General features: G+C 70.2%; 42 protein-coding genes and 4 pseudogenes. 24 read left to right on the top strand and 22 right to left on the bottom strand.

Going from position 1 to position 52,491, the window contains the following annotated elements:
- Window positions 1–595 precede the first annotated feature (595 nt).
- A complete protein-coding gene (locus ACZ7IB_RS40360) occupies window positions 596–1,867 on the bottom strand; it encodes an FAD-dependent oxidoreductase (protein WP_470919623.1) in 1,272 nt (423 codons plus the stop codon).
- Window positions 1,868–1,974: 107 nt separating this feature from the next.
- Here ACZ7IB_RS40360 and ACZ7IB_RS40355 point away from each other — a divergent pair.
- A pseudogene (locus ACZ7IB_RS40355) lies at window positions 1,975–2,296 on the top strand (cytochrome P450); the annotation flags it as partial.
- 209 nt (window positions 2,297–2,505) lie between these two features.
- Here the strand turns inward: ACZ7IB_RS40355 and ACZ7IB_RS40350 are convergent.
- The gene (locus tag ACZ7IB_RS40350; protein ID WP_114243212.1) at window positions 2,506–2,904 is read right to left on the bottom strand and encodes a DUF6221 family protein; all 399 of its coding nucleotides are present in this window, start codon (window positions 2,902–2,904) and stop codon (window positions 2,506–2,508) included.
- 271 nt (window positions 2,905–3,175) lie between these two features.
- Here ACZ7IB_RS40350 and ACZ7IB_RS40345 point away from each other — a divergent pair, with 271 nt between their 5' ends.
- From ACZ7IB_RS40345 to ACZ7IB_RS40335, 3 genes are all read left to right on the top strand, one after another.
- A complete protein-coding gene (locus ACZ7IB_RS40345; RefSeq protein ID WP_470919622.1) occupies window positions 3,176–4,420 on the top strand; it encodes a DNA glycosylase AlkZ-like family protein in 1,245 nt (414 codons plus the stop codon).
- A gap of 201 nt (window positions 4,421–4,621) precedes the next feature.
- Entirely contained in the window at window positions 4,622–5,377 is a 756-nt protein-coding gene (locus tag ACZ7IB_RS40340) for a dienelactone hydrolase family protein (protein ID WP_470919621.1), read from the top strand.
- 145 nt (window positions 5,378–5,522) lie between these two features.
- Window positions 5,523–7,400 (top strand): transketolase, encoded by a 1,878-nt coding sequence (locus ACZ7IB_RS40335; protein ID WP_470919619.1) that lies wholly within the window; start codon window positions 5,523–5,525, stop codon window positions 7,398–7,400.
- Window positions 7,401–7,618: 218 nt separating this feature from the next.
- On the opposite strand, the gene ACZ7IB_RS40330 is transcribed toward ACZ7IB_RS40335, so the two are convergent.
- From ACZ7IB_RS40330 to ACZ7IB_RS40320, 3 genes and pseudogenes are all read right to left on the bottom strand, one after another.
- Window positions 7,619–8,512, bottom strand: coding sequence for a peptidoglycan-binding protein (locus tag ACZ7IB_RS40330; RefSeq protein ID WP_470919618.1), 894 nt, complete (start codon window positions 8,510–8,512; stop codon window positions 7,619–7,621).
- Window positions 8,512–8,994: a DUF6519 domain-containing protein gene (locus tag ACZ7IB_RS40325; protein ID WP_470919632.1), complete on the bottom strand. Its 483-nt coding sequence runs from the start codon at window positions 8,992–8,994 to the stop codon at window positions 8,512–8,514. The genes ACZ7IB_RS40330 and ACZ7IB_RS40325 overlap by 1 nt, the downstream gene beginning before the upstream one ends.
- A gap of 101 nt (window positions 8,995–9,095) precedes the next feature.
- Window positions 9,096–9,215: pseudogene (locus ACZ7IB_RS40320) on the bottom strand (hypothetical protein); the annotation flags it as partial.
- A 401-nt stretch (window positions 9,216–9,616) separates the two neighbouring features.
- Between ACZ7IB_RS40320 and ACZ7IB_RS40315 the strand changes: the two are divergent.
- Window positions 9,617–10,582, top strand: coding sequence for an aldo/keto reductase (locus tag ACZ7IB_RS40315; protein WP_470919631.1), 966 nt, complete (start codon window positions 9,617–9,619; stop codon window positions 10,580–10,582).
- 140 nt (window positions 10,583–10,722) lie between these two features.
- On the opposite strand, the gene ACZ7IB_RS40310 is transcribed toward ACZ7IB_RS40315, so the two are convergent.
- Window positions 10,723–11,613 carry a fumarylacetoacetate hydrolase family protein gene (locus ACZ7IB_RS40310; RefSeq protein ID WP_470919617.1) on the bottom strand — a complete coding sequence of 297 codons (891 nt, stop codon included), beginning with the start codon at window positions 11,611–11,613 and terminating at the stop codon, window positions 10,723–10,725.
- 147 nt (window positions 11,614–11,760) lie between these two features.
- Here ACZ7IB_RS40310 and ACZ7IB_RS40305 point away from each other — a divergent pair, with 147 nt between their 5' ends.
- From ACZ7IB_RS40305 to ACZ7IB_RS40290, 4 genes are all read left to right on the top strand, one after another.
- The gene (locus ACZ7IB_RS40305; RefSeq protein ID WP_470919615.1) at window positions 11,761–12,327 is read left to right on the top strand and encodes a TetR/AcrR family transcriptional regulator; all 567 of its coding nucleotides are present in this window, start codon (window positions 11,761–11,763) and stop codon (window positions 12,325–12,327) included.
- Between the two features lie 97 nt (window positions 12,328–12,424).
- On the top strand, window positions 12,425–12,940 hold the full coding sequence (locus ACZ7IB_RS40300) for a VOC family protein (RefSeq protein WP_470919614.1): 516 nt from the start codon (window positions 12,425–12,427) through the stop codon (window positions 12,938–12,940).
- Complete coding sequence (locus tag ACZ7IB_RS40295; protein WP_470919612.1) at window positions 12,937–14,613, top strand: FAD-dependent monooxygenase; 1,677 nt, start codon at window positions 12,937–12,939, stop codon at window positions 14,611–14,613. The genes ACZ7IB_RS40300 and ACZ7IB_RS40295 overlap by 4 nt, the downstream gene beginning before the upstream one ends.
- A gap of 364 nt (window positions 14,614–14,977) precedes the next feature.
- Window positions 14,978–18,535, top strand: a complete 3,558-nt coding sequence (locus ACZ7IB_RS40290) for an indolepyruvate ferredoxin oxidoreductase family protein (protein WP_470919611.1) — start codon at window positions 14,978–14,980, stop codon at window positions 18,533–18,535.
- 89 nt (window positions 18,536–18,624) lie between these two features.
- On the opposite strand, the gene ACZ7IB_RS40285 is transcribed toward ACZ7IB_RS40290, so the two are convergent.
- The gene (locus tag ACZ7IB_RS40285) at window positions 18,625–20,352 is read right to left on the bottom strand and encodes a serine/threonine-protein kinase (protein WP_470919609.1); all 1,728 of its coding nucleotides are present in this window, start codon (window positions 20,350–20,352) and stop codon (window positions 18,625–18,627) included.
- 524 nt (window positions 20,353–20,876) lie between these two features.
- Between ACZ7IB_RS40285 and ACZ7IB_RS40280 the strand changes: the two genes are divergently transcribed.
- From ACZ7IB_RS40280 to ACZ7IB_RS40255, 6 genes are all read left to right on the top strand, one after another.
- On the top strand, window positions 20,877–21,839 hold the full coding sequence (locus tag ACZ7IB_RS40280) for an alpha/beta hydrolase (RefSeq protein WP_470919607.1): 963 nt from the start codon (window positions 20,877–20,879) through the stop codon (window positions 21,837–21,839).
- Window positions 21,840–22,021: 182 nt separating this feature from the next.
- Window positions 22,022–22,327, top strand: coding sequence for a hypothetical protein (locus ACZ7IB_RS40275; protein WP_470919606.1), 306 nt, complete (start codon window positions 22,022–22,024; stop codon window positions 22,325–22,327).
- Window positions 22,328–22,385: 58 nt separating this feature from the next.
- Window positions 22,386–23,057 (top strand): response regulator, encoded by a 672-nt coding sequence (locus ACZ7IB_RS40270; protein WP_470919604.1) that lies wholly within the window; start codon window positions 22,386–22,388, stop codon window positions 23,055–23,057.
- Window positions 23,058–23,070: 13 nt separating this feature from the next.
- On the top strand, window positions 23,071–23,211 hold the full coding sequence (locus tag ACZ7IB_RS40265; protein WP_470919602.1) for an MbtH family NRPS accessory protein: 141 nt from the start codon (window positions 23,071–23,073) through the stop codon (window positions 23,209–23,211).
- A gap of 382 nt (window positions 23,212–23,593) precedes the next feature.
- Window positions 23,594–24,277, top strand: a complete 684-nt coding sequence (locus ACZ7IB_RS40260; protein WP_470919600.1) for an FkbM family methyltransferase — start codon at window positions 23,594–23,596, stop codon at window positions 24,275–24,277.
- A 16-nt stretch (window positions 24,278–24,293) separates the two neighbouring features.
- On the top strand, window positions 24,294–25,448 hold the full coding sequence (locus ACZ7IB_RS40255) for a glycosyltransferase family 4 protein (protein ID WP_470919599.1): 1,155 nt from the start codon (window positions 24,294–24,296) through the stop codon (window positions 25,446–25,448).
- A 211-nt stretch (window positions 25,449–25,659) separates the two neighbouring features.
- On the opposite strand, the gene ACZ7IB_RS40250 is transcribed toward ACZ7IB_RS40255, so the two are convergent.
- Entirely contained in the window at window positions 25,660–25,953 is a 294-nt protein-coding gene (locus ACZ7IB_RS40250; protein WP_470919598.1) for a hypothetical protein, read from the bottom strand.
- A gap of 345 nt (window positions 25,954–26,298) precedes the next feature.
- On the opposite strand from ACZ7IB_RS40250, the gene ACZ7IB_RS40245 reads away from it, so the two are divergent.
- Entirely contained in the window at window positions 26,299–27,105 is an 807-nt protein-coding gene (locus ACZ7IB_RS40245) for a thioesterase II family protein (RefSeq protein ID WP_470919596.1), read from the top strand.
- 41 nt (window positions 27,106–27,146) lie between these two features.
- On the opposite strand, the gene ACZ7IB_RS40240 is transcribed toward ACZ7IB_RS40245, so the two are convergent.
- Entirely contained in the window at window positions 27,147–28,874 is a 1,728-nt protein-coding gene (locus ACZ7IB_RS40240; protein WP_470919594.1) for an aldehyde dehydrogenase family protein, read from the bottom strand.
- Between the two features lie 195 nt (window positions 28,875–29,069).
- On the opposite strand from ACZ7IB_RS40240, the gene ACZ7IB_RS40235 reads away from it, so the two are divergent.
- A complete protein-coding gene (locus ACZ7IB_RS40235; protein ID WP_470919593.1) occupies window positions 29,070–30,248 on the top strand; it encodes a PucR family transcriptional regulator in 1,179 nt (392 codons plus the stop codon).
- 81 nt (window positions 30,249–30,329) lie between these two features.
- Here ACZ7IB_RS40235 and ACZ7IB_RS40230 read toward each other — a convergent pair whose 3' ends face one another.
- Both ACZ7IB_RS40230 and ACZ7IB_RS40225 read right to left on the bottom strand, forming a co-directional pair.
- Window positions 30,330–30,983: a GntR family transcriptional regulator gene (locus tag ACZ7IB_RS40230; RefSeq protein ID WP_470919591.1), complete on the bottom strand. Its 654-nt coding sequence runs from the start codon at window positions 30,981–30,983 to the stop codon at window positions 30,330–30,332.
- A gap of 829 nt (window positions 30,984–31,812) precedes the next feature.
- Window positions 31,813–32,217: a DUF5997 family protein gene (locus tag ACZ7IB_RS40225; protein ID WP_470919590.1), complete on the bottom strand. Its 405-nt coding sequence runs from the start codon at window positions 32,215–32,217 to the stop codon at window positions 31,813–31,815.
- A 58-nt stretch (window positions 32,218–32,275) separates the two neighbouring features.
- Between ACZ7IB_RS40225 and ACZ7IB_RS40220 the strand changes: the two genes are divergently transcribed.
- Window positions 32,276–33,037: a LysR family substrate-binding domain-containing protein gene (locus ACZ7IB_RS40220; RefSeq protein WP_470919589.1), complete on the top strand. Its 762-nt coding sequence runs from the start codon at window positions 32,276–32,278 to the stop codon at window positions 33,035–33,037.
- 629 nt (window positions 33,038–33,666) lie between these two features.
- Here ACZ7IB_RS40220 and ACZ7IB_RS40215 read toward each other — a convergent pair.
- The 5 genes from ACZ7IB_RS40215 to ACZ7IB_RS40195 form a co-directional block, all read right to left on the bottom strand.
- Window positions 33,667–34,995 carry a geranylgeranyl reductase family protein gene (locus ACZ7IB_RS40215; RefSeq protein ID WP_470919588.1) on the bottom strand — a complete coding sequence of 443 codons (1,329 nt, stop codon included), beginning with the start codon at window positions 34,993–34,995 and terminating at the stop codon, window positions 33,667–33,669.
- A gap of 207 nt (window positions 34,996–35,202) precedes the next feature.
- A complete protein-coding gene (locus ACZ7IB_RS40210) occupies window positions 35,203–35,838 on the bottom strand; it encodes a response regulator transcription factor (protein WP_470919629.1) in 636 nt (211 codons plus the stop codon).
- Entirely contained in the window at window positions 35,838–36,974 is a 1,137-nt protein-coding gene (locus ACZ7IB_RS40205) for a sensor histidine kinase (protein WP_470919586.1), read from the bottom strand. The genes ACZ7IB_RS40210 and ACZ7IB_RS40205 overlap by 1 nt, the downstream gene beginning before the upstream one ends.
- A gap of 173 nt (window positions 36,975–37,147) precedes the next feature.
- Window positions 37,148–37,822, bottom strand: a complete 675-nt coding sequence (locus ACZ7IB_RS40200; protein ID WP_470919585.1) for a DedA family protein — start codon at window positions 37,820–37,822, stop codon at window positions 37,148–37,150.
- A gap of 187 nt (window positions 37,823–38,009) precedes the next feature.
- Window positions 38,010–38,162 (bottom strand): DUF3048 C-terminal domain-containing protein, encoded by a 153-nt coding sequence (locus tag ACZ7IB_RS40195; RefSeq protein ID WP_470919628.1) that lies wholly within the window; start codon window positions 38,160–38,162, stop codon window positions 38,010–38,012.
- Between the two features lie 487 nt (window positions 38,163–38,649).
- Here ACZ7IB_RS40195 and ACZ7IB_RS40190 point away from each other — a divergent pair, with 487 nt between their 5' ends.
- Both ACZ7IB_RS40190 and ACZ7IB_RS40185 read left to right on the top strand, forming a co-directional pair.
- Entirely contained in the window at window positions 38,650–38,799 is a 150-nt protein-coding gene (locus ACZ7IB_RS40190) for a hypothetical protein (RefSeq protein WP_470919584.1), read from the top strand.
- Between the two features lie 163 nt (window positions 38,800–38,962).
- Window positions 38,963–40,408 (top strand): helix-turn-helix domain-containing protein, encoded by a 1,446-nt coding sequence (locus ACZ7IB_RS40185; RefSeq protein WP_470919583.1) that lies wholly within the window; start codon window positions 38,963–38,965, stop codon window positions 40,406–40,408.
- Window positions 40,409–40,468: 60 nt separating this feature from the next.
- On the opposite strand, the gene ACZ7IB_RS40180 is transcribed toward ACZ7IB_RS40185, so the two are convergent.
- The 6 genes and pseudogenes from ACZ7IB_RS40180 to ACZ7IB_RS40155 all read right to left on the bottom strand — a co-directional run bounded on the left by ACZ7IB_RS40180 (window position 40,469) and on the right by ACZ7IB_RS40155 (window position 47,499).
- Window positions 40,469–43,948 (bottom strand): M28 family peptidase, encoded by a 3,480-nt coding sequence (locus tag ACZ7IB_RS40180; protein WP_470919626.1) that lies wholly within the window; start codon window positions 43,946–43,948, stop codon window positions 40,469–40,471.
- Between the two features lie 248 nt (window positions 43,949–44,196).
- Window positions 44,197–44,760 carry a hypothetical protein gene (locus tag ACZ7IB_RS40175; RefSeq protein WP_470919582.1) on the bottom strand — a complete coding sequence of 188 codons (564 nt, stop codon included), beginning with the start codon at window positions 44,758–44,760 and terminating at the stop codon, window positions 44,197–44,199.
- 149 nt (window positions 44,761–44,909) lie between these two features.
- Complete coding sequence (locus ACZ7IB_RS40170) at window positions 44,910–46,103, bottom strand: serine/threonine-protein kinase (protein ID WP_470919624.1); 1,194 nt, start codon at window positions 46,101–46,103, stop codon at window positions 44,910–44,912.
- Between the two features lie 282 nt (window positions 46,104–46,385).
- Window positions 46,386–46,688 (bottom strand): annotated as a pseudogene (locus ACZ7IB_RS40165) (carboxyl transferase domain-containing protein); the annotation flags it as partial.
- 111 nt (window positions 46,689–46,799) lie between these two features.
- Window positions 46,800–46,988 (bottom strand): annotated as a pseudogene (locus tag ACZ7IB_RS40160) (HAD family hydrolase); the annotation flags it as partial.
- Window positions 46,989–47,013: 25 nt separating this feature from the next.
- Complete coding sequence (locus ACZ7IB_RS40155; protein ID WP_470919581.1) at window positions 47,014–47,499, bottom strand: Lrp/AsnC family transcriptional regulator; 486 nt, start codon at window positions 47,497–47,499, stop codon at window positions 47,014–47,016.
- 229 nt (window positions 47,500–47,728) lie between these two features.
- Between ACZ7IB_RS40155 and ACZ7IB_RS40150 the strand changes: the two genes are divergently transcribed.
- From ACZ7IB_RS40150 to ACZ7IB_RS40135, 4 genes are all read left to right on the top strand, one after another.
- Window positions 47,729–48,010, top strand: a complete 282-nt coding sequence (locus tag ACZ7IB_RS40150) for a hypothetical protein (protein WP_470919579.1) — start codon at window positions 47,729–47,731, stop codon at window positions 48,008–48,010.
- Window positions 48,003–49,166: an acyltransferase family protein gene (locus ACZ7IB_RS40145; RefSeq protein WP_470919578.1), complete on the top strand. Its 1,164-nt coding sequence runs from the start codon at window positions 48,003–48,005 to the stop codon at window positions 49,164–49,166. Before ACZ7IB_RS40150 ends, ACZ7IB_RS40145 begins: the two co-directional genes overlap by 8 nt.
- A gap of 25 nt (window positions 49,167–49,191) precedes the next feature.
- The gene (locus ACZ7IB_RS40140; protein WP_470919576.1) at window positions 49,192–50,469 is read left to right on the top strand and encodes a sensor histidine kinase; all 1,278 of its coding nucleotides are present in this window, start codon (window positions 49,192–49,194) and stop codon (window positions 50,467–50,469) included.
- Window positions 50,470–50,766: 297 nt separating this feature from the next.
- Window positions 50,767–52,272, top strand: a complete 1,506-nt coding sequence (locus ACZ7IB_RS40135) for an FUSC family protein (RefSeq protein ID WP_470919575.1) — start codon at window positions 50,767–50,769, stop codon at window positions 52,270–52,272.
- The last annotated feature ends 219 nt before the right edge of the window (window positions 52,273–52,491 follow it).

Genomic DNA, 52,491 nt, shown 5'->3' with positions numbered 1-52,491 from the left:
ACGCCGCCCACCGCTACGGGTCGATCGACAACGTCAACTCCGCCTACTGAGCCACAGACTCAGCACCCGCACCGCAAGCCAGGACCGGCACAGGCGGCAGCACCGCTGCCCATGCCGGTCCTTCGGCGTGTCAACCGGTAACGGCCATTGCAGGTGGCCCTGCGGTGGGGCGCGGCGTCTGCGGGCGGCAGGCCTCGACTTCGATGACGGTCCGTAGTAGCCGGTCATCGGGGTCCTGTGGTCGCCTGTGGCGGACGACGACTTCCGGTGTTCGGGCGGACGCCGTCGCGCCCCACGATCCGGCCGGACTCGCCTGCGTCGACCGCATTCCACTTCTGCTGCGGGACGATGCACAGCTTCCGGTGGCCGGCTGATGCAGCGGGGCCCGGAGAGGAAGCGTGAGCGGCAAGGCGGGCTGAGGCCGTCGCGAGCGCCCGGCCATTCCTGCGGCTTCCTCCCGGGACCTGTGAGCAGGTGTTCCATACGGTCGAAGCGCTCGCGCAGGATCTGCGTGGTCCCCTCGCAGACATGGTGCGCCGTGTGCTGGGGTCGTGGGCGCAGCGACCGGCCTCCAGGTGGAGCACGGCAGGCGGGCTCAGCGCACCGATGCGGCCGGCGGCCGCTCGCGCAGGGCGCCGTAGCCGAGGAAGTACGCCGGCAGGCGGTTCAGCCACCGTGAGGTCGTGATGAGCCGGCTCAGCCGCTGGGCGCGCTTCGGGTCGCCGAACGCCGGGCGGCCCGAAAGGACCGGTTCGATGACGTTCGTGTGGGCGAAGCGCTGAAGGGCCTGTGTCGCGGCGGTAGTGGGCCAGCGGCGGCGCTGGACGCGGCGTACGGTCCGCAGGCCGACCGCGCCCCCGAGCAGCGGTTCGACGAGATACCGGGCGGCGGCCACCGCGTCCTCGACGGCGAGGTTGATGCCGATGCCGAAGACCGGTGACATCGCGTGTGCCGCGTCGCCGATGCACAGCAGTCCCGGGCGGTGCCAGCGCCGTAGGCGGTCGAGCCGTACATCGAGCAGCTTCACGTCGTCCCACGACCCGACCGTGTGCATCCGGTCCGCGAGCCAGGGGACGGCGGCCGTGAATTCGCCCATGAACCGGTCGAGGCCGGCGGCGCGGCGCTGGGTGTTGGTTCCCTTGGGGATCAGCGCGGCGCACTGCCAGTAGTCCCCGCGGTCGATCATGGCGGTGAGGAACCGGTCGCCGGCGCCTCCCACGAGCCCGTGCGGGTCGCCCTCCCGCCGCGGCAGCCGGAACCACCAGGCGTCCATCGGGCAGGCGAACGTCCGCAGTCCCAGTTCGGGCAACGACCTGGCCAGCGAACCCCGGCCGTCGCAGGCCACGGTGAGGGTGGCCCGCAGCTCACCGGTACGGCCGTCCGACGTGCGGTACCGCACCCCCGTGACCCTCCCCCGAGCCCTCGGCTCCGCTCGACCGGGGGGGACCCCCATGTGCTCCATCAGGAAGGAGGTCGCCTCGGTGTTCATTCGCACGGAGAAGGACGGCTCCCGCCCGGCCTCGTCCACGAGGAGGTTGAGCAGATCCCACTGGGGCACCATCGCGATGTAGTTGTACTTGCTCCGTAGCGCACCGATGTCTCCGACGGTGACCAGCGAACGGTCCGGGCCGAGCGGCAGCTGTACCGACGTCACCCGCCGCTGCGGCAATCGGCCGAACCGCCCGGCCAGCCCGAGGTCCTCCAGCAGCGCCAGGGTGGACGGATGCACAGTGTCACCGCGGAAGTCGCGCAGGAAGTCGCCGTGCTTCTCCAGGACCGTGACCGCCACCCCGGCCCGCGCCAGCAACAGCCCGAGCACCATTCCGGCGGGGCCACCGCCCACCACGCAGCATGTGGTCCGCTCCATGGCAACCGCTCCCTTCGGTGAATCCCCGGATCAGCGACATGCTGACATATACCATCAGTTCTGAATTAGTTCGCACTAAAGGGGCGAAATGTATCCATGGGGGCATCATGAGCCGGTCTTACGCCGCCCCGGCCTTCGTCGCGGCCCCCTTCCCGCTCTTCCGGCAGCTGCGCGAGGAAGGTCCGGTGCGCCGTGCCGTGATCGCCGGCGGTCTGAAGGCATGGCTGGTCACGCGGTACGACGACGGTCTCGCGGCCCTGGCAGACCCCCGGTTGAGCAGTGACGTCCGCGATTCCTCGGATCCCCGGCTGCCGCTTCAGCTGCCCGTGACGGAACGCGAGTCGGTGATCAGCGACATGCTCCGACCGGCCCGACGGCACTCGTCTGCGCCGTCTGGTCTCGTATGCGTTCACGGCGCGCAGGGTGGCCTCCCGAGCCCTCGGCCCCGCTGAACAGCCAGGCCGGAAGGCGTCCTTGCCGAACCGCAGCTCGTACAATCGCAGGCCGGCTCCGGGCAAGGGACCAGCGCTTCGGATTTCCCGGTGAGTGCCGGCTGTTCCTGCCCGTCAACGGGCGGTCGCCGCCGCCAGGCGATTCGAGAACTGCGTCGCTCAGCGCCCCACGGCAGTGGCCTGGCACTACTGGATGAAACGCGGCAGCCACTTGGCCCGGTAGTCGGGGTGGCCGGCATGCTCTGCGGCCATCTGCCGGACGGCGAAACCGAGCCCGACGGCGCGGCCGGACGGGAAGTCGTGGTCGGGGCGGTCGGTGTCCTTGTCGGCGACCTCCGCATACTCATTGAGAAGAACTCTGCTCGTCTCGATGCGGCGACGTGTATGCGCAGGGTCCTGGAAAGCGATGTGCTGGTCGAAGCCGAGATGCCGCACGCTGAACGCGATGGCGCCGGACCGGTCGTGCACTTCGCCGGGCACGTCGGCCGGGCACCGCCAGCTGTCGCCGCCTGCCGCTTGCGCGATCTGTTCTTCCTCGGCAAGACGCGCCCGAACGAAGTCGATCATGTCGGAGTTGTCCGTCATCGGCCTTTCGAATCCTTCACCGTCATGGCTCCCTAACGGAAACCGCACCTGCCGTCTGTGCCGGTTCTGTCGGTTCACCGAGGATGTCGGACGACGATACCGAGTCGAAAGTCCGGCACCCCGGGGGACACCACCTGTAGCGCGCCCATCTCGATACCGAGATGATCGGGATCGCTGTCGCCCCATGGGTGCACCGACTGGCCGGCCACCGTAGGGTGGGCCGTCCGACGGCTCGCCCACGGGCTCGGGTGACGGAGCAAGGAGCCCCACGATGCCCACGTCCCAGCGGTACCTGACGATCAGTCAGGTGGATGCACGCCGTCTGGCCCTCTCGCGGCAGCACCTGGCCGGCCCCCGACTGTCCGCGGACGCGACGAGTCTGCGCAGCGTTCTCCGGGCACTGCGCTATGTGCAACTGGACCCCGTCAACGTCGTGGCGCCGAGCCATGAGCTGGTCCTGTGGAGCCGCCTCGGACCACGGGCCGGCTCTCTCTTCTCCGGCCTGTGGTGGCAGGACCGATGGCTGTTCGAGTACTGGGCGCACGCCGCGGCCGTGGTACTCACCGAGGACTACCCGATACACCGGGTTTCGATGGACGCGTATCCTCCGCCGAACCTGTCGTACACCGCGACGTGGATGGCCGCCAACGACCGGCTTCGCAAGCACGTGCTGCATCGACTCGGCGAAGGCGCTCCCCTGCCCACCGATGCGTTCGAGGACTGCGCGGTGGTCGACTGGGCCTCGACCGGATGGACAGCCGGCCGCAATGTCGAGCGGATGCTGACATTCCTCTGGCTCCAGGGCGAGATCATGGTGGCCGGCCGCGCTGCGGGGCAGCGGCTCTGGGGGCTTCCCGACGCCTGCCTGCCGGCCGACGCCGACCGGCCGGCGGTGTCACCGGCCGAGATGGTGTCCATGGCCACGGAGCACACCCTGCGCGCCCTCGGGGTCGCCCGTCCGCTGGACATCAAACAGTATTTCCTTCGCGGGAAGTACACCGGTCTGGCAGGCGTGCTCCGCACCTTGACGGAACAGGGCCGCGTTGTGCCGGTGCGGGTCGGCGGTGGAGGTCCCCCGTCCGAGACGTGGTACGTGCATGCCGATGCACTGGGCGAACTGGAGACGATCCGCGCGGGCCACTGGCAGGGGCGCACTGCGTTGCTGTCGCCGTTCGACAACCTGATCAACGACCGGCGTCTCACCGAACGGCTGTGGGGCTTCGCCTTCCGCAACGAGATGTACATACCGAAGGCCAAACGGCAGTACGGCTACTACCTGTTGCCGATCCTGCACGGCGACCGCCTGGTCGGCCGGGCCGCTCCTCGTTTCGACCGGAGTCGAGGAGTCCTGCTGATCGAGGGCCTGTACCTGGAGCCCGACATCAAGCCGACGGCGGTGCTGCGCCGGGCGGTCACCGGGCAACTCGACGACCTGGCCACCCTCATCGGCGCCACCGGCATCGAGTACGGCGACACGGTGCCCGGGCGCTGGCGCCCCATGCTGCATCGTTCCTGAGCCGAGAACGGCTCCGAGACGTCGCCACGGTCGGTCACTCGGCGGCTGCGCTGAAGCCTTCTGCAGGGTTTCCCCGTCGACCCGACCGGGCGACTGGCCGAGCAGTCACTGACCGCTTACGATCGCTGACTGCAACCGCACCCCTTCGTCCCTCATGTTCCGAGCGCAGAGGGGCAACCGGACGAGAGACGAGAACCGCCCATGACCGCCGCGCGCGGAACAACCGTGGACATCCCCACACAGGACGGCACCGCCGACGCCTATCTGACCCATCCCGACGACGGAAGTCCCCACCCCGGGATCCTGCTCTACATGGACGCCTTCGGACTCCGTCCTCACCTGAAGAAGATGGCCGATCGTCTCGCCGAAGCCGGCTACACCGTCCTGGCCCCCAACGTCTTCTACCGCCATGGGCGAGCGCCGGTGGCCGAGCTGCCCGACTTCATCGACCCGGCCCGACGCCCGGAGATCTTCGAGCGTCTCGGCCCGATCATGCAGTCACTGACACCCGATCTGGCGATGCGCGACGCGGGCGCCTACCTGGCCTGGCTGACAGACTGCCCCCTGGCCACTGACGGGCCGGTCGGTATCACGGGTTACTGCATGGGCGCCGGCCTCGCCCTGCGTACCGCCGGTACCTACCCGGAGCGGGTCGCCGCCGTGGCCGGCTTCCACGGCGGGCGCCTGGCCACCGACGCTGCCGACAGCCCGCACCTTGTCGCCGACCGGATCACCGCGGAGCTGTACTTCGGACACGCCGACCAGGACGCCTCGCTGCCCCCCGAGCAGATCAACCGCCTCGACGAGGCCCTCACCGCGGCGGGCGTGCGCCACCGCAGCGAGGTCTACACCGGGGCACACCACGGTTTCACCCAGGCGGACACCGCCGCCTACGACAGCACGGCGGACGAACGCCACTGGAAAGCACTGACGGCGCTCCTGGACCGCACCCTCTGAGCGGCGCGCGTTCAGATCGCGGTCACCGCACCACGGACATACGGTCGGCAAGGGCACAGGCGCCCCACGCAGCCTCTGCGCGCGGCCCGCGAGCCGGCAGCCGTCGACGACCGGATCAGAACGCAGGACACGAGAGGAAGCCGCGATGTCGGTCGAGAACACCCCCACTGTCTCCCTCGGGCCCGACAGCGGCCTGGACCAGGTCTTCGAGCTGGCTCAGCAGCTGCGCGTGGACTCCGTTCGCGCCAGCACCGCCGTCGGCTCCGGCCACCCCACCTCCAGCCTGTCCGCCGCGGATCTGATGGCCGTCCTCATGACACGCCAACTGCGCTACGACTGGCAGAACCCGAAGAACCCGGCCAACGACCACCTGATCTTCTCCAAGGGGCACGCCTCCCCCCTGCTGTACGCGATGTTCCTCGCCGCCGGTGCGATCGACGAAGAGGAACTGATGACCACCTACCGCCGCAACGGCGCCCGACTGCAGGGCCACCCCACTCCGGTCCTGCCCTGGGTGGATGCGGCCACCGGCTCCCTGGGCCAGGGCATCGCCTACGGCGTCGGTATCGCGCTCGCCGGACGGGACCTGGAACACCAGCCGTACCGTGTGTGGGTGCTGTGCGGCGACAGCGAAATGGCCGAAGGGTCGGTGTGGGAAGCCCTGGACAAGGCGGGCCGCCACCGCTTGGCCAACTTCGTCGCGATCATCGACGTCAACCGCCTCGGCCAGCGCGGCCCCACGGAGCTGGGCTGGGACACCGGCGCCTACGCCCGCCGCGCCGAAGCCTTCGGATGCCGCGCCCTGGTCGTCGACGGCCATGACCTCGTGGCCGTCGAACAGGCCCTGGCCGCCGCGGACGACGGGCAGGCCCCCACCGTCATCGTCGCCAAGACCGTCAAGGGTCAGGGCGTCTTCGAGGTCGCGGACGCCGAGGGCTGGCACGGCAAGGCGCTGCCCGACGAGCTTGCCGCACGCGCCATCACCGAACTGGGCGGCGTACGCCACCTCACCGTCCGCGGCCCCCAGCCGCCCGCCACCACCCCCGGTCCCTCGGCCGCTCCCGTGGAGGTGACGCTGCCGCACTTCGAGGTCGGCGAAACCGTCGCCACCCGCGTCGCCTTCGGCAAGGCGCTCGCCGCGATCGGCGCCCGGCCCGACATCGTGGCCCTGGACGCCGAGGTGGGCAACTCCACCCACGCGGAGGATTTCGGCAAGGCACACCCCGAGCGGTACTTCCAGATGTACATCGCCGAGCAGCAGATGATCGCCGGCGCGGTCGGTATGGCCGTACGCGGCTACCGCCCCTATGCCACCACCTTCGCCGCCTTCCTCACCCGTGCCCATGACTTCATCCGCATGGCGGCCGTCTCCCGGATCTCCATGAGCCTGTGCGGGACCCACTGCGGTGTCGAGATCGGCGCGGACGGCCCCTCCCAGATGGGCCTGGAAGACATCGCCATGATGCGCGCCGTCCATGGCTCCACCGTTCTCTACCCCAGCGACGCCACATCCGCTGCCGCTCTGACCGCTGCAATGGCCTACCTGGACGGCATCTCCTACCTTCGCACCACCCGGGGCGCCTACCCCGTCCTCTACGCCCCCGACGAAACCTTCCCCGTAGGCGGGTCCAAGACCCTGCGCGCGAGCGACAGGGACAAGGTCACCCTCATCGGCGCCGGCGTCACCCTCCACGAATGCCTCGCCGCCGCCGACCAGCTCGCCGCCGAGAACATCCCCGTCCGGGTTGTCGACCTGTACTCCGTCAAGCCCCTGGACCTCGACATGCTCGCCCGTGCAGCCCAGGAAACAGGCGCACTGGTCGTCGTCGAGGACCACCACCCCGAAGGCGGTATGGGCGAGGCCGTACTGTCCGCACTCGCCGCACAGCGACTGGCCCCCGCAGTCGTCCACCTCGCCGTGCGCAACCTGCCGGGCTCCGGAACCCCCTCCGAACTTCTCGACATCGCAGGCATCTCACGCACCCACATCATCCGAACAGCCCAAGACCTCGCCGCCCGCTGAGAGCTGCCGCCGTGGGCGGCGATGAGAGTGGGGGGCGCTGGGCCCTGCTCCTGCGCCAGTGGGTCGTCGCCGCAGGCATGGGGCCTGCCGCCGCCTCGCCACCAATCACCGGCCTACGGGACGAGGACGTCGACCGAGCCGTCGTACAGCGCCGCGCCACGGCCGCCGCGGTCAGGCAGCCGGTCTGCCCGCACTTCGGCGGGCAGACCCCGCGCGCCCTACCGCGACGCCGGCACCTTCAGCCTGTCCCAACTGGCTTTGCCCGGCACGCCGTCCGCGTCCTTGCCCCGGTACCCCAGTTTGTGCTGCCACGCCGCGTAGGACTTGCGGTCCGCGTCGGTCCACTCGGGGCCGGGACCCTCCTCGTAGCGGCCGCAGCCCTCCGCGACCAGGCGCTTGCCCATGGCGGTTATCCGCTTGTCGTGGCGTCCGGCCCGGAAGAAGGCCGAGCCGGGGAACGGCTCGTACTCGGGCCGGGGCTTGGTCGGCGGTTTGGGGCTTCCGCCACCGCCCGGCTTGTGGCTCCGCAGACGGTCGGCGATGCGCGAACGCATGCCGTCCATCGTGAAGCCGCGCGGGTCCTGCTTGCCCGGCTGCCACTCCTTGTGGCCGATGACGGAACGCTCGCTCCAGCCGTGGGCCCGGCAGATCGCGGCCGAGACCTTCTCGATGGCCTCCTTCTGGGCCTCGGGCCAGGGGTCCTTGCCGTTGCCGAGATTGATGCACTCGAAGCCGTAGAAGTGGCGGTTGCCGTCGGTGTCGGCCTCGTTGTCCGGCGGCAGCTTCGTCTCGTTGACGACGGCACGCAGGACGTCGCCGTCGCCGAGGCCCGCATGGTTGGCGCGGCCGTTGCCGACCATGTGGACGTGGCCCTTCTTGTCGATCACGCCGTGGCACAGCGGGCCGGGGAGGCCCGAGTAGCCGTTGTAGCAGATGTCCACGGACGAGTCGGTGCCCGAGGTGACGGTGTGGTGGATCATCACGCCGTTCATCGGGCCCCACGGGCCCTTCGAATTGCGGTTGTGCGTACGCCAGTCGCGTACCTCGTGGACTGTCAGACCCTCCGCGCGCAGGATCTCCACCAGCTTGGACGCGCTCAGTGGCTTGGCCATCACTTGTCTCCTTTCAGTGCGGTTTCCGCCTCGGACGTGGTCTGTGACCGGGGTTCCGCCGGGGCGCCCTGCGTCGTCTCCGCCGCGCACTCCTCTTCGGCCGCGAGTGCTTCCGGGGCGAGCGTCGCCTCGTCCGCGGCCGGAATGCCGTACCCGAGCGGGGCGAAAACGAGCCGCAGGTCGACGGGGGCGTCTTCGCCCTTCACCAGGGCCGGCGGCGCGAAGTGCCGTGCGATGCCTGTGGGGGCCTGGAGCAGCGGCTTGCGCGCGTCGTTCGCGGGCCACTCGACGCTGCCGGTCGCGGTGCGGGCCGGGACGATCCAGTGATCGCCGGTGCGGTAGGTGCCGCCCTTGGCGAAGTACACCTCGACGCCGTCCTCGAGAGGCAGCCATTCGTCCTCCTCGACACGGGCGGCTCCGCCCGGCAGGCCGGCCGAGCGGCCCTGGCGCCTGGTGCCCGCACGGTGGTCCCAACGGCGCAGGAACGGGTGCAGTGAGGCAGCACGCCCGGCTCCGGCTCGGCGGACAGCCGCACCCGCCGTCCCGGCAGGTCCAGCTCCTCGACCCGCAGCAGGGGGAGGGCCTCCAGACGCGAGGCGTACGCGGCGTCGGTGAACTCCACTTGGCCGTCCACGTCCAGGTCCAGCCTGTCGTCCTGGCCGAAGCTCGCCAACTGCACCCATGTTCCGTCCAGTTCGTCCACCGGGAAGACGACCGAGCCGTGCTCGCGCGACCAATTCAAACTACTCTGGAACACGCGGAGTTGACAAAGGAAGGCCTGTTCAGGACACCTCGGGGGGAGGTCCTGTGAAGCGATTGTTCGAGGCGTGCGGGGCCGCCGGGCACTTGGGCGACGGCAAAGCGCCAGCAGTTCCCTACCCCTGTTGGTCCTCCTTCATCATGTCGGCGCACTTCTCGCCGATCACCATGATGGTGATGCACGGGTTGACGGTGATGAGATCCGGCATCGCGGACCTGGCCTTCGCGGACCGCGGCGACGCGGAAACCCGCCTGACTCCGCCGCCTCAGTCGCCTATCGTCGACGTGATTCCTGGCGGAGGCCTCGGACCGTCCAGGGCGAGGACCATGACGTGGAGGATGATTGTGCGCTACCGCGAGCTGGGACGCAGGGGGGTGTCCGTGTCCGAGATCGGTTACGGCGCCTGGGGCATCGGTGAGTCCGCCTGGGTGGGTGCCACGGAGGACGAATCCGTACGCGCCCTGCACCGGGCCATCGACCTCGGCGTGAACTTCATCGACACCGCCCGCGGCTACGGTGAGAGCGAGCGAATCGTCGGCCGGGTCGTCCGTGAGCGGGCCGGCGACGAGGTGCTCGTCGCCACCAAGGTGCCGCCGAGGAACGGAATGTGGCCGGCGCCCGACGGTCTGGACCCGGCCGAGACGTTTCCGGGCGAGTACATCCGCGCAAGCCTGGAGACCAGTCTGCGCATCAGCGGCGTGGACCGCTTCGACGTATTGCAGTTCCACGTCTGGAGCGACGACTGGGTCGGCCGAGGCGACTGGCTGGAGACGATCGCCGAACTGAAGCAGGAGGGGAAGATCCGCCTGTTCGGCGTCTCCATCAACGACCACCAGCCCGACAACGCACTCGCACTCGTACGCAGCGGTGCCGTGGACAGCGTGCAGGTCATCTACAACCTCTTCGACCAGGCGCCCGCCGACGCGCTGCTGCCCGCCTGTGAGGAGCACGGCGTCGGCGTCATCGTGCGGGTTGCGCTGGACGAGGGCGGCCTCACCGGCCGGATCACCGCCGGTACGACGTTCCCCGATGGCGACTGGCGCAACCGCTACTTCCGTGACGACCGCCCGGCACAGGTCGAACAGCGGGTGGCCGCGATCGTCGCCGACCTCGGCATCGCACCCGATGAGGTCGCTGAGAACGCGTTGCGGTTCGTACTGAGTTCGCCGGCGGTCTCCACCGTCATCCCCGGCATGCGCACTGTACGCAACGTCGAGCGCAACACGGCCCTGAGCGACGGGCGTGCGCTCACCGCCGACCAGCTCGCCGTGCTGGCCAAGCACCGGTGGCAGCGCAACTTCTACTCCTGATCCACGGGCGCCGTTTCCGGGGCGGGCGGTACGCGGTTCACCTCCGCGCACCGCCCGGCGCAGTGCTGCCCGCATTGAGCGGCATCAGCCCGGTGACGCCGCCGTCGGGGCGGAGTGGCTCGTACGGTGCGTTCTGCCGGTCATGCGCCCGTGCTCCCGTGCTCGGGGGCGGCCGTCACGCGGTTGCGGAGCGTGCCGATGTTTTCGACCTCGACCTCGACGACATCGCCGGGGCGCAGGTGGCGACCGGAGAAAACGCCGGCGCCGCGCGGTGTTCCGGTGAGGATCACGTCTCCGGGTTCGAGGGTCTGGTAGCGGGAGAGGTAGGTGATCAGCCCGGCGACGCCGTGGATGAGGCCGCTGGTGCGGTCGTCCTGGCGTACGTCACCATTGACCAGGGTGCGCAGCCTCAGGTCGAGCGGGTCGGCGAACTCATCCGGGGTGACCAGGCAGGGGCCGAGCGGCTTGAAGGTGTCGAAGCTCTTGGCCACGCCGATGGACGCGGTCGGATCGCCCGACATGGCGCGCTGCTGGACATCGCGCGCGGAGACGTCGTTGGCGATGGTCAGGCCGGCGAGGTGGCTCTCCGCGTCGGCGGCGCGGACGGCGCTCGCGGGCCTGCCGATCACGGCGGCCACCTCGCCCTCATAGTCGACCTGGCCTGCCGCGACGGCCGGCAGGCGGATGTCACCTCCCGGTGCGGTGACCGCGGATCCGGCGACCACCTGGAAATTCGGCTCCGTCGGCAGGGTGATGCCGGGCCGCCCCATCGCGGCGAACATCTCCAGGGCCTCCTCCGCGTGGCTGCGGTAGTTGAGGCCGACGATCAGGATCTTCCCGGGCCGGGGAACGGGGGCGTGCACCCGGACCTCACCGAGCGCGACCCGCCGGACGACCGCCGCCGCGCGTGCGGCGGCGATACCCGGTCCGCGCAGGAGGGCGCCCAGGTCGGCGAAGGGGAGATCGAGTACGGAGAGCTCGCCGGGGCTCTCCTCCCTGGCGATGCCCAGGGCTGTGCTGTACAGGCGCATCACGGACTCCCACGTGTTGGGGGCACATTCTCTTGTTGCCGAGTCAAGAGCTTTCTTGTTTTGGAGTCAAGAGTTTGCGGGCTGCCGGGTTGCTGTTTCCCGGTGCCGCGGATGGGGGTGAGGGTGCGCCGCCTAGGCTGGGTTGCTATGCCACGGAACCGTCAGCAGATCCCGAAAGCCGAGCGCGAGGCCGTCCTGGTCGACAGTGCCTGGGAGCTCTTCGCCGTCAAGGGGTACAAGGGGACCAGTCTGACCGAGGTCGGTAAGGCGGCCGGTGTCGCGGCCAATGCCGTGCGCTGGTACTTCCCGACCAAGGACGACCTGTTCGCCGCCACCCTGGACCGCCTCTTCCTGCGTGAGCGGGAGCGCGTCGAGGCGGACCCCGTGATCGGAGGTGATCCGCGGCGGCAGCTGGTGGCGTTCCTTGCCGACCTGGAGGCGTATCGCGGACTGCACCGGGAGGCGTATGACCGCATGGATGAGTCGCCGGCCCTCGCCGACGTCTACTCCCGCATGCGGGAGTGGCTGGAGGGCCGTCTTCTGGCGGCCGTCGCGAGCCGGCTGTCCGAGGGGGTCGACGTTGAGCCCGTGGCGGACATGGCCCATGTGCTGTTCGAGGGGTTGCTGGTCAGCGCCCGGGAGCCGGACCGGCCGGCCGAGGAGTTCATCGACCTCCTCATGGAGGCGCTGGTGGCCGTCGCGGCGGCACGCTGAGCGCGATCTCTTGACTGCCATACAAGAGCCTGTCTAGGGTTCTCTTGTATGGCAGCCAAGAGGGCTGCCGTGCCCTCGATGAGGAGGTCGCTGTCCCATGGCTTCTCCAGGCAAACTCGCCCACATCGTCCTGCGCACCGGCCGTCTGCCGGTCATGACCGAGTGGTACATACGCGTTCTCGAAGGCCGCGTCACCTTCGCCAATGACGCCCTCGCATTCCTGACCTACGACGACGAACACCACCGTGTCGCGCTGGTCGCCACCGGAGCGTCCGAGCGTCCGACGGACGCGCACACCGGTCTGCACCACGCGGCATTCACCTACGCCACGATCGGCGATCTGCTCGGCACGTACCAGCGGCTGAAGGGGGACGGCATCCTCCCCTTCTGGTGCATCAACCACGGTCCGACCACCTCGATGTACTTCGAGGATCCCGACGGCAATCACATCGAGCTCCAGATCGACAACTTCGCCACCGAGGAAGCCCTCGACGAGTGGTTCCGGTCCGGAGCCTTCGAAGCCAATCCGATCGGCGTCGAGTTCGACCCCGACGACCTGGCGCGCCGCTTCGATTCGGGTGAGTCCTTCGCCGAACCGGTCAGGCGCTCATGACCGCCATCGACACCCCGGTCGTCATCATCGGAGCCGGCCCCGTGGGGCTGGCCACTGCGCTTGTCCTGGGCCGGCATGGCGTCCGCAGCATGGTCTTCGAACAGTACGACGGGGTCAATCCGCACCCCCGGGCCCATGTCGTCAACACCCGGTCCATGGAACTGTTCCGCACCTGGGGCATCGCGGATGCCGTCCGCGCGGACGCGGTCGACCCGGCATGGGCCGGCACGATCCTGTGGAAACAGACCCTCGCCGGGGAACCCCTGGGCCGGATCGACCTCGTCGAAGGGCCGGAGGACCAACTCCTGCGCCGGGTCCACGCCTCCGCCGAGCAGCTCACCTCCTGCGCCCAGGACCGTGTGCAGCAGCACCTCCTCGACGCCGTCCTCGCCCAGGGCATGGCCACCGTCCACTACAGCACCACCGTCGTGGAGGTGACGGACCATGGCGATTCGGTCGACGTCACCGTGGAAGGTGTGGGCAAGCGGCAGATCCTGCGCACCTGTTACGTCGTGGCGGCGGACGGGGCGACCGGGGGCATGCGCGATGAGCTCGGCATCGCGATGGACGGCTCTCCGGTCCTCGGCCACCAGCTGAACATCTACTTCCACGCCGACCTGTCCCCGTGGATGGGGCAGGATCCCGCCCTGCTGATCTGGCTGATCAACAGCGCCTCCCCGGGACTCCTCATCGGGATGGACGGCGTTCGCCGGTGGACCTTCCAGCGGAGCTTCGACCCAGCTGCCGAATCGCCGCGGGACTACCCGCCCGAACGGTGCGCCCAGATCATCCGGGACGCTGTCGGAGCCACCGAACTCGACGTGGACATCCGCTCCGTGGGGCCATGGACCATGACGGCCCGGACCGCCGAGACCTACCGCAGCGGCCGTGTCCTCCTCGTCGGCGACGCGGCGCACCAGTTCCCGCCGACAGGCGGCCTGGGCATGAACAGCGGCCTCGCCGACGCGGACAACCTCGGCTGGAAACTCGCCGCCGTGCTGGAGGACTGTGCTTCCGACGCCCTGCTCGACAGTTACGAGCGCGAACGTCGCCCGGTCGCCGTCGACAACGCCCGCCACAGCGTGCTCAACGCCATCAAAATGGCCGAGGTCGGTATAGGGCCCGGGACGGCCAGGATCGCCGCACGCCTCGAAAGCCCGGACCCGTCAGTTGCCGCGGCGGAACGCCGGCGGATCGCGGAAGCCGTCCCTCTGCAGCGCCCGCACTTCGACGCGCTCAATCAGGAGATCGGATACATCTACGGGGCGGGCCGGCACGCCGACGGCGTCGGCGGAGCCCCGCTCTCGGCCACCGACTACACACCGACTGCCGTCCCCGGAGCGCGACTTCCGCACGCCTGGGTCGAACGTGACGGGGAACGGGTGTCGACGCACGACCTCCTCATGCCGGGCTTCACCCTCCTCACGGGGCCCGGGGGCGCCGCCTGGGCCGATGCCTTCGCGGAGACCGGGGAAGGCGTGGCGAAACAGACTGTCGTGATCGGCCGGGATGTCACCAGCCCGGACGGCTACTGTCCGGAGCTGCTCAGGATCGGTGAGGACGGAGCCCTCCTCGTCCGACCGGACGGCCACATCGCGTGGCACAGCGCCGAGGGATCATCCCCTGCGTCCGCGCTCGCCGCCCTGCTCGACGCGGTCGGGCAGTCCGCCTAGGGCCGGTTCGGCCTGATCCGAAAGACAGGCCCTGTTCCGGCGCGGACCGCGAGCGGAGCGCCGGGCCGCGAGCCCGGCGCTCCCGTCTCTCGCCCGGAGTCTCTTCACCGCGGCCTTCCGGCCTGGAAGGCCGAGTTCGGACGCCCCGGTCGCGCCACGCCTGCCGCACGAATGCCGCAGCTCCGGCCGACGCCGACTGGTATCGACCAGCGCCGACCGGTGTCGGTCGACGCCCACCGCCCCGCCCCACGCACGGCGGCTGCGCCCCGCCGACACGGCCGTCCCGGTCCCCGCTCCTGTCGTACGGGACCGACTCCTCGCCCGCCCCGACAACCACACATGCCCCACCCGGAGGAACACAGTGGTGACCCCTCAGAAAGCAACCGGCCCTCGTCCCACGCTTCAGGACCGATACGTGCGCGAGGAGGGCACCCTCCACCTCACCGGCATCCAGGCGCTCGCCCGCCTGCCGCTCGACATCCGCCGCGCCGACCGTCGCGAGGGCCGCAGCACGGCGGGATTCATCTCCGGATACGAGGGCTCGCCGCTCGCCGGATACGACATGGAGCTCGCCCGCTGCCGCTCCCTCCTCGACGAGTACGACATCGTCTTCCGCCCCGGCGTCAACGAGGAACTCGCAGCGACGGCCGTCCAGGGCACCCAACTAGCCGCAGCGCAGCCGGACAAGCGCGTCGACGGCATCACGGCGATCTGGTACGGCAAGTCCCCGGGCCTCGACCGCGCCTCGGACGCAATCCGGCACAACAACCTGATGGGCACCCACCCCGACGGTGGTGCGCTCGCCCTGGTCGGCGACGACCCCGCAGCCAAGTCGTCGACCGTGCCCGGCGCCTCCGAACTGCTCCTCGCCGACCTGGGACTGCCCACGCTCTACCCGTCCGACCCGCAGGAAGCGCTCGACTTCGGGCTGCACGGCGTGGCGATGTCCCGGGCAGCCGGCCTGTGGGTGGCACTGAAAATCGTGACGGCGGTCGCGGACGGTTCCGGCACCGTCGACGTGAGCGCCGGACGGATCGCACCGGTCGTCCCGGACCTCACGGCCGACGGGGTGCCGTACCGCCACACCGTCGGCACCCGGATGCTGCAACCGGCCCTCGGCGACCTGGAACGCAGCCGGGACGGCGCCCGTCTCGAGATCGCCCGCCGCTACGCCGTCGCCAACAACCTCAACCGGATCACCAGGACAGGCCCCGACGACAGCATTGGCATCGTCGCGGCAGGCAAGACGTTCCTCGACCTCCGCCAGGCCCTGCGCATCCTCGGACTCGACGACACCGAACTGGAGCGCCGCGGTGTGCGCCTGCTGCACCTGGGCATGATCCATCCGCTGGAACCCACGATCGTCGAACGGTTCGCGAGAGGGCTGCGCCACATCGTCGTCGTGGAGGAGAAGCGGCCACTCATCGAGACCGCCCTCAAGGACCTGCTCTACGGGCGCGGCGACCAGCCGTCCGTCTCCGGCAAGCGCGCACCCGACGGTTCGGTCCTGTTCCCCCTCGACGGCGAACTCGACCCCGACACCGTCGCCGCGCGGCTTGCGCCCCGTCTGAACGCACTGGGCGGACTCCCCACCGTACAGGGCTGGTTGGACGCCACTCGGGCAGCGGCCCGGCGCAAGAAGCTGCCACTCCTGCCTGTGCTGAGCCGCACCCCCTACTTCTGTTCCGGCTGCCCCCACAACCTCTCGACCAAGGCACCCGAGGGCGCCGCCGTCGGGGCCGGGATCGGCTGTCACGCCATGGTCACGCTCATGGACCCTTCCCAGGCCGGGGACGTGATCGGCATGACCCAGATGGGAGGCGAAGGCGCCCAGTGGATCGGCATGCAGCCGTTCCTCGAACGCGACCACCTGATCCAGAATCTCGGCGACGGCACCTTCCACCACTCCGGAAGTCTCGCCATCCGGGCGGCGGTCTCGGCCGGGGTGAACGTCACGTACAAGCTGCTCCACAACTCGGCGGTGGCGATGACCGGCGGACAGCAGCCCGTCGGCGTCATGCCCGTGCCCGCGATCGCCCAAGGGCTGTTGGCGGAAGGTGTCGAGCGCATCATCGTCACGACCGAGGACGTCAAGCGCTTCCGGAAGGTCACGCTTCCGAAGGGCGTGGTCGTCTGGCACCGCGACCGGCTGGCCGAGGCCCAGGAGGTGCTTGCCCGGACCCCCGGCGTCACCCTGCTCATTCACGACCAGGAATGCGCGACGGAACTCCGGCGCAAGCGCAAGCGTGGTCTTGTGCCCGAACCCACCGAGCGCGCGATGATCAACGAACGGGTGTGCGAGGGGTGCGGCGACTGCGGACAGCAGTCCAACTGCCTCTCCGTGCAGCCCGTCGACACCGAGTACGGCCGCAAGACCCGGATCGATCAGTCCTCCTGCAACAAGGACTACGCCTGTCTGGCGGGGGACTGCCCCTCCTTCCTCACCGTCGTCCCCGCCAAGGGGAAGGCCGACTTCACTCCCGCCCCGATGCCGGACGGCGCGACGCTGCCCGATCCGGCCCCCGTCGTACCGGCCTCCCACACCACCCGGATCACAGGCGTCGGAGGCTCCGGGGTGATCACCCTCGCGCAGATCCTCAGCACCGCAGCCTCGCTCGCAGGCCTGCACGTCCGGGCCCTCGACCAGACCGGCATGGCCCAGAAGGGCGGCGCGGTCGTCTCCGACATCAAAATCACCAAGGAGGCGACGGATCAGGCCGGCAAGGCGGCCCTGGACGAGTGCGATCTCTACCTCGGTTGTGACCTGCTCGTCGCCGCGGAACCCGGACATCTGACCGCGGCCGCCCCGGCGCGAACGGTGGCGGTCGTCTCCACGGCAGAGGTCCCGACCGGACAGATGGTGATCGACCCGGAGGTGTCGTTCCCGCCTGCCGAACCTCTCAAGGAACGGATCAGGGCAGAGGCCAAGGACACGGTCTTCCTCGACGCGCGCCGACTCGCGAACGACCTGCTGGGCGAGGACCAGTTCGCCAATCTCCTGCTCACCGGAGCGGCCTACCAGACCGGCGGGCTGCCGCTGCCGGCCCACGCCATCGAGGAGGCGATCACCCTCAACGGCGTGAAGGCCGACGCCAACATCAAGGCGTTCCGCCTCGGCCGCCAGGCCGTCGCCGACCCCGGAGCCTTCGCCGACCTCCTGGAAGGGCGTGTCACCCCGGCGAAGTCGGGGCGCGGCCTGTCCGCCGAGGCCCGGCACACCGTCGAACTGGTCGGGGCCGCCCCCGGGTCGGAGCTCGCCCGGCTCCTGGAGGTCCGCGTTCCGGATCTCATCGCGTACCAGAACGCCGCCTACGCGACGAGGTACGCACGTTTCGTCGAACAGGTCCGCCGGACCGAGTGTGAGCGCGTCCCCGGCTCGACCGCACTCACCGAGGCAGTGGCCAGGTACCTGCACAAGCTGATGGCCTACAAGGACGAGTACGAGGTGGCCCGGCTCTCCCTCGACCCCGAGGTCGAGCGGGAGGTGAAGGCCCGCTTCGGGGACGGCGCACGGATGTCCTACCGCCTCCACCCGCCCGTCCTGCGGGCACTTGGCATGAACCGCAAGATCGAACTCGGACCCTGGTTCAAGCCGGCCTTCCGAGCCCTCGCCGCGATGCGCAGGCTCCGTGGCACGCGCCTGGACCCCTTCGGGGCGGCGCGCGTGCGGCGTACGGAACGGGCCCTGGTCGTCGAGTACGAGGCCACGATCACCGAGGTCTGCCGGAATCTCGACATGGACTCCCACGGCCTGGCCGTCGAGATCGCCTCACTGCCCGACATCGTGCGTGGCTACGAGGAGATCAAGATGGCATCCGTGACTCGGTACAGGACCCAATCCACGGAACTCGTCGGCCGGCTGTCCTCGGGCCGCGAACGTACGGGTGCCGACACAGCAGCGTCCCGGCAGCCGAGCGGGTGACTGGAGGGCCAGTCGCTGTGCCGGTCGCGGACCCGGTCCCGTTCTGCGGGGGTGGGGAGGAACACGTCGGCACCGCCGTGAACGGTGTCCTAGGCATGGAAGCCGTTGCACACGACGGATGTGTACGTCGTGGGCCCGCCCTCGACGTGGTACAGCACCACGGTCCAGTCGCCCCTGTCGTCGCCGACCGGGATCGCGTCGACGGTCCGATTGCCGAAGTGGGCCCGGAAGTCGTCGGGATACTTGAGTTTGACGGTTCCGCCCGAGGACCACCGGGAGTAGATGTCGACGGGCTTGCTCGTGAAGCCGATGCCCTTTCCCACGGACCGAAGGGGCCGGCCGGTGGCGCGGTCGGTCTCGTGCGGGGGCCGCACCCCCACGGAGATGTAGTACGGCGCGGGCCGCTTTTCCTGGCCGGCAGTCTTGGGACGCAACTCCACCGCGGCGGTGTCCGAGCCGGTGGTGTGCGAGACGGAGGACAGCAGGTCCATCGGCGGTGAGGACCCGGCGAAACCGGCCAGGTCGCAGGAGCCCATGCCCTGGGCGGCCTGCTTCGGATCGTCCGACAGGGTCCAGCGGTCCTGCGAGACACGGTCGTTCACGATGTGGTCCGGTGGCCGGCCCGCCGGACCCTCGGTGGCCGACCGGGACGCGGAGACGTCGGTCGCGGGAGCGGCTCCGGGGGTTTGGCTGTCCTGTTCGGGGAGCAGCCAGACCGTCGCCGGCACGACGAGCGCCACCGCACATGCGGCGAGCCAGCCCCTGCGACGTGTAGTGCGGGCGGAATGCCGCGGTTGATGATCCGGCGCGTCGTACGGCGTGGTGTCGGGCGTCCCCGGCGGTACGGTCCCGGCTGACCGCTCAGGCACCTGACCCTCCGGCTGCCGATCCGTCGGCCGCGTCAGGGCCCCGGTCTCCGGTTCCGCCTCCGAAGGTGGCGTGCTCAAATGCGCGGGCGCGGGTTCGGGGTCGCGGGCCACCGAGCGGTAGTGGGCGTCCGTAGCCAGTGCCGATTCCACCGCGCAGCGGGCGATCACGGCGGCCAGTTCGGGCCGCTCCGCCGGGTCCTTGGCGACACACTGCCGGATCAGCGCGGCCAGCGCGGGCTGCACCCCGGCCAGGTCGATGTCCTCGTGCACGGTCCGGTAGCTCACCGCGGCCGAGTCGCCCGTGCCGTAAGGGGGCCGGCCGGTCGCCGTGTAGGCGATCGTCGCCCCCAGCGCGAAGACGTCCGCCGCCGGGCCGACCTCGTTGCGCAGGACGACCTCGGGCGCCGCGTACCCGGGCGTTCCCGGTGCCATTCCGTCCCGGGTGAGGATCGTCTGCTCAAGTCCCCGGGCAATGCCGAAGTCGATCAGTTGCGGTCCCTGCGGCGCGAGGATGACGTTCTGCGGCTTCAGGTCCCGGTGGGTGACCTCGTGGCCATGGACCGCGGCCAGCCCCTCGGCGAGCGCGGCCAGAAGTCGCAGGGCACTGTCCGGCGGGAACGGGCCGCTCGTGCCCACGGCGCCGCGCAGCGTGGGCCCTGGCACGTACTCGGTGGCCAGCCAGTACGGGGACGAGTCGAGCGACGCCTCGATCAACTGGGCGGTGTAGGCGCTGCGTACGGCCTCCACGGTCGCGGCCTCCCGCCGGAACCGGGCGAGTGCCTCGGGGTGATCGTTGATCTCGTCGCGAATCACCTTCACGGCCACCAGCCGTCCGCCGGGCGACCGACCGAGATATACCTGCCCCATGCCGCCCGCGCCGAGCCGGGCGAGAATCCGGTACGCGCCTATTTGCGCGGGGTCCTGAGGTCGCAGCTCTTCCACCGGCACGACTGTGCCATATCCGCTCGCTTGTTGGACCGGCGGACCGCAACCGACGCACAACCGCCCTTGGTACGCGGCGAGGTGTTCGCCGGGCCTGGTGCTTCCTGCACTCGGCGCAGCCGCCGTCCCCGGGCTTGGAGAGCCTCTTTCAGTGGCACCGTCAGGCCTGGTGCGACGCTGACGTGGACCAGCCCGGTCAACTGGCTGATGGCTTGCCCGATGCGGACGTCCTCAATGTTGATGCCCGCGCGATCGGCATCCGCGAACAGCCTCGCCGGCTCGCCCGGTTGGTCCCCGATCGCGACGGTCACCACCTCGAAGTGCTCGGGCTGGGTCCTGTGCTCGGTCGAACGGCCTACCGGCCGGACAGACATGCGCGTCAGCGGTTGATCGGCTCAGCCCCCTACCCCCCCGTACTTCAGAACTACGCGGAAGGTTCATTCCTGGGCGGGACGCGGACTACGAGGTGTGATTCATAGCTTCAGTACTGGAAGCACGAAAGACATCAGGTACGGAAGGAAACGTCTGCCATGGCGTCCCGCCCACGCAGAAGCCGCCTGTGCCGCGCCCTGCTCGCCGCATTCGTCGTCGCCTCGGTGGCCGTACCGGTATCGGGTGCGGTCAGGCCCACCGGCGTACCGGCGCCCGCTCCGACAGTCCCGGGCCCGTTGCCCGCCGCCACCCCGAGCGCTCTCGCCGAGCGGTGGGCGGCAACCCGTACGGACATCGCGGCGGCCGCGCGGATGGCCGACGGCCACGGCGACGGGAAGCGGGCCGACGCGCTGCGCGTCCTGGCAGACCCTGCGCGCCACTTCATCTCCTTCGATGGCCGGGACGGCGGCCGTACCGTCGAGGTCTTCGGCGACCTCGCCCGGGCCGACCGGATCGCCGTGCTGGTCCCGGGTGCGGGCATAAGTGTCGACAACTACTGGCGGCTGAAGGGCGGCGCCCAGGCGCTGCAGAGGGAGCTGGGCGACCGGTCCGCCGTCGTCGCCTGGCTCGGGTACGAGACGCCGGCCACTGTGAGCCTGACGGCGGCCACCTCGGGGCGGGCCGACGATGGCGCTCAAGAACTACGCGATTTCCTGGGTGAGTTGAAAGGTGTCAAGCCCGCTGCCCGGACCTCTCTGCTCTGCCACTCCTACGGTTCCGTCGTCTGCGCACGGGCCGCGGCCGGAGTGGAGGTCGCGGACATCGTCCTGTACGGCAGCCCCGGTGTGGGAGTCGACGACGTGGCCGCGATGCACACCCGGGCCGCGGTATGGGCGGGCCGGGGCGACAACGACTGGATTGCCGACGTTCCGCACGTACGGCTGGAACTCCCCACCGTGGACGTCGGATTCGGTGCGGACCCGGTGTCCGGGGGCTTCGGCGCCCACACCTTCGACGCGGGTTCCGGCGGCCACAGCGACTACCTGAAGCCCGGTTCCGTACCCCTGAAGAACATCGCCCGGATCGTGGACGGACGGACCCCGGACGCCCCTCACGCGTGATCCGGTGCGGAGGATCGCAGCCGTTGCTCCGCCCGGTGCGGGACGGCAGCCGAAGAGGTGACCGGTTGTTGGCGCGGAACGTTCGGTTCCGGCGAGCTGCCGCAGATTGTCGAGGAAGCGCTCACCGAACTGCGTCAGGCGCTCGGCGTACTGCGCTTCCAGCACGCCATGTCGGAAGGCGAGTGGCACGCCCAGCAGCCCACCCTCGACCGGGGCTGGAGGAGCTGTTCGGCAATGTGCGCAGCGCCGGGTTCACCGTCAGCACTCACACCACCGGTGAGCCGACCCATTTGACACCGGGCATCGGGCTGTCGGCGTCCCGTATCCTCCAGGAGGCGCTCAGCAAAGCGATGCGGCACGCGCCGGGAGCGATACGGGTGGAGATCGACCACTGCCCGTCCGAGGTCTGCTCGGCAAGCGGGAGCGCGCTGCGATGCTTCGTGGCACGCCGGCTTTCGGCGCCACCTCCGACGGAGGATACGAAGTGATCGCGATGCTGCCCACGCAGCTTCCCGCCGTACTTGCCGACCTTGTGGAGGACAACCCGTGACGACCACCCGTGTGCTGATCGCCGACGATCAGATGATGGTCCGTCAGGGATTCACGGTCCTGCTCAATGCCGAACCCGGCATCGAGGTCGTCGGCCAGGCCGTGGACGGCATCGACGCCGTCGCCAGGGTCGCCGAACTGGCCCCCGACGTCGTACTGATGGACATAAGGATGCCCGGGGTCGGCGGCATCGAGGCGACGCGCCGCATCATGGCATCGCCCGCCGCCGCCACCAAGGTCCTCGTCCTGACCACTTTCGACCTCGACGAGTATGTGTACGAGGCGCTGCGCGCCGGCGCGTCCGGGTTTCTGCTGAAGGACGCGTCGGCCACGGAACTCGCCCATGCGGTAAGGGTGGTGGCGGCCGGCGAGGCCCTGCTCGCGCCGAACATCACCAAGCGTCTCATCGTCGAGTTCTCCCGGATGTCCGACGTCCCCCGCGGTCCGGCCAAGGGCCGCAGCGGCAACCTCACGGAGCGCGAGACGGAGGTTCTGTCCCTGATCGCGCAGGGCCTGTCGAACGCGGAGATCGCCCAGCGTCTGGTGGTGGCCGAACAGACCGTCAAGACGCATGTGAGCCGGATCCTGGTCAAGCTCAGCCTGCGCGACCGGACCCAGGCCGCGATCCACGCGTACGAGACGGGCCTGGTGCGCCCGGGCGGGTACTGAGGAGACACCGCCTTTGACCGGTCGCGGCAATGTACCCGAAGGCTGGAAGCCGGTCTTCGGACAGGCAGGGCGTCAGGAATGCCTCGACTGCATCGAGAAGAACTGGACCGTCATGCGGCCCGATAGCCTGATTGATGCGATGGCACAGAAGTAGCGGTCGCCCCTATGGCTTCGCACCCCGCCCACGACAGTGGGCGGGGTGCGAAGCCATGATCTGCGCTCTTTCATGATGGTTTCATCGGTTGTGGACCCAGACCTGAGATGTACATCTCAGGTCTGATGTGCCGGCCGATCTGCTTCTGGAGAAGGATGGGATCACCCCGCATCTGATGATGCGATGGAACGCCGATCGAGTGTGGCGTCGCTCCGGCAGCAGGAACCGTACGCCGAAGCAGACTGAAAGGCGTTTGATGAACGGCAGGTTGACGCGTCGGCCGGATCCCCCGGTTCTCCGGTCCGGCGGTCGCCCGCACCCGGGGCTGCGTGTGTCATCCGTCGCGCTCGCGCTTCGCTGGGCATCCTCGCGATGGCCCTTCGTGGAAGAAGAAGTGGCGGGCCTGCGGCCGCTGGTGCGGCCGGGCGCTGTCTGCCTCGACATCGGGGCCGAGTACGGCCTGTACACCTGGAGCCTGTCCGCGCTGGCCGGACCGTCGGGGAAGGTGCACAGCGTCGAACCGCTGCACGGCCCCGCGAAATGGCTGAGGGCCACGGCAGCCGCCCTCGGCTGTGACAACGTCACCGTTCACCGCATGGCTCTCGGCGCGCGGGCACACGAAGGAACGATGAGCCTGCCCCGGCGCCGTCTGCTGCCCGTCCACGGACGCGCCTATCTCACCGAGGGCGCCTCGGGGCCCGGACCCAACGTCGAATTCCCCACCTCCCGCCCCGTGACCACACCGGTGCGGACGGTGGACGGTCTGTGCGACCACATGGGCCTCGATCGCGTCGACTTCATCAAGGCCGATGTCGAGGGGGCGGAGGCAGCCGTGCTGTCGGGGGCCCGGCGCACGCTGCTGCGCCACCGGCCCGCGCTCCTGCTCGAGATCGAGGACCGTCACCTCGAGAAGTACGACACGAAGTCGGGCGACCTCGTCAGCCGGCTCGGCGAGCTCGGCTACGACATGTACCGCTGGCAAAAGCGGGGTTGGGAGCGTATTGCCGACGTGACCGACGACTGCCGCAACTACCTCTTCTCGGCTCGCTCGACCGCATCCAGCTGAAGGATCCAACACTTTCATGGGCTCCACCCTTGTCATCACCAATGACTTCCCGCCGCGCCAGGGAGGCATAGAGACCTTCGTGCACGCCATGACCACGCGTATGCCGGACGACGACGTGGTCGTGTACACCTCGCGCGAGCCGGGCGACACCGCGTACGACGCGGCCCTTCCGTTCCCTGTCGTACGGGACTCCAGCGGCATGCTGCTGCCGACCGGGCGGGTCACCCGGAGGGCTGTCGAGATCGCCAGGGGCCATGGCTGCGACCGGGTCTGGTTCGGGGCTGCTGCGCCGCTGGCCCTCATGGCGCCGGCCCTGCGCCGCAGTGGGGTCCAGCGCATGGTGGCGACCACCCATGGCCATGAGATCTGGTGGGCCAGGACCCCGGGTCCGCGTCAGATGATGCGCCGTATCGGCGATGGCGTGGATGTCGTCACGTATCTCGGTCAGTACACGCGTGCCCGGATCGGGCCGTCCCTGGGCCCGCGTGCGCGCATGAGCCGATTGGTGCCGGGGGTCGACGCGGAGGTGTACCGGCCCGACGCCGACGCCGGATCCGACCTGCGTACGGAGCTCGGCCTGCACGGCAAGCGCGTGATCCTTTGTGTGGCCCGCCTCGTCCCGCGCAAGGGCCAGGACATGCTGATCCGGGCCCTGCCGCTGATCCGGCGGGAGGTGCCCGACGCGGTGCTCGTCGTGGTCGGCCGGGGGCCGGACGAGGCACGGCTGCGCAAGCTGGCGCACCGGCACGCCGAGGGCTCGGTCCGTTTCGTGGGCGGAAAGTCGCACACCGAGACTCCGCAGTACTACGCGGCGGCGGATGTCTTCGCCATGCCGTGCCGTACCAGGAAGGCCGGTCTGGAGGCGGAAGGGCTTGGGATCGTGTTCCTGGAGGCGGCGGCGAGCGGACTGCCGGTGGTCGTCGGCGACTCGGGCGGCGCCCCGGACACGGTGCTCGACGGCAGGACCGGCCGGGTCGTGGACGGCACCGACACAGCGGCGATAGCGGGCGCGCTGACCCGGATACTGCTCGACGCGGACCAGGCCGCCGAGATGGGCGCCGCCGGCCGTAAGTGGGCCCAGGAGTCCTGGTCCTGGGACGCGTCGGCCCGCCATCTGACGCAGCTGCTGAACCCCGAGGCCATCCCGGCGGTCGTACCGGGGCAGGAGTAGGGGAGAGGCGACATACGACGCGCAGGGCCCGGACTTTCCACTCCAGGTGAGAAGTCCGGGCTCTGCGCCGCCTGGGCTGCTCCGTGTCAGTGGGATTCGAAGCCGAAGTCGAGGTCGAGGGCTCCCGGTTCGCCGGCGCCAGCTGGGCGAAATGGGTGTGGCAGAGGTCGGCATAGAGGCCGTTTGCGGTGAGGAGTTCGTCGTGGGTGCCTCATTCGTGGATCTGGCCGGCTTCGATGACGAGGATCTGGTTGGCTTCGCGGATGATGGCGGAGGCCGGGTGCAGCGCGGTCATCCGACGACGGTGAGCGGCGGGGCCCCGACTGATCCCCGCGCTGAGCGCGCACCGGCTGCCCGCGGCGCGGGCGATCACCGCGGGCAGCGCGCCGCGGACCGGGCGCGGGCTGCGCATCCAGCGCAGGATCAGCGGCACCCGGCTGCCGCGTTCGGTCAGTCCGGGTCTCGGCCAGCCGTTCGCCCACCCGGGCCGCACCTTGCTGCTCATGGCGGCCATCGCCCTCGGGGTCGCCACCGTGACTCCGACGACCGGAACAACGAGTAACCCATTCGCCGGCACCGCGGCCCCGAGCGGCCGGCCGGTGAAACCGGCGCCCTCCCCCGCAGTCGGTCCGCGGGCCGGCCACCACGCTGCCGTTCAGCCGATGTCGCCACGAAAGTCGGCTCCGATGTCCGAGGACGATGCGACAATCGCCCCGCGACGTCATCTGGCGCGCTGTGCGACAAGGATTGCCACGATGGGAGTGCAGTTGCTGGAGTCAGTCGAGCCGTGCCGGGCACAGCAGGTCCTGACCGGCCCCGGCCCCCGTGCCGCCACGGGAAGGGTCGGGGCATGACACATACTGCCGTCTTCCGTGGATCCGCCGTCTGCCCGAGCCCGGTCGCCGACCCGACCCTGCGCCTCTTCCTCTTCCACCACGCCGGTGGCTCACATCTGCTCTACCGGGACTGGGTACCGGAGTTCCCGCCGGACTGGGAGTTGTGTCTGCTCAACGCCCCCGGGCGTGCGCACCGGCGTGATCAGCCCGCCGTCGACCGCGTCGAGGATCTGGTCGACCACTTCCATCAGGAGTTGCTGCCGCTGTTCGACCGGCCGTTCGCCTTCTTCGGGCACAGCATGGGCGGCCTGACCGCGTACGAACTGACCCTGAGGCTCGCCGCGCAGGGCGGGCCGATGCCGGTCTGGCTCGGGCTCTCCGCCTTCGGCCCGCCCAGGGGCGCGGAGTACCGGCGCCGCCCAGGACGGCACGAGAGCTCCGACGCCGAACTGCGTGACTGGCTGCGGTCGATCGGCGGTACCCCTGCCGAGCTGCTCGACAACGACGATCTCTGGCAGTTGTTCGAGCCCGTGTTCCGCAGCGATTTCAAACTTGTCGACACGTGGGCGCGCGACCCCGACACCGGCTCACCGCCGCTGCCTTTCACCGTCTTCGGCGGTGACCAGGACCTTGTCGTGGAGCCCAGGAGGCTCAGGGCCTGGGCCGACCACTCCCCGCACCTCCAGGGCGTCCACCTCTACCCCGGCGGCCACTTCTATCTGCACGACCACCGTGCTGCCCTGATCCGCACCGTCACCGCGTCGGTGCGCGCGGCCCGCGCCGCCGCCGAACGCATCATCACGGCGCCCGGCGCCTCGTAACTGCCCTCGCCCGTCAGCGGGCGTCGGGCTGCGGTCAGTACTCAGGCACGGAAGGCCGAGGCGAACACTGCGGGCACCCGTGCCCAGGACGGCTGCTTCGCCAGCCGAGTGAGCCGACGGCCCGTCACGGCGGCGCTGCGCGTGGTGACGAACCACGGCGGCTTCGGGAAGAGTGCGAGCTCGCCTCCCATGACTGACCTCGGGAAGGGCCGGAACGGACCCCGGACGACGGTCCGCTCCGGCGCGTCGATCAGCAGGGCGTTGTGCACGACGCCGATCCCGCTCTGGGCGTCCGTGACGGTGTGGCCGGGAAAGGCGCCCCACGGAGCCGTCGCGGTGAGAAAGCCGACCGCCGTCCAGGCGTTGACGGCGATCGTGCCGTAGCGCAGCGCGGCCACCGTATTGTCGAACGCCCGGCCGAGGTGCTTCATGGTGGCGGGGTCGATGACGATGTTCGCCCCGAGGGTGCCGAAGAGGTCGAGGTTGGCGGTCTCGACGGCCCGGTCCAGGAACTCGGCGCCGCTGCCGGGCAGGGTGAGGACGCCGAGCACGGGTGCGAAGTACTCGGTCGTTCCCAGTTCCGCCGCAGCCTGGCCGTCGCTGAGCTCGACCAACAGACGTGAGCCTTCGGCGCCCTGCCACTCGGCTCCCGGATAGCAGCGCGCCGCGTCCGCGAGCCTTTCCGCGCTGCCCGGATACCAGGCCGGCCGCGCCGGGGCTGTCCGCAGGGCCTCGCGGAGCAGGCCGAGGAAAGCCTCGCGCTGGGGCCAGTCGCTGCTGACCACGACCACTTGCGAGGCGATGCAGTTGTGGCCGCTGTTGTGCAGGCGCTGGGTCGCGATGTGCTCGGCCTGGTAGCGCAGGTCGGCGGCGCTCCAGGCGCCCGGGACCACGATGACCGGGGAGACACCGCCCAGTTCGCTCGTCATCGGCTTGTCGAGGAGCGGGGTGCCGGCGGCTTTGCGGGCACGGCCTTCCTCGCCCGGACCGAAGGCGACGATGTCGTGGGTGGTGAGGCTGCCGGTGATGTGGACGTGCGCGACGCCCGGATGGTGGGCGAGGTAGCCGCCGACGTCGCCACCGCCCGAGACGATGCGCAGCACGCCGTGCTCGACAAGTGGTGCGAGAGCACGCCGGTAGACCGGTTCGAGGTCGCCCAGGACGGGGTTGAGCTTCAGCACGACGACACGGTTGTGCGCAATCAGTTCATACAGCACATCGAGCGGTGCGATGGAGGTGACATTGCCGGCGCCGAGGACGAGGCCGATGCCCGTGGTGCGCTCGGGCCGACGGGCACCGAGGCCCGCCCCGCGCCGCACGGTGTCCGCGTCGACCCGCGGCGGCATCCACACCTCGGCGCTGAAGCCGTTCAGGAGCAGGCGGTCGTAGGCGGTGAGCGGGAGGACGGGGACGCTCACCCGTCCGCCCGGTGCCTGCCCGAACTTCGCGCCGTCGAGCGGGCCGCGGCCCGCGGCGACCGTACGGAGCGTGCGGCTGAGCGCGTCCAGGGAGGTCAACAGGGCATAGGGCCCGGAGAGCCACTCCTCACCGACGAGCGGGGAGTCGTCAGGCAGGAGCTTGATCCGGCTCGCGATCCGCACCCAGGTCTCGGCCTCGGCGGCGACGGCGGCATGGACCCGGGCGAGGAGGGCACCGCGTTCGGCCGGCGAGGTCGCCGCCCAGCGCCGCTCGCCCCCGGACAGCTCGGAGAGGATCGCGTCGAGCTCGGGCATCCTCCGGGCGCTGCCTGCGGGGGCTGCAGCGGTCATGGTGATCTCCCTCGATCGCGACGGCACAGGCGGGCGCCGTGCTGCGTAATTGGTTCCAGGCACAAGGTTCTCCGGACCACACCAAGATGACGGATATCGGGGCCCCTTTGCTATGGGCAGGCACCGCGACAATCTCCGAACTGCTTTGTGCAGCAGCACAATTCCGGTGGGTGTGCAGGCGGGTACCTTTACGGAATGCGCGACACCACGGGCTGCGGCCATGTCTTCGCCGAGATCCTCGCCTCGGTCGGTGAACTCACCGATGTGACCGTCCGGAAGATCACCGAGGACGAGTCCTGCTACACGCAGAGCCGACTCCCCCCGGACCTGCTCCGCAACATCGTCCACGCCAACATCGAGGCCCTTCTGCACATGGAAACCGGCGGCCCGGACGCCGGCGACGAGACGGCCCGACGTGCCGGACGTATCAAGGCCGAGCACGGCATCCCGCTCCCGGCGCTGCTGCATGCCTTCCGGCTCGGCGGACTGGAGATCTGGGAGTGGGCGATCGCCCGCGCCACGACCGGCGAGCAGGCCGACGCGCTGCTGCGCCGGTCGTCGCACTTCTGGGGCTTGCTCGACCGCTTCTCCACAGCCGCGACAGAGGCGTACCGGCAGGTCGCCGACGACCGGGAACGGCAGGAGCAGGTATCCCGACGGGTCACACTGCTCAGCGTCTTCGAGGGAGCGAACGGTGTCCGGTTCGGGAGCGCCGCAGGCGTCCAGCGAACCCTGGGCCTGCCGGAGCGGGCGTCGTACTGCGTGGTGGCCGGCGAGGTCGGGCGGAACGGCGAGGACCCGCTGCCCGTCATCACCGCCCGGCTGGCGAACGTCGACGTGGCATCCGTCTGGACCACCGAGCTGGGCGAGCGGCTGGGCCTGGTCGCCCCGACCAGTGACACCGAGTCCGCCGCGGCGCTCAGGGCCGTGAAGCAAGCGGCGACCTCACGGGTGGGAGTGAGCCGGCCGTTCACCACACTCGCCGCCGCGCCGGAAGCGGTACGTCAGGCCCGGATCGCCCTGGAGTGCGTGGCCCCGGCCGGGGTGGGCGTCCACTGCTACGGCACTGCTCCGATCGACACCCTCGTCGCGGCGCACGCCGAGTCCGCGGCCGAGCTCAGCGAGAACGTCCTCGGACCACTTGTGTCCGGCGAGGACAGCGATGCGGTCCTGCTCGACACCCTCGACGCATGGTTCGCTGCGGACGGTTCGACCGCCGAGGCGGCGCGGCGGCTCCATTGCCACCGCAACACGGTGCTGTACCGGATCACCCGCATCGCGGAGCTGACAGGCCGCGCCCCGACACGGCCGGTCGACGCCGCCGAGCTCTATGTCGCACTGCGGGCGCGGCGGCTCGCGGGCGACGGACGGTAGTGGTGCGCACAGAGGGGGCACCACTACCGGAACGTGTCCGCCCCGGCCGTGCCGCACTCGCCGGCCGGCATCCGCATTCCGTCAGGAACTCTGAGACCGCCTCCGACGTGCAGCGGCCGCGCTGCGGCTGCTCGCCAGGTGCTTCACGACCAGTTCTTCGACTCGGTGAACGTCCCGCTCGGCGATCGCGGCGTACAGGGCCTCGTGCTCTTTCGCGACTGCCATGAGGTCGTCATGCTGCGCCAGCAGCCATCGCATCCTGCTTCGAAGCGTCCGCTCCAGCTCACTGAGCAGCTCATTGCCGGCCAACGAGGTCACTGTCCGGTGGAAGTCGGCGGCGGCCCGTCGAGCCCGCACGGCATCTCCCGTATGAGCGGCCTCCAGCTCGGCATCGAGGTCCGAACGAAGCTTTTCGAGGCCCGGGCGCGTACGCCGCTGAGCAGCGAGCCGGAAGGTGAGCAGCTCAAGGGGCGTACGAATCTCGTTGAGATCCGCGATGTCCGTGGACGTGAACTCCCGGACGACCGCCCAGGTCCGCGGCCGGGGAGTGACCAGGCCCTCGGTCACGAGCACCTTGAGCGCATCGCGGATGGGCAGTCTGCTCACCCCGAGCTCTGCGGCGAGTTCGCGTTCGACGAGCTTGCTGCCCGGCTGTCGAACACCATCAAGAATGTCGTCCCGCAGCTGCCGAGTGACGCGCTCCGACTCCGGCTCGAAAGCTTCAGACCCTGTCATACCGATCATTCTCCCAAACCCGCTTCCGGACGAGTGAAACGATCGCGCTCCGTTCAGAGACGGGATCGATCCCACGTCCGTCGGCCTGCAGCCGCAGGCGTCGAAGCGGAAGCGTTTCAGATCGTCTTCGAAGTCGACATGGAGCCATTCGCACTTTGCGGCGCGAGCCTCGCGTACGGCCGTCGCGACCAGCGCCGTTCCGATTCCGGCGGCTCGGCGCTGCCGCAGCTGCGTCAACTGCTCGGTCGACAGTCGCTCCGGTGCCGACTCGGTGGCCGTGACCTCAGGGCGCCGCCGTCGCACCCGGGGGAGCGTTCGTCGCCGTACGGTGTCGACGGCACACTCGGCGGACTGCTGAGCCAGATCTTCCAGGACCGGGACCGCCGCTGCGAGAGCCGCCGTGCTGAGTGGAGCCGCAACCACCTCCACACCGAGCCTCAACGGCTCGTCACGTCCGCCGACCAGCAGTCGCTTGTGCGGCGGAGCGCTGAGGAAGGCCTCCCGCCGTCATCGCAAACTGCTCCAGCTCCTGCGGCGCGGCCGCTTCCACCGCACGACGGGCGAACCGCGGCGCCACAGGCCTGTCCGCCCCTGCGCCCGACCCCGCATGACGTAGCCCCCCGACCGACGAACCCGCCGTGCCCCCACACATCAGTGCACCGCTGCCACTCGCAGGCTATGGGGCGGGTGCCGCCCGCCCGAAGGCGTTTTCCGGTCTGTGACCGTGCGGCGAGCCCTTGTGCCGTCCCGGCCGCGCCGTCCGTCGCCGGCGCAGCACCGTCGAACGGGGCGCGAGCCGACGCCGGGCCGTCACGTCGAGGGGCGAAGGTCAGGAACGCGGACCGTGGGGCTGATCGGCGCGCGCTGCGTTCTTCTCCTTGATGCGAACCGCTTCCTTCCGGACCTCGGCCTGGGTGGCGCGTTCCTGCTGGAGCCAGTCGGGGCTGTCCTTCTTCAATGCCTCGATCTGCTCCGTGGTGAGGGCGTCCGTGATTCCGCCACGGGCGAGACCCGAGATGGAGATGCCCAGCTTTGCCGCGACCACCGGCCGGGGGTGCGGGCCGTTGCGTCGCAGCTCCTGCAGCCACTCGGGCGGATCGGACTGCAGTGCGTTCAGCTCGGTGCGCGAGACGACACCCTCCTGGAACTCGGCGGGGGTGGCCTCGAGGTACACACCCAGCTTCTTTGCCGCGGTTGCGGGCTTCATTGTCTGGGTGGTCTTGTGCGACGTCATGGTGCCAAGGGTATCGAGCATGTGCGCTACCTCTGACCAGGGCCGGTAACCTGGCTGAGTGACAAGCTCGGAAGAAACCCCTTCGTTCCGGCTCGCGTACGTCCCGGGGGTGACGCCCACCAAGTGGGTGCGGATCTGGAACGAGCGGCTGCCCGACGTCCCGCTGACCCTCATCGGGGTGTCGGCCGCCGAGGCATCCGACGTGCTGCGGGGCGGCGGCGCCGACGCGGGTCTGGTGCGGCTGCCCATCGACCGGACGGGCCTCAGCGCGATCCCCCTCTACACCGAGACGACGGTGGTCGTGATCCCGAAGGACCACGTCGTGGCAGCGGTCGACGAGGTCTCCGCCGAGGATCTCGCCGACGACATCGTGCTGCATCCGCTCGACGACACCCTCGAATGGGAGCACCGGCCCGGACGGCCCGCGATCGAGCGGCCCGCCACTACGGCGGACGCGATCGAGCTCGTGGCGGCCGGAGTGGGCCTTCTGGTCGTCCCGCAGTCGCTCGCCCGCCTGCACCACCGCAAGGACCTCACGTACCGGCCGGTGTCGGACGCTCCCGAGTCGCGCGTCGCGCTGTCGTGGCTGGAGGACGGGACGACAGACCTGGTGGAGGACTTCATCGGGATCGTCCGAGGGCGGACCGTCAACAGTTCACGGGGCCGCCCCAAGACCCCGGCGCAGCCGAAGGGCAAGCGCCCCGAAGCAGGCGGTGCACGGCGGAAGCCCGCAGCCGGCAAGGCGGCCGGGAAGAGCGCGCGGAGCGGTTCCGGCGGCGCCAAGGGCGGCAAACGAGGAAAGCCTCGCCGCCGGTCCTAGATGTACTGGATCCTGTCGTCGAACCGCCGTCCGCCGCGTGACAGGACCTGGCCACAGCCCCCGCGCCGCCCGCACTCAGGCGGCTGCGCGGGGGTTCACAACTGTTTGGCCAGCACCTTGTTTTGGCGAACATGGGCACGATTGAGTGAACGGCGTGACGATCTGTGGGTGTGCCCGGCGGGGTCTGCGTAACGTGTTCGTTGCGACTTGGGACGCCGGGTGTGGCGTCAGCAGTCGGGGCCCCCGTTCCACCGGAGTGATGGTTCGGGGCCTCCCCGTCGCCTCTGGCCACACTCACATGGCTAGGTCGTAGGGATTCCGCCCGCCTGGAACGGACCGCATACAGGATATGCGTCGCCGACCAGGACGAGAAAGCGGAGGACCAGCACGCCCAACACCGTTCGGGGCGTGCCAGTGAGACAGGACTCACTTCTGCTCACTGCCCAGGAACGGTGGGTACGTCCTTCGAGAGCAGCAGCACAGCGGTCCGGTCGGCGTCTACTACGGCAGCCCCGACGGGCCGCTCGGCGTCGACGGTGCGGGCAGCCCGCCGCGGGACACAGCGCTCCGGGGTCAGCAGGCGGGCTTTCCCCGGTGTGCTGTTCGTGCCCCCGGCCGGGACGCGCGGTTCAGCGCCTGCGTCGCACCTTCGGTTCCGGGACGAGACGCACGACGCCGTTGAGCAGATGGTCGATCAGGTCGTGCGAGGGCTTGTCCGTGAGGTTGGTCAGCAGCCGGGCCAGGGTGTTGAGCAGAAACGGCGACCCCATGACGTAACGGTTGAGGACCGGCTGGAAACCCGAACGGCTGAAGACGAGGTCGGCGGCCGTGTTCCCGAGACGGTAGTAGCGCCCCCAGCGGCGGTTCATCTCGACGGGGTAGCCCCGCAGTACCTGCTCCCGCCGGGGCCCCTGAGGGAGTGCGAGGGCGAGCGCGGCGGTCTCGGCCGCGACTTCGCCGGCTTCCATGGCCTGGCCGATGCCTTCGCCGTTCCAGGGGCTGATCATGCCTCCGGAGTCGCCGACGAGGAGGAGCCCGCGGGTGTAGAGGGGGTGACGGTTGAAGCCCAGCGGAAGGGCTGCGCTCCGGACAGGGCCCTCCGCGTTCTCCTCGCGCAGTCCCCAGGCGTGCGGGGTCCGCGCCAGCCACTCGTCCAACGTGGCGCGCAGGTCCGCCTTTCCGTGCCGTCGGTGGGGCAGCGCACCGAGACCGACATTGACGCGGCCGTCCCCCATGGGGAAGATCCAGCCGTATCCGGGCAGGTAGTGATCGCTCCCCGGGAAGCGGAGGTCGGCCCACAGCTCCAGGTACTCCTCCTGGGAACGCTCCGGACTTCGGTAGTAGCGGCGGGCGGCCGTCGCGATCTGCCTGCTCCTGTCCCGCTGCAGGCCCATGGCGAGAGCGAGGCGGGCGGAGGCGCCGTCGGCGGCGATGACGATCGGTGCGTGGAAGGCCGATGGCTCCTTCGCCGAGGTCGTGGCGGTGACACCGGTGATACGGCCGGCGCGGTCGGTCAGGGGCTGGGTCACCTTCACGCCGCTGCGCAGCCGGGCTCCGGCGGCGACGGCGTGCCGGGCCAGGATGTCGTCGAAGTCGTGCCGGCTGCGCGAGAGCCCGAAATCCGGGTAGCGCCCGAGCGCGGGCCAGTCGATGTGCACCTGATGGTCCCCGGCCACCCATCGCATCCCGCGTGAACGCGTCCACCCCGGAGCCTTGATGTCGACGCCCATCCTGATGAGCTGGTGCACCGCGCGTGGCGTCAGACCGTCCCCGCACACCTTCTCCCGGGGAAAGCGGGACTTCTCCAGGAGCAGGACATCGACGCCCGCCCTGGCGAGGTGGAAGGCCGCGGCCGAGCCCGCCGGCCCCGCCCCCACCACGATCACCTGAGCTTCCTCGTCCGAGCCGTGGACGGACCGATCGTCCGACGGGGACCGGTCCGGCGTCGTCTCCCGCATGGGGAACCCCTTCCTGTTCCTGGGACAGGCGGTGCCGCACGGAGGACGGCAGCCCTGTGCATCATCATCGATCAAGGAGGGCCGGTGCGGAACCCGGCCCGGATGTCCGGCACCCGCCTGATACTTCGCTCACGGAAGCTGTCGTCGTCCGGGCGGGCGACGGCCACGTGACGCCACGTGAGCCCGAAGGGACCGGCGCGCCGGTGCCTACGACTCCAAGTAGCGCAGGACCGCCAGCACTCGTCTGCTGTATCCCGTGGTCCGCGCCAGATCGAGCTTGTCGAAGACGGAGTTGAGGTTCTTCTCGACCGAACTGAGCGAGATGTGCAGGTGCTGGGCGATGGCCGTGTTGGTGCGGCCCTGCGCCAGCTCCTGCAGGACGCTGTGCTCGCGGGGCGTCAGCCTGGCCAAGGGGTCGCTGTTGGTGGTCCGGACCACCAACTGCCGTACGACTTCCGCGTCGATGGACGCGCCGCCCGCGTGAATCCGCTCCAGCGAGTCCAGGAACTCGTCGACCTGCGCGACCCGGTCCTTGAGCAGATAGCCGACCCGCTCGGCGTTTGCGGACAGCAGCCGCACCGCGTAGTTGCGCTCCACATGCTGGGAGAGCACCAGCACACCGACCAGGGGCCAGCGCTCACGGATCTCCAGCGCGGCCCGCAGCCCCTCATCGGTGTGGGTGGGAGGCATCCGGATGTCGACGACGACGAGGTCCGGCGGGTCCGCCTCGACCGCCCGGACGAGGGCCGTCCCGTCACCCACCGCGGCGAGGACTTCATGCCCCTCCTCGGCGAGCAGGCGGACCAGGCCCTCCCTCAGCAGGGTCGAGTCCTCGGCAAGCATTACGCGCACAGCAGCTCCGCGATGATGATGGTGGGGCCCCCGGAAGGGCTGTCGATGTACAGCCGGCCGTCGAGTGCGTCCACCCGGCTGCGCAGCCCGGCAAGTCCGCTGCCCGTGGGATCGGCTCCGCCGGTGCCGTTGTCCCGGACGCATACGGACACTCCGCTCCTGTCGCCCTTGACGCTGACGGAGATGTGGGTCGCGCGGGAGTGCTTGGCCGCGTTGGTCACGGCCTCCGACACCACGAAGTAGGCGGCCGTCTCCACGGGCCGGGGCAACGGCTGCGCCAGGTCGAACTCCATGTGCAGGGGAATGCTGCAGCGCTGGGCCACTCCGCCGAGTGCCTCCTCCAGCCCGAGGTTGTCGAGCGCCGACGGATAGACGCGCCAGGCCACCTCCCGCAGCTCGGTGAGGACCTCCTGGGACTCCTTGTGCGCCTGCTGGAGCAGCAGATCGGCCTGCTCGGGTGTCCGGTTGCGGCGGGCCCGGCCCAGCAGCATGGCGAGTGCGACGAGCCGCTGCTGCACGCCGTCGTGCAGATCGCGTTCGATGCGCTTGCGCTCCACGTCGACCGCCCGGAGCACCCCGGCACGGCTGGCGGCCAGTTCCGCGATGCGCCGCTCCAGCAACTCCCGCCCGGACGGGCCGAAGTGTTCTTGCGCCAACCGTGCGTCGAGGGCGTCCAGTGAGAAGAGCCCCTGAAGGTCGAGAAAGAGGAGGACACCGCCGAGGACCCCTTGGGTCAGCAGTTCCTGCCAGTTCGTGGTGGCGCGTGCCACCCCGGCCGCCAGCAGTCCGGCCAGTACGACCCCGAACCCCAGCAGTGCAATCACGAATCCGGACAGCACCCCCGTGCAGGTGCGGGTGACAAGGTAGCGAAGGACTTTCCGGTCGGACGCGTGGTGCGTGGGGAACACGTCGCCGAAGAAGACGGTGCGACGGATCCGCTCCAGCTCCGTGAGCCGACGGGCCCCGGCACTCAGCACGGCCAGGGCGCGCCGACGCGTACGCGGCCACAGAATGAACGGGCCCGACACCGCGCCCGGCACGGCGAAATACAGCAGGCCCAGCAGGGCGGTGCAGCAGCCGAGCAGGGCGCCCGTGACTCTGCGGGGCCAGGGGGAGGTGCGCGCCACCGAGGTGCCCCCTTCATCGCGCCTCGGGCCGAGTGGCCCCGGAAGACGACTGGTCGCACTGTCTGTGGAGTCCTCCTGCACGGATGCCGAGGCTAGTCGCGCGGCACCGTCACGGCAAGATCGTCCTTGGCGGGCGGGGGAGACCGGGAGAGCGCGGGACAGCGGCTCGTAGCTCATGACTTACGACGGTGCTGCGCCCGCTCACGGGAACGGGGACGAGAGCGCAACCGCAGACTCAGGTACACGATGACGGCCGCCAGGACCAGGACGAGAACGGCCTTGGAGAGGACCCCGACATAGGTCTCCACCAGATCCCACCGGTCGCCGAGCCAGTACCCGGCCATCACCAGCACCGCGTTCCACAGCAGGCTGCCCACAGCGGTCAGCGTCACGAAGAGCGGCAGCGGCATGCGCTCCACGCCGGCCGGCACGGAGATGAGACTCCGGAAGATCGGCACCATGCGCCCGAGGAGGACGGCCTTGGTGCCGTGCTCGGCGAACCACCGCTCGGTACGCTCCAGGTCGGAACTCCTGACCAGCGGAAGCCTCGCCCAGATCGCATGCATCCGGTCGCGGCCGAAGAGCATTCCGATCCAGTACAGAACCACCGCGCCCACCACCGAACCGAGCGTGGTCCAGAAGAGCGCGGAGGCCAGACCGATGACGCCCTGCCCCGCCGCGAACCCGGTCAGCGGGAGAATGACCTCGCTGGGCAGCGGCGGAAAGAGATTCTCCAGGGCGATGGCGAGGCCGGCTCCCGGACCCCCCATGGTGTCGACGAGATCGGCTGCCCAGCCTGCGACACCGCCCGCGGGTTCCTGGGGGAGTCCCAGAGTGACGAGATCCATGAACTGACTCCTGGCCGGTGGTGGAGAGGCACGAGAAGTCCGTCGCGCCTCACCGGCAACGCTAGGAAGTGCCGGCCGGCACCGGTACGAGGATTGCCGTCGAACCGGGTGATGTTCTCCGCACCCACCACCCTGCGGTTTTCCTCAACTCCCGTAGCCCGCGGCGATCACGCCGACGCCGCTCGTGTCACTTCGGCGCGAAGACGATCCAGACCTGGCCCGGAGCGAAGGTCATCTGCTTGCCGTCCCGGGTGGTGAAGGAGGTCCCGGACTCGGCTGTGCGCCGAGACCATCCGACGTCGAGACCCTTGCCGTTGCGCAGGACGAGGGGTCGCCCCAGGGGTTCCCGTGGGCAGGACGGCCGGGGGCGTCGGTCGCGGCGGGGGCGTGCTCAGTACGGCAGCGGGCGGCCGGACGGGGTTCGCAGATCGAGTGGCGGCGGCCGCGACGGCAGCTGCGGACGTCGGACGATCTTGATGCGGCCCATTGCCACCACCTCCTGTCAGTCACCGGTCATATGCCCGGTGGGTTGCCCCTTCATGCAGCTCCGTCCGGCTCAACTGGCTGGCTGGGCAGGAGTGTTACGTAACCAGCAGGGTGGTGGCAGGGGACGCTTCGGCACCGCCGTGCGTAGGGTTGGCCGGAGAGTGTGAGCGGGCAACGGCGCCTCGGCCGGGGGATGATGTGGATCGTCGTCGGGTGAAGCTCGTTGCGGAGCTGCTCCTCGCACTGTTCGGGGCGTTGCTGGGCATGGCGGCCAAGATCACGTCAACGCGCCGGCCTGGCACCCGGGCGGCTCGTACCCCGCCACGGTCTCCAGCGACCGCATGGCGCGGATCTGGGAGCTGCGGGATCCGGCCACCGATCTCGACGTCCTGCTCGGACGGGCCCGCTCCCGGGTCTTCGGGCGGCTGACCGATGACGAACGCCGCAGCTTCCTGCTGCCACCGGCCCCCACCCCGGAACCACAGAGATGACACCGGTACCCGGGCCGGGGCCGGGAAGGCGCGGGAAAGCACGGGAAGGCGCCATCTTCCCGCGGCACCGGGGACACCGCGCACACGCGCTCGCTATCCTCCCGGCTATGAGCCATGAGCGTGGCATGGGCGGGAGATCCGGCGGGGCTCCACGGGGTTCCGGGTGACCGAGGGCGTGGTCCCTGCGCCGGATGTCCGAACCGCAGAGGCGTGGAGAGCCTTCGGAACCCGGTTGCGTCAGTGGCGCAGGCGCGCCGGGCTCACCCAGGCCCAGGTGGGCGCCCGCGTCGGCTACGACCACACCGCCATCAGCAAGTTGGAGCACGGCACCCGGAAGACGCCGCTGCCGCTCGCCCGCAGGCTGGACGATCTGCTGACGGCCGGCGGCGACCTCCTCGACGCCTGCGAGGCGGCGGAGGCCGAAGGGCCGGGTGGTGCGGGCGAGGGCAGCGGGGGCGAACGTCCGGCCGTGACCACCGCACGGACGGGCCCCCTGCCCGGCGAGCCCGCGGGTGGCGCCCTGCTCTCGATGCTGCCGCCGGACGCCGTCCTGCCCATGAGCCTGCCCACCTACGGGCTGGTGTGTCCGGTGCACGGCCGCGAGGGCTGCACCGTTCCCGTACTCGCCGACGTCATCGCCCTGCATTCGGCCTTCTGCGCCCTGGGCCCGGCCACCGTCTCGTGTCCGCCGCTGGACATCGACACCGTGCATGCCCTGACGGCGCTGCTCGCCGTCTGCCAGCGGGCCGACGAGGAGCGCGCCTGGCCGGGGGCGACCGTCGTGGTCGAGCGCACCCTGCACGCGATGCTCCGCTGGATGGCCCTGCCCGCAGCGCCGTACCAACGCCAACTCGCGCCACTTGCAGCCGAGTACGCACAGTCGGCCGGCTGTCTGCGGCTGCTGTGGGGCCGGAACGCGACAGCGATGGCCTGGCTCGACCGGTCGCTGGTCTGGGCCGGCCTGGCCGGTCACGTCGGAACGGAGGTGGCCGCGCTCAGCGACATGAGCACCCTGGCGCGGCTGGAGGGCGACGGCCCTTCCGCCCTCGCCTACGGCGGCGCGATCCGGCAGGCGGCCGCGGGCCGGCACTGGGCGGGCGCCATGAGCGATCTGTACGAGGCGCGTGGGCACGCGGTGCGGGGCGACACGCGGCAGACGCTGGGCCATATCGACCGTGCCTGGTCACAGATGGACCGGGTCGGCGAGCAGGACGAGACGGAGGCGCCCTGGCTGTCCGTCGCCTCCGTGCGTCTGCGGGTGGAGTCGGGCGCCGCCGGGGCCCTGCGGGACCTCGCCGCGGCGACCGGTGACCGTCGACTGGCGCTGCGCGCGGTCGAGGCGACCCGTACCGCGCTGGGTCTGCTCCCTGCGGGGATGCACTCGACACGGATGCTGTTCCTGGTTCGGATGGCCGACGCCCATGCCTGCGCCCAGGACCCGCTCGCCGCGATCGCCATCGCCGAACCCGTACTGGACACCACCGAGGTGACCGCATCCACGCTGCTCGGCCAGGAACTCCGCGGCCTGCACGGCCGGTTGGCGACTCGATACGGAAATTGGCCGGAGATCGACGACTTCACCCGCCGGCTGGCGGCCGTCGTCCGCTGAGAAACCGAGGGCGGGGCGTGTGCGGACACGCCCCGCCCGGGGTGGGTTCCTGATGATCAATCAGCTCGCGTTCATCGTCACGTCGTCCACGACGAAGCTGGTCTGCAGATAGGCGTCCTCATTGCTGGTGAACCCGAGCGTGACCGTCTGACCGGCGAAGGCGCCGACGTCGAAAGTCTCCTGGACGTAGGAGCCCGCGGCGTCCGCGTTTGAGTACGTCGCAAGCGTCTTGGTGCCCAGCTTCACGGTGAATGTGTCGTACGCGGTCGGGTCGCCCGCCGACTCGTCTGTGTCGGTGCGCAGATGGAACGAAAGCTTGTACGACGAGCAGCCCGGGGGAATGGTCAGTGACTGCGAGGCGGTGTCGGTGTGAGTGGACCCCCAGCCGCCGAGCCAGGCCATGTACGCGCCGCTGTGCGCGGGCTTCTCCGACGTCCGGTTGCTGATCACGCCATCGGTCTGGGTCCACGGCGCGACGCCCTCCTCGAAGCCGCCGTTGGCGACGACCTGTCGTGCCTGGCAGGTGCCGCCGCCACCGACGACGAGCGAGTACGTGGTGGCGTGCGTGGCCGAACCGGTCCCGGTCACCGTGATGGTGTACGTGCCCGGCGCGGCCTGGGCCCCGGCGGAGACGGTCATGGCCGACGACGAACCCGACTGTACGGAGGCCGGGTCGAACGCGACCGTGACACCGCTCGGCGCCCCGGAGGCCGTCAGCTTCACAGTCTGCGCGGAGCCACTGGTGGTCGCCGTCGACGCACTCGCGCCGACCGAGCCGCCCGGCCGGACGTTTCCGGAGACCGGCTGCACCGCGACGGAGAAGTCATCGGCCGGCGCGGTGGTGCCGACGGACGTCTTCCACACCGTATGGGCGACACCGTCGGCGCTGTGGTCGAGCGCGGTCGCGTTGATGTTGCTCGTGGTGTCGCAGGACTGGTGGTAGCAGGAGTCGTAGGACCTGCCCGCCGTACCGCCCCACTTGGCGGCCTGCGCCGAGGACTTGGTGTCGCTCGCGCCCGTGGCGTAACCGGAGGTGGGAATGCCGCCCTGCTGGAAGGAGTAGTCGTCGGAGCGTCCCTGGCCCTCGGCGTTCTCCTCCGGAGCGAGGTTCAGTGAATCCCAGTACTCCTTCATCGGGGCCGAGGCGGCCGAGTTGACGTTGTTGATGAAGTAGCCCGCGTTGGTCGAGGCGACCATGTCGAAGTTGTAGTACGCCTTGATGGCGCTTCGCTGGGCGGCGGTGAGCTGGCCGACGTAGTATTCGGAACCCTGCAGGCCCTGTTCCTCACCGTTCCACCAGGCGAAGCGGACATGCTTGGTCATCGTCGGGTTCTGCTGCGCCAGGGCGAGCGCGTTCTCCAGCAGGGTGGCGGAACCCGAGCCGTTGTCATTGATCCCGGGGCCGGCCGCGACACCGTCCAGGTGGGCGCCGAACATGACGGTCTGGTCGGACGGGCCGCCCGGCCAGTCGGCGATCAGGTTGTTGCCGCGGTACGTGCAGCTGGTGCAGGTCTGCTCGCTGACCGTGTAACCGGCTGCCTGCAGCTTGCCCTTCACATAGGCGACCGAGGCCGTGTAACCGGCGCTGCCGGCCCGGCGGTTGCCGCCGTTCTGTGAGGCGATGGTGTTCAGCTGCGCCAGATGGGACTGCACATTGGCGACACTGATGTCGGGCGCGCCGCCGCCCGGACTGCCGCCGTTGTCGACGGTCAGCGTGTACTGCGCCGTGTGGCTCTGGGTGCCGTCACCCTTCACCGTGAAGGTGTACGCGCCGGGCGCGGCGTTCGACGACGCGGACACGGTCATCGTCGAGGACGCTCCGGACTGCACCGACGACGGGCTGAACGACGCGGTGACACCGCTCGGCAGGCCGCTCGCCGTCAGGTTCACCGTCTGCGCGCTCCCGGAGCCGACCGATGTCCGCACCGTGGCCGTCACCGAATTGCCGGGCTTCACCGAGCCGGACGCCGGGTCCAGGGACATGGTGAAGTCGTTGTTGCCGCTGGGAGTACAGGTCGGGTCGGCGCTCTGGGCGGGGACACTGATGGCGTCCCAGGCGGCCTTGGTCCGGTCGAAGAGCACACAACTGGAATCGAGGTTCCTGGCGGCGGTGAGGGTGGTCGTGCGGTAGCGCTTGTAGGTCATTCCGCTGGTCTTGAGCAGCATGCCGCCGTAGAAGACCTTGCCGGCGCTCTGGATGCCGACACCAGTGACCGAAGAGCTGTTGCACGTCGGGCTGGACGGCTTGCCGCCGCCCGGGTTCGAGCCCTCGGCCAGCAGATAGAACCAGTGGTTCAGCGGACCGGCCGCCGCGTGCTCCTCGGTGTTGGGTATGGAGGAGCTGTAGCAGTTCGGGTCGCCGGTCTGCGACGGATTGTACATGATCCGGATCGGCCCGTTGCCGACCAGGTTGACCTTCTCGCCGACGGTGTAGTCCGGGTCGTCGTACGGGGCGGGCTCATTGGTGTACGCCTCGGTCAGGGCGCCCATGATGTCGCCGGTGGCCTCGCCGAGACCGGACTCGTTGTCTGCGCCGCCGGGCGTGTACTGGTCGATGCCGTGGCCGAACTCATGGCCCACCACGTCCATCGCGCCGATCCACTGGTCGGCGTTGTTGTGGCCGATGGAGACCGAGGAGCCGTCCCAGTAGGCGTTGACGTCGTTCAGTCCGACCTTGACGGGCCAGCTGCGGCCGTTGCCGTCGTGCCCGTTGCGGCCCAGCCAGTCCCGCAGCATGTTCCACTCGTGCTGCGCCGCCCACATGACATCGACGCAGCCGGTCTCCTTGCTGGAGGCGCTGCCGGTGCCCCAGGAGTCGCTCGACTTGCTGAAGACACTGCCCGTGCTGTAGTCGGCGCAGCTCAGGCCGGGCCGGTTCGGGTCGCGCAGCGAGTAGCTCCCGCCCGACGCGGTGGTGTCGATGGACAGCGGCGACGGACCGTTCCACTGGCTGTTGCCGGTGCCCGCCCTGACGTCGTCGTAGCTGTCGAGCACCTTGCCGGTGCCCGCGTCGACGAAGACATGCAGACGGCTGGGGGACTTGGCGCCGCGCCCGGTGAGCACCGTCTCCCAGGCCAGCCGGGAGGTCCTGCCCGTGGCGCGCACGACCAGACGGTGCGAGTCCACCCGTGTCACGGTGGTGAGTTTCTTGCGGGAGGTGGTCTCGGCCGCCTTGGCGGAAACGGTCGGTGTGGTCGGCACGTTGATCCGCCGGGACACCGCCGACTGGGTGGCGCGTACCCGGCCCTCGGAGTCGGCCACCACGACGGCGTCCCCGCCGACGACTGGCAGACCGCGGTAGGTGCGCTGGTAGGCGACGGAGTACATACCCTTGACCCAAGGGGTCACCATCTGCCGCTCGTACTGCTCGTCGGGCCCCTTCGCCAGGGTGTCGAGACCACTGGCGGCGGCGCGGTCGGCTGCCGACACCGCGGCCGAGAGCGCGGTCGGGGCGGGCGGAGACGGTTCGGCAGATGCTGGCTGGCCGCTGGTGACGACCAGCATTCCGGCGAGGACGGCCAGGGTTGTCCCGGCCGTCATCGGTCTGCGCTTCATCGAGGCTCCTTGAGTCGGGGGGCCTCGATCACGGGCAGCGGCGTACTGACGCACTTGCTCCGGCCGTCGAAGGCCGGCCCCGTCGCCCGTGTCGCCGTCGTCCCTGATCGAGCGACCGAACACTCACATGTCGCCATGACCTCGTCAATGAACGCGAGGGCTGCCGGGGGACTTGGCAAGTCTGGTCAAGCCACGATGGTGGGATCGCACAACAACCCGGGTGTGCGGGGCGGTTACTCCAGGCCGGAGATCGTGAACACCGTACGAGCGGTCCGGCGGTCGATACGGTCGGCCAGCTGACGCAGCGCCGTCACCCCGCACCGCAGCGTCCCGCGTTTCACACAGCCGCGGGCGTCGTCGTCCAGCCGGTGCCACAGCGCCGGATTGGCGAGGAACACCTGGGGGTCGACCTCGACCCGGCCGCCATCCGCGTCACGGAGCACCAGACGCTGGGAGACTCCGTCCGACCAGCGAACCGACACCAGCCGGTCGGTGCGTACGATCCGTTCGCGCACCAGGCCGCGGCAGGACAGCCACCCGGCACCCGCACGGACCCGTGGCGGCACCAGGACCACGAGCAGCAGGGCGGCCAGGCCCGTCCACAGCAGAGCGCGCAGCCAGGTGAGGTGACCGGCCGTCGCATCGACCGCCAGGAGCAGCCCGAGGAGCGTCACGGCGCAGCGGACCGCGAACCGCAGGTCCCCGGCCCAGCCGTGGTCGTGGGCGGTCGTATCGGGCGGAGGATGTGCTCGGCCGGTGTGCGGGCCGGGCACGGCTCGGATGTCACGTCGTCGCATGGCAGCGACGTTATGGAAGCCGGCCGGCCCGTCGGCGTCCGTTGATGAACCGCTGACGCCGTAACCGCCGGTCCTGACGGCTGCTTGACGGGTGGTGCCGCGGTAGGGGCGGTACGGTCATGGGGCCGGGACGGGCAGGGGGGAGCGGCTCAGTCCTGCCCGTCGTCCCCGTCGCCCCCGCTGTCCTGTGCCGGCTGGTCGGCGGCCGGTGAATCGGGTCCGGTGGATGCCGCGGGACCGGTGCCCGGGGTGTCGGCCGGGCCGGAATCCGGGGAGAACAGGCTCATCCCCAGGTACACGGCCGCGAGGAAGGCGACCGTACCGGCAATGGCGCTGGCCACTCTGGGCCGACGCCTGATCGCCTCGCGGGCGCCGGTGCGCCGCCGCACCGGCACGGGCCGCACCGCCGGACGCCGTCTGTGGCCGCCGGCCTGCGGCAGGCGATATGTCGTCACGCCCTCGGCCTGCTGAGCGGAGGCAGATGCCGGGGCTGTGCCGAACGCGGGGGCAGGTGCCGGGGCATAAGGAGCGCTCGGCGCTGCCGGAGGGGGCGCGGGGGCGTACATGGGCATGGGCTCCGGCTGTCCCCGCCACGCATCACTCTGGAACCAGTCGGCGACCTGCTGGGCGCTGGGCCGGTCCTCGGGCTGCTTCGCGAGCAGCCCCAGCAGATAGGAGTCGAAGGCGGGAGACAGGTCGACTCCCCGCTGTCTGAGCGGCACGGGGGCCGTGTCGACATGCTGATAGAGCGTGGCGGTCGCAGTGTCGGAGCGGAACGGTGGCTCGCCCAGCAGGAGTTGGTAGATCACACAGCCGAGGGAGTACATGTCGGACGCCGCACCGGCCGTACGGCCCAGGGCGCGCTCCGGGGCGAGATAGAGACTGGTGCCGACGATCTGCCCCGTGGTGGTCAGCGCGGCGGAAGGGTCGTCGACGAACTGGGCGATGCCGAAGTCGCCGATCTTGACGGTCCCTTCCGCGTCCAGCATCAGGTTTCCGGGCTTGATGTCACGGTGCACGATGCCCTGCCGATGTGCGGCGGCGAGCCCCGCGGCCGCCTGGCCCGCGATCCGGGCGACCTGCTCGGCGCCGAGCCGCTCCTCGGCCCTGAGCAGATCGCCCAGGCTTCTGCCCTCGACGAGCTCCATCACGAGGTAGAAGCGGTCCTCCCAGGCCCCGAAGTCGAACACGGCCACCAGATGAGGGTGGCTCAGGCGGGCCGCGGTCTGCGCCTCCAGACGGAACCGGGCGGTGGCCGACTCGTCCGCGTGGTCGCCGAGCAGCAGCTTCACGGCCACCGCCCTGCCGAGCACTTCGTCGGCGGCGCGCCACACCTCGCCCATGCCGCCGCGGCCTATGGGAGACAACAAGCGGTACCGACCAGCTACCAGCACCTGTGCACCAATCTCGAATTGTGGGCCGCTTCGACTGCCACGGCGGCGACCCGACCGGGATCGGGGCGGGGTGAGGGCGCGCGGCATGATCAGGATATCCGGCCGCCGGACCTCGACGGCACGCCGAGCAGCCGAGTCGGTGTCCGCAGAGGCGCCGCCGGGCGGCAGGGTCGTCACATCGAGACCCGCGACCGCCGTGGTGTCCGTGTCCCCGGGGCGACCGCCGCCGCCCTCCGCGAACAGCACCACCGGCAGCCCGCGTCGCTCGGCGATCAGCAGCATCCGGTCCGTCTTGCGATGGTTCTGATGGCCCTGGGTCCCCGCGAGGACGGTGTGGTCGTACGACATCGCCACGCATGGTTCGCCGTTCACCGTGCCCGTGCCGGTGACCATGCCGTCGGCCGGGGTGGAGACGATCAGGTCGTCGAGTGAACGGCGGCGGCGTTGCGCGGCGATGGCGAGGGCGCCGAATTCGGTGAACGAGCCCTCGTCGCACAGGTCCGCGATGTTCTCCCGGGCGGTGCGGCGGCCGATCCGGTGCCGCTTGGCGACGGCCTCGGGCCGAACGCGGCGAGATCGTCGTCCGCGGCCCCTCCGTCCTCACCCGCTACTGGCGCGCCGACGAGGCGACCGCGGCGGCACTGCGCGCAGGGCCGCCGGCGTCTCGCGGACACCGATCCCGATGAAGCCGGTGTGATGCTCCCAGGTGAAGCCGGGCGCACCGTAGCGTTCCAGAAGGCGGCGCGCCGCCTCGTAATAGTTCGGCTCGCTGTCCACCAGTGTGGCGTCGAGATCGAAGACGACGGTGGGGACAGGGACGCGCCGGGAGTTCATGCCGTCCAGCATGCCAAGACGGTGATCACTTCGGGCTGCCGGCGGCCGTGCGGCCCACCGATTCGACCAGCGGCAGCAGCCGGTGCGGCACCCGCTCGCGCAGCGCCACCTCGGTACGTGTCCTGACCACACCGGGCAGTTGGATCAGCCGCTGGATCACATCCTCCAGATGCCCGTTGTCGCGGGCCACCACCCGGGCCAGCAGATCGCCGCCGCCCGTGGTCGAGAAGGCCTCGACGATCTCCGGCACCGAGGCGAGCGCCTCACCGACCTCGTCCAGATGTCCCTGGGTGACTTCCAGATGAACGAAGGCCAGCACCGGGTGACCCAGCGCGGCGGGGGACAGGACCGGGCCGGTAGCGGTGATCACACCGTCCCGCTCCAGCCGGTCGATACGGGCCTGGAGGGTGCCCCGGGCGACGGAGAGGATGCGTGCGTACTCGCGGACGCTGGTACGCGGCTGCTCGATGAGCAGTCGCAGGATGCGGGTGTCGAGGGCGTCCACCGCCATGGTCCGTTGGTCTCTTCCTGGTAGGCCGATCCGGGCTGTGACTGTACCAATGGCCCGGCAGCGGCCACGTCGGAGTGATCCGACGCACCCTCACGCGCATCTCATACCCGTAGTCCTATAGAGCTACAAAAAAGGTTCACACCCCGGTGGGACGCGGATTACAAGGCCCCCTCCATAGCTTCTGTACCCGAAGCGATGCAGCCATCCGGTACGGAGGGAACAACCCGCCATGTCGTCCCATCCGCGCAGAAGCCGCCTGTGTCGCGGGCCGCTTGCCGCGCTGCACTCATGGCGCGCCGATGTGCCGCACATGAAGCTCCAACTGCCCTTTGTCGACATCGGGTTCGCAATGGACCCGGTCTCGCCCGAGTTCGGCTCCGAGATCTTCGCGGCGGGCGACGGCGGCCACAGCGACTACCTGAAGCCCGGTTCCTTACCACTGAAGAACATCGCCTGGATCGTGGCCGGAACGGCCATGTCCGCAGAGCCCTCGGGAGAGCGTCATGCGTGACTTCGTCCGGCGGATGGACTCCGCCACTCCTGCCGAGCGTGACCGGGCGATCGACGCCCTGCGCGCCATCGCCATCCTCGGCGTGGTTCTCGGCCACTGGCTGGTGACCGCACTGGTCGTCGACAGCGGCACCATGCACGGCTCCAGCCCACTCCAGTACATGCCCCAATTCACCCCGGTCTCCTGGGTGTTCCAGACCCTTGCCGTCTTCTTCCTGGTCGGCGGACAGGTCGGCGCGAAGAGTTACGCCTCTGCCCGTGCCCGTGGCGAGAACTACGGCCGGTGGCTCCGTACGCGGATGACCCGGCTGCTGCGGCCGGTGGTCGTCGTGCTGGTCGTATGGACCGTGGCGGCGTGCACGATGCTCGCCTCCGGGGCGGACCAGGACACCGTGCGCGCGCTGTGCAAGCTCGTGTGGTCCCCGCTGTGGTTCCTGGTGGTCTTCGCGGCGCTGACGGCAGCGACCCCGCTGGTGGCGAAGCTGCATCCGCTGTGGCCGTTCGCCGTCGTGCTGATCACCGACCTCTACCGGTTCGGCCTGGACGCGCCCGGCGGGTTCACCTCGGTCAACGTGGTTGCCGGCTGGCTGGTTCCGTACTGCCTGGGCGCGGCCTGGGCCCGGGGTGAACTGCACAGTCGCAGGACCGGCTGGACGCTCCTGCTCGGCGGAGCCGCCGCCACCGCCGGACTCGTCCTTTGGGCCGGCTACCCGGCAGCCATGGTCGGGGTGCCCGGCCTGGCGATCTCCAACCTCGACCCGCCGACCCTCGCCGTGGCCACCTTCGGCCTCACGCAGTGCGGAGCGGCACTGCTGCTGCTCGGCCCGCTGCGCCGGGTGCTGCAACGCCCGGCCGTCTGGGCGGTGGTGGCGACGGTGAACCTCTCCGCGATGACGATTTTCCTGTGGCACCAGACCGCGATGATCGCGGTCACCGCGACCTGCCTGTTGGCGGGCGGGACCCTGCCGGGCCTGCACACCGTCCCCGATGCCCCCGGCTGGGTTCTCGCCCGGCTGTCCTGGCTGCCCGTGTTCGCCGTGGCGCTGCTGATCTGCTGGGTGGCGTTCCGCGGTTACGAGCAGGGGCGGCCGCGGAAGAAGAGCATGGTCGTCCGCAAGGGGCGTCCCGCCCGGTCGGCGGAGGCGCGGCGCGCTTAGGGTGAGTTCTGTGAAGCGGGGGGACATGGTGAGGCGGTCGGCGGAGGTCCTGCGGGCGTTGCCCCATACCCTGCGCGAAGATCTGGTGACGTCGGCGGCCGACCCGACCCCGGATGCGCGGCGGCCGCGCTGGCTGGAGTGGCGGCCGGCTCTCGTGGTCCCGATGGTGATGTGCGCGGTGGGCGTACTCATCGTCAACACGAACGAGTACGCCTTCCGCTACCGGATGGGCATGAACCTCAGCATTCTGTTCGCCGGTATCCAGTCGGCCGCGCTGGTCGCCGCACTGTTCCGCCCCGTCCTGGCCTGGTGGGTGACGGTGCTCGTCATGGTCGTGCTCACGCCGTTCGCCGCGAACGCCGGCCCTTTCGGCGCGACGTTCCCCTGGAACGGAACCATGATCGGGCTGCAGGCCGCCGTGCTGTTCCTGCTCGCGCTGCGGGTCCGGCCCCGGACTGCCGCCCAGGCGCTGACGATCAGTCTCGTGGCCGGACTCGTCTGCGGCACGATCAACCCCTGGCGTCAGGGCGGCGTCGGCGTCGCCGTCGCGGTTCTCGTCGTCGCCGTGGTGGTCGGCGCCGCGCTGCGTGGCATCGGGGTGGCGCGTACCCAGCTGGTCGCACAGGAGGAACTCACCGCCGAGGAGCGATCCAGGCGCACTCTTATGGAGGAGCGCAACCGGATCGCCCGCGAGCTGCACGACGTGGTCGCCCATCACATGTCGGTCATCTCCATCCAGGCGCAGGTCGCCCCGCACCTGGTCGAGAATCCGTCCGACGAGCTCAAGGAGAACCTCGCGGGCATCCGCGAGAATGCGGTCGACGCGCTCACCGAACTGCGCCGGGTGCTCGGCGTACTGCGCTCCGAGGATCCTCTGCCGCAGGCGGCGAGGCACGCCCCGCAGCCCACCCTCGACCGGCTGGACGATCTGATCGACAACGCGCGCGGCGCCGGGCTCTCGGTCACCGCCGAGACCACCGGGGAGCCGCATCCGCTGTCGCCGGGCGTCGAGCTGTCGGCGTTCCGCATCGTGCAGGAGGCGCTCAGCAACGCCATGCGTCACGCACCGGGTGCAAAGGTGCGGGTGGAGATCGGCCACCACCCATCGGCCGTCACGGTCCGGGTCACCAACACCCCGCCGGACCGGGCTGCCCCGCCCTCGGTCGGCGCGGGCCACGGTCTGCTCGGGATGCGCGAGCGCACCGCGATGCTGGGCGGTGAACTCGCCACCGGAGCCACCCCTGACGGCGGCTACGAAGTGACTGCGACGCTGCCCACTCAGCCCCCTGCCCATCACCGATGACTTCCCGCCCCTGTTGGGGCGGCATGAGACATTCGGCCATGCGACGGCCGCACGGGTGCCCGGGTGCCGCGGGCGGCGTTCGGTCCCATCTCGCCCATCTCGCCCATCCCGGTCCGTTGGCCTACCCATGGTGCACATCAGCGGCCGGTGGCTGGGCCAATGGCTCAATGGTTTCCCTCTCGTTTGAGCCACGGGCCGCAGAGATGTTGTGATGTACCCGTCGATGGCGCTGCGGATCCCCGCGGCGCCTTTTTCATGCCGGTGTGCAGGGCCGGTGTGCAGGAGCGGGAGCATGCCGTGCTGAAGAGGATGTTCGTTTCCCCGGACCCGGGCCGACTGCGGCTGCGCAGCGGTCTCCGGGCAGTCCTCGGCATCGGGCTGGCCGTCGTGGTGTGCGGTCTGGCCGGTCACTCGCTCGTCGCGGCCGTCACCGGCGGGCTTGCCGCGCTGCTGGCCCTGTTCACGGTGCTGGACGCCACGGTGCGCGATCAGGCGATCACCACCGCCCTGCTGCCTGCCGTCGGTTTCCCCGTGCTCGCCCTTGCCGCAGGGCTTCACGATCATCCGTTGGCACGGGACGCGGCCTTTCTCGCGGTCATGGGCCTGGGCGTGTACGCCCGACGATGGGGGCCGCGCGGCCACTCACTGGGCGTGTTCGCCTTCATGGCCTTCTTCACCACGCAGTTCCTCCACACGCTGCCCGGGCAATTGCCCGAGCTGTACTCCGCGGTCGCCCTCTCGCTGCTCGCCTCGTCGACCGTCCGCTTCGGGCTGTGGTGCTACGAGCGCCGGCTGCCCGCCGCCGCCGTACCCACCCCGGCGACCGGCAAGGGGCTGGCCCGCGCGACCACGCGCCAGGCGATTCAGACGACCGTCGGCGGAGCCCTCGCGCTCTCGGCGGGGCTGCTCCTCTCCGAGCAGCGCTGGTACTGGGCCGTGGGCGCCACATGGTGGGTCTTCGTGAACACCGCCTCGCGCGGCGAGACGCTGGTGCGGGGCTTTCGCAGGGTCCTGGGAACACTGATCGGCATCCCCATCGGCCTGGCTGTCGTCGTCCCGCTGCACGGTGCTGCCGTGCCCAGCGCGGTCGTCGTCGCGATCGGCGTCTTCGGGATCTTCTACACCGCTGCGGTCTCGTACACCTGGATGGTGTTCTCCGTGACGGTGATGGCTGGAACGCTCTACGGACTCCTCGGCGTGCTGGACCCGGCCCTGCTCATGCTGCGGCTCACCGAGACCGGTGCCGGAGCGCTCGGTGCGATGCTCGCGGTGCTCCTCGTGCTGCCGGTCACCACACACGCCACGACCGACGCGTGGATCCAGCGGGCCCTGCGCTGCGTGCACGCCTGCACCGCGGAAGCCGCGGCGCGACTCTCCGGCTCGACGACCGCCGACCCGGCGCCCCGAATCGCCGAGCTGGAGGCGCTCCTCGGGCGGGTGCGGCTGTCCCTGGCCCCGCTGGTGCATCCGCTGAGCCCACTGCGCGCCCGAAAGGCCCGCGCAGGACAGGTACTCGCTCTGCTGGACACCTGCGCACGCGAGGTGCGCGGACTGGCCTCCGTCGCCGCGGACCCGGAAGCCTCCCACGACGCCCGCCTCGCTGCTGCCTGTTGGCGCGTCGAAGCCTCCGTGGAGGCGCTGACGGCCCCGGATCTGCCGCAGCGGGCGGGCGTGCCGGGCATCCCGTCGCACCAGGCCGTCGCAGAGCCCGCGCTCGCCCACCTGCACGGTCTGGAGCGGGCACTCGCGGAGCTCGCCGCCCCGCTGCACAGCGATCCGCGCGCCCCGTTGATCGGTGTGTGAAGCGCCCCCGCTGAGCAGGCCGGCAACCGAGGCCTTGGCCTAGACCCAATACCGGTGACTTTGAGGGTGTCGGCTCGTTGTGTTGGGTGTGCCAAGGCCGGGACAGGTGAAGTCGGTGGGGGGCGAGCGGTTTTCGGATCGCATCGCTCTCGGAGTGTTAACGCGTGCGTTTACGCCTGATCTGGTGGACGAGGTGGTGGCGGAGTGCGGGCGTGTTGA

Source organism: Streptomyces sp. NPDC037301, assembly GCF_055602785.1.
This window is presented reverse-complemented; position numbering and strand designations above follow the sequence as displayed.

Bases quoted from the DNA above. Each gene is read 5' to 3' on its own strand.
- ACZ7IB_RS40145 (WP_470919578.1), top strand. From the start codon at position 48,003: ATGCGTGACTTCGTCCGGCGGATGGACTCCGCCACTCCTGCCGAGCGT.
- ACZ7IB_RS40180 (WP_470919626.1), bottom strand. From the start codon at position 43,948: ATGACGGCCGGGACAACCCTGGCCGTCCTCGCCGGAATGCTGGTCGTC.
- ACZ7IB_RS40280 (WP_470919607.1), top strand. From the start codon at position 20,877: ATGGCGTCCCGCCCACGCAGAAGCCGCCTGTGCCGCGCCCTGCTCGCC.
- ACZ7IB_RS40310 (WP_470919617.1), bottom strand. From the start codon at position 11,613: ATGCGCCTGTACAGCACAGCCCTGGGCATCGCCAGGGAGGAGAGCCCC.
- ACZ7IB_RS40245 (WP_470919596.1), top strand. From the start codon at position 26,299: ATGACACATACTGCCGTCTTCCGTGGATCCGCCGTCTGCCCGAGCCCG.
- ACZ7IB_RS40175 (WP_470919582.1), bottom strand. From the start codon at position 44,760: ATGCGACGACGTGACATCCGAGCCGTGCCCGGCCCGCACACCGGCCGA.
- ACZ7IB_RS40190 (WP_470919584.1), top strand. From the start codon at position 38,650: ATGGCGCGGATCTGGGAGCTGCGGGATCCGGCCACCGATCTCGACGTC.
- ACZ7IB_RS40330 (WP_470919618.1), bottom strand. From the start codon at position 8,512: ATGGCCAAGCCACTGAGCGCGTCCAAGCTGGTGGAGATCCTGCGCGCG.
- ACZ7IB_RS40305 (WP_470919615.1), top strand. From the start codon at position 11,761: ATGCCACGGAACCGTCAGCAGATCCCGAAAGCCGAGCGCGAGGCCGTC.
- ACZ7IB_RS40300 (WP_470919614.1), top strand. From the start codon at position 12,425: ATGGCTTCTCCAGGCAAACTCGCCCACATCGTCCTGCGCACCGGCCGT.
- ACZ7IB_RS40350 (WP_114243212.1), bottom strand. From the start codon at position 2,904: ATGACGGACAACTCCGACATGATCGACTTCGTTCGGGCGCGTCTTGCC.
- ACZ7IB_RS40340 (WP_470919621.1), top strand. From the start codon at position 4,622: ATGACCGCCGCGCGCGGAACAACCGTGGACATCCCCACACAGGACGGC.
- ACZ7IB_RS40150 (WP_470919579.1), top strand. From the start codon at position 47,729: ATGTCGTCCCATCCGCGCAGAAGCCGCCTGTGTCGCGGGCCGCTTGCC.
- ACZ7IB_RS40225 (WP_470919590.1), bottom strand. From the start codon at position 32,217: ATGACGTCGCACAAGACCACCCAGACAATGAAGCCCGCAACCGCGGCA.
- ACZ7IB_RS40230 (WP_470919591.1), bottom strand. From the start codon at position 30,983: ATGACAGGGTCTGAAGCTTTCGAGCCGGAGTCGGAGCGCGTCACTCGG.
- ACZ7IB_RS40335 (WP_470919619.1), top strand. From the start codon at position 5,523: ATGTCGGTCGAGAACACCCCCACTGTCTCCCTCGGGCCCGACAGCGGC.
- ACZ7IB_RS40170 (WP_470919624.1), bottom strand. From the start codon at position 46,103: ATGGGCGAGGTGTGGCGCGCCGCCGACGAAGTGCTCGGCAGGGCGGTG.
- ACZ7IB_RS40360 (WP_470919623.1), bottom strand. From the start codon at position 1,867: ATGGAGCGGACCACATGCTGCGTGGTGGGCGGTGGCCCCGCCGGAATG.
- ACZ7IB_RS40255 (WP_470919599.1), top strand. From the start codon at position 24,294: ATGGGCTCCACCCTTGTCATCACCAATGACTTCCCGCCGCGCCAGGGA.
- ACZ7IB_RS40345 (WP_470919622.1), top strand. From the start codon at position 3,176: ATGCCCACGTCCCAGCGGTACCTGACGATCAGTCAGGTGGATGCACGC.
- ACZ7IB_RS40140 (WP_470919576.1), top strand. From the start codon at position 49,192: ATGGTGAGGCGGTCGGCGGAGGTCCTGCGGGCGTTGCCCCATACCCTG.
- ACZ7IB_RS40295 (WP_470919612.1), top strand. From the start codon at position 12,937: ATGACCGCCATCGACACCCCGGTCGTCATCATCGGAGCCGGCCCCGTG.
- ACZ7IB_RS40210 (WP_470919629.1), bottom strand. From the start codon at position 35,838: ATGCTTGCCGAGGACTCGACCCTGCTGAGGGAGGGCCTGGTCCGCCTG.
- ACZ7IB_RS40235 (WP_470919593.1), top strand. From the start codon at position 29,070: ATGCGCGACACCACGGGCTGCGGCCATGTCTTCGCCGAGATCCTCGCC.
- ACZ7IB_RS40155 (WP_470919581.1), bottom strand. From the start codon at position 47,499: ATGGCGGTGGACGCCCTCGACACCCGCATCCTGCGACTGCTCATCGAG.
- ACZ7IB_RS40240 (WP_470919594.1), bottom strand. From the start codon at position 28,874: ATGACCGCTGCAGCCCCCGCAGGCAGCGCCCGGAGGATGCCCGAGCTC.
- ACZ7IB_RS40250 (WP_470919598.1), bottom strand. From the start codon at position 25,953: ATGAGCAGCAAGGTGCGGCCCGGGTGGGCGAACGGCTGGCCGAGACCC.
- ACZ7IB_RS40200 (WP_470919585.1), bottom strand. From the start codon at position 37,822: ATGGATCTCGTCACTCTGGGACTCCCCCAGGAACCCGCGGGCGGTGTC.
- ACZ7IB_RS40215 (WP_470919588.1), bottom strand. From the start codon at position 34,995: ATGCGGGAGACGACGCCGGACCGGTCCCCGTCGGACGATCGGTCCGTC.